The sequence below is a fragment of the Spirosoma pollinicola genome (assembly GCF_002831565.1).
Lineage (GTDB): Bacteria > Bacteroidota > Bacteroidia > Cytophagales > Spirosomataceae > Spirosoma > Spirosoma pollinicola.
Genome location: NZ_CP025096.1, coordinates 1,614,801 through 1,672,471 on the forward strand (window position 1 = coordinate 1,614,801; position 57,671 = coordinate 1,672,471).

Genomic DNA, 57,671 nt, shown 5'->3' on the forward strand with positions numbered 1-57,671 from the left:
GCGCAGGCTGCGGCAATTATACTGCTCCATAACATCGTGTAACAAAGAACGGAGTTGAAGGATTTCTTCTTCCTGCCGACGGATTACCTGTTGCCAGTGCTGATGGTCGTGATGGCAGCTTTCTGTTGTTATGGGTGAAGTGGATAAATTTTTTGCGATTGCCTGATTCATAATGCTATGCTGTTAAGGTTTTTAAGAAGCGCTTCTTGTATCTGTTTATGTAAATGGCTGAATAAACCGGGCGTGTTGATCGGGCCGGTATGCTGCCATAATTCCTCTCCCTGCTGCAATAGGGCAAAAGCAGGTAAGGAGGTAAAGTTAAAACTACGAACCACTTCGGGATGAGTCGCTTCATTGACCTGCATGACTTGTAACGTCGAGTCCGAAACGGAGCGAATCATTTCCAATAACTGATTCAACTCAGCCTCCAAATTCGAAACGACGGGTGCGCATACAAGCAGAATAGGTAAGGGTGAGGCCGCTGTTAGCGACGCCGAATGAGATGCCATGACAATAAGCCGGTTATTAGCTGTAAAGATGCTATTCTTCTCCTTTTTGGATAGTGAGTTAGATCAGGTTTAAGGCTGATATTACTCAGTTTCATTAAAATAGGAAACAGTTACTTTGCATACTGAAATGGCGAATTGGTATGACTGGGGACTCCTTTGAAGCGGTTTTTACACACGCTACGATTGCAATCATTGTTTCGGATGAGCGGGGGAAAATCAAATCAGCGAATCAGTATGCCCATACATTATTCGGCTATAAGGAGCCGGAGATGACTAATATCAATATTGATACCCTTGTTCCTAAGGATGTTAGCCATCGTCATGAACACTTGAGGTCTACGTTTGCGGCAAATCCACAGGTACGTGCAATGGGACATGGTCGTGACCTTTATGCCAAACGTAAAGACGAAACGGTGTTTCCGGCCGAAATCAGCCTGAGTTACTTTCGCCAGGCTGGCGACTTGTTTGTAGTAGCTTATATACTCGATATCACGTTTAAAAAAGATGCGGAACGAGCACTGCTTGAACAAAAAAGCCGGATCGAGCAACTCAATGCGGAGTTAGAACAGAAGGTTGTCAATCGCACACGGGCTCTCATGGCCACTTTACATCAACTGGAGCAGTCTAAAGATGAACTGGCAAAAGCCCTGGCTACCGAGCGTGAATTGGGCGAGTTGAAGTCCCGCTTTGTTGCAATGGCCTCGCATGAGTTCCGGACTCCCCTAAGTGCTGTAATGACTTCCGCATCGCTAATTGAAAAATACCCTGAGTCGGATCAGCAGGATAAGCGGCTTCGGCATATTCAACGAATCAAATCATCAGTCAATCATCTCAATGATATCCTTGAAGAATTTTTGTCGGTAGGCAAGCTCGAAGAAGGTCGTATTGACGCTAGATGGTCTTTGGTCGATCTGCCTTCGCTTGTTCAGGAAGCTACGTCGGATTTGCAGGGTATTCTGAAAATGGGCCAACGTATTGAAACAAATTTTGACTGCATAAAACCTGTACTTTCCGATCCATCGCTTTTGCGAAAGATTCTGGTCAATATCTTATCGAATTCAATTAAATACTCAGCCGAGAATCAAACTATTCAACTAGAGGTGTGCTGTCGGGAGTCAACCATGACAATCCTTGTAAAGGACAATGGTATTGGCATTTCGGCCGATGATCAAAAGCACCTGTTTGAGCGATTTTTCCGAGCTAAAAATGCGACCAATTTTGAAGGTACAGGACTTGGTTTGCACATTGTCGCTAAGTATATCGAAATATTAAAAGGTAGAATAGACCTCACTAGTCAGCTAGGCGAAGGTACTACGATTATCATCCTACTGCCCTATGAAAACCATTCTATTAATTGAGGACAACACCATTATTCGGGAAAATACGGCAGAGATTCTGGAGTTGGCAGGTTACCGTGTGCTTACAGCACTGAACGGAAAAATAGGTGTCGAACTAGCTCTGGCAGATCGCCCTGATCTCATTATTTGCGACATCATGATGCCGGTTTTGGATGGCTATGGTGTGCTTCATATCGTTAATAAAAACCCAGCCCTTACGGGTATTCCGTTTATTTTTCTGACGGCAAAATCAGAACGAATCGACTTCAGGCGCGGTATGGAAATGGGCGCAGACGATTACCTGACAAAACCCTTTGATGATAGTGAACTCCTAAGCGCTGTAGAAGGACGATTAAATCGGTTTGTTAATCTACAAACCGGTCAGCCGAAAAGTAAGGAAGACAGTGTAAAGTCTGGAGATGATGAAGACGCTGGTCTGCATACACTGCCCGCTAATCGGAAACTTCATCGGGTTCTAAAAAAGCAATTTGTTTATAGCGAAGGTGATGAGCCTGCGAGGATATACTACCTGAAAAGTGGCCGGGTAAAAACGATACGGGCCAATAATGATGGAAAGGAATTGGTTACGGGTTTGTATGGGACCGACGATTTTTTTGGTTATCTGGCCTTGCTGGAAGAAACAAATTACACGGATTCGGCTCTAACGCTCGAAGACTCCGAACTTGTCTATATTCCTAAGGAAGATTTTCTGAACTATCTGGCCACTAAACCCGGAGCGGGGCGACATTTTGTAAGCTTATTGGCGGGAAATGTCAGTGAAAAGGAAAATCAGTTATTGAGCATGGCCTACGGGTCATTACGTAGACGAGTGGGAGACACATTGCTGCGATTGAGCCTGTCGCCAACTGGTGAGCCAACAATGCCCATCAAGCTTTCGCGTGATGATCTGGCGGCTGTGATTGGTACTGCTACCGAGTCCCTGATTCGTATTTTGACCGAATTTAAACAGGATAACCTTATCGAAATAAGTAACGCAGGAATACGAATCCTGGAACCCAATAAATTGAGAACGGCCAATTGGTAGGACGAGTTTTTACTATTTCTGGTTAACTTGTATGACGTATCAGGTAGATATGTGTCAACAGTTGAATCGGAGAACTGGGTCGTGGATCAGCCAGCTACTAGAAAGATAATTCACATTGATATGGATGCTTTTTATGCATCCGTTGAACAGCGGGATAATCCGGAATTAAGAAATAAGCCACTTGCCGTGGGTGGCTCCCGCGAACGGGGCGTGGTAGCGGCAGCCAGCTATGAGGCCCGCCAATTCGGTGTCCGTTCAGCAATGGCCTCTTCCATTGCCCTGCGCAAATGCCCTGATTTGCTTTTCGTTAAACCCCGTTTTGACGTTTACAAAGCCGTTTCCAGCCAGATAAAGTCAATTTTTGCGCAGTATACCGACCTGATCGAGCCTCTCTCACTAGACGAAGCTTATCTGGACGTGACAGATAGCTTGTTGAGTAACACCTCAGCCACACAAATTGCCCAAACGATTAAGGAGCAAATTAAACGAGAAACCCAGTTAACGGCTTCGGCGGGGGTATCCTACAATAAATTTCTGGCTAAACTGGCTTCCGATCATCGTAAACCTGACGGTCTCTTTGTGATTAAGCCACATCAGGGGCTTGCCTTTGTTGAGGGGTTGCGCATAGAGCAGTTTCATGGCGTTGGCAGTGTAACCGCTGCCAAAATGAATCAACTTGGCATCTTTACCGGTCTGGATTTACGCCAGCAAACAGAGGCCTTTTTGACCCGTCATTTTGGTAAAGTAGGCCATCACTATTTTTGTATTGCCCGAGCAATAGACTACCGGCCTGTAACGGCCAATCGAGTGCGAAAGTCGGTGGGTTCAGAAACGACCTTCGCACAGGATTTAATCGAAGAATCAGCGTTAGCCGAAGCGCTGCAACCGTTGATTGATAGTGTGTGGGGGCATTGTGAGCGAACGGGTATTCGAGGCCGAACCGTTACCCTAAAAGTGAAGTACACTGATTTTGCACAAATTACCCGTAGCCGCACTACGCTGAGTCTAATGACAGAGACTACACAATTCAGGCAAATTGCACTGGAATTGCTGGAGTCTATCCATCCACTGCAAAAGGGGGTTCGCCTGCTGGGCGTGTCTTTGTCAAATTTGCAAACAGGCACTACGTTAGAGAGTGGCCAATTAACCCTCGACTTATAATACAAAAAAAGTCCATGCTTTTTGCATAGACCTTTTTTGTAGAACAACATGTATCGACCCTATAACTCAAAAACTATCTGCATAAAGCTTTGATAATGAGTTAGAGGGGATGAGGGTAGGCGCTATTTTTTGTTCCCATACTAGTTTTTTATAATGACCTAACAATTGCTCGAAAGCCAGTATAGTCAACGGATTACTAGCGTCAGATTTCTGTTTGTTGAAGAGTTGTTTTTTCTTGTCCATCAGTCAGCATATGGATCGCTTTAATTATCTCAAAGGTAAAGTTTAAATCAATTAAGTATTGGCAATACGCTTAGAAAATGATTATATGGTAAAAGTAGTGTAGTTTAATTTACTGATATATGCATTAGCAAACTGATAAGTTCCTTTAGTCAACTATTCGTTAAACTAGTGGAGAGTAGTGTTTTTACTAAATGGTTTGCCGTTTATACTAAAAGTTCAAGGTTGCCTTAGCTTATACTATACCTTTAACCAGTCCCTATTTATTTGTGTCGGTTTTCTTCATGCGTAAATCATTGTTGATAACTCTTCTGGTAGCTGCGATTATGATGCCTCTCTGTCTGTTAGGCTACCTCGATTCGTTTATACTGGTTCCTATATGCCTGATAGTCCTTTTGTATATGATGGGAAGAGATGCACGCAAAAAGTAAAACATTTTAATTCGTAAAACGGTATGATTTGTTGGGTAAATGTATCAGGCCTTTCAATCAGCATGAATAACTCAATAGAAAAAATTTATGAGTGGCTGCTTCTCCATATGGGTAGTGAAGCTAACTATTACACCATCCTGAATTGCCATCGTGCTGCCACAGCTGAAGGAGTTCCTTACTTGCGTATAATGGGTCGGCTACACGAATTTAAGGTGGTCAACCTGCTCATTTATTCTGGACAAGTCCCTGATTTATCAGCATTCGGGAAAGTTGATGAACTAAACAACGAACAGACACAGCAACTAAGCTTTGCCAGTCAGCAACAAGTGATCGAGTATCTGACAACCGGAGTGATGACCAATATGGCCTCCCAAACCGGCGTAGACTCGTTTCGTGTTTTAATTTTGGCCCCAACTGGTGATGCTGGCGAAATTACATTTCCGCCAGAACATACGACCTAGTATGTTGTAGGGACTACTTCTGCCGGGTTGCCCAGGCATCCATTTTGTGTTCCAGCACATCCAGGGGCATACAGCCATCTTTGAGAAACTCCTCGTGGAAAGCGGCCAGGCTAAATTTGTCGCCGAGTTGCTTTTCATACTTACTGCGGAGTTCTCTGATTTTCAACGCCCCAATTTTATACGACAATGCCTGTCCTGGAATAGCCATATACCGCTCAATTTCGGCAGTAGCTCCCTGTTCCGAAATTGGCTCATTGGCCATCATATACTTGATCGCTTCTTCGCGGGTCATTTGTTTGGTATGCAAACCCACATCAACGACCAGCCGGATTGCCCGGTGTATCTCATCACCCAGCGCACCCATATACTGATAGGGATCGGTATACAACCCTAACTCTTTACCCAGCGATTCGCAATACAACGCCCAGCCTTCTCCATAGGCACCGTACCAGGCAAATCGCCGAAATTTGGGCAAACTGGTGTTCTCCTGCTGCAACGATACCTGATAATGGTGACCTGGAATGGCTTCGTGTAGAAACAACGATTCCATTCCCGACGTGATATTGAACTTGGTTGCATCGGGAATGGGAACGTAGAAAATGCCCGGCCGACTGCCATCCGCTGAAGCTTGGTTGTACTCCGCACTGGCCGAGGCTTCGCGGAATTTCTCGGTTTGCCGAATCTCGAATTTTGATTTGGGTGTGCTAATGAAGTCTTTTTTCAGGTTCGGCTCGATCTTCGCTAAAATCGTCTGGAAGGCATCCAGCACGTCTTTTGGCTTTTTGTAGGGATAAAATTTCCTGTCCGTTTTTAGATGGGTGAAAAACTGATCCAGACTGCCATTAAAGCCAACCTGCGTTTTTACTTTCTCCATTTCAGACCGAATTCGAGCTACTTCTGTTAACCCGATCTGATGGATCTGGTCTGGCGTATCATTTGTTGTAGTCCAGGTTCTGACCAGATACCGGTATAATTCCGGGCCTTGCGGTAATACGTTGATGCCGGATGTGGTACGGGCTTTAGGTAAATAGTCGTCTTTCAGAAAAGTACCAAGCTTTCGGTAGGTAGGGACAATTTGTTCGCTGATAGCTTTTTTGTAGGATGCCGTCAGGCGGTCTTTGTCGGCAGCACTAAACGTTTTGGGAAGTTTTTGGATGGGGCCGTAAAAAAGGCTTTTTGTGGGATCGCTAACCACCAGATCGGTCATTTGCGGAATCATCTTCACAACCAGGCTTTTAGGCAACACCCGCCCGCTAACCATGCCTTTCCGAAAGGCTGCAATGGCGGTATCGCCCCAAACGGCAAAGGCAGAAGCGCGCTTTATCCAATCGTCATAATCTTTTACCGTTTTGAAGGGTTGTGCGCCTTCGCCACTGCCTAACTGACCGAAGGTAAGCGTTAGCCCCGTAAACTGGTTAAATGGAATTTCTTCCTGGTGGAATGCGTATTGCTCCAGTTGTAGCGCCAGTTCACGTTTTAGAATATCATAGGAAATCTTGTCTTCGTCTGATAGTTTCGCCCGGTCAAAGGTGTTGAGTTTTTCCTGCGTACCTGTGTAAAATGACTTTGTTTCGGTTATAAATGCCTGCGAGATGTCGTTGGGCAATTGGTCATTATAGCGATTGTCTCCCTGTTGTGTGGCCTCAACGGGGAAAAGTTTTAATCGTTGCTCAAAATAATTGTCCAGTACAGTGGCGAACTCGGTGTTGGCCGCTGTTGTCTGTTCATTTTTGGGAGAGTTGCACCCGATCATTGTAGCCAGAAGTAGGGATAGTAGAAAGCGCTGTTTCATATGTACTGGTTTATAAAAGGCTAAGGTAAGTACTTATAGAAAGGGAACCAGACTAAACAAGCTCGAACAGAAGCGTAACTTCCCCACCCAATTCAATCTGGTCGCCGTGCTGAAGGGGGTAGCCCATGCCGGGAATATCGGCCCGCTCTATACGTTCATCGGGATGAAAGAGTTTTGTTTTGTTCCCGCTCGCCGGGAGGCCGCCCGGATCAACCTGGAGAGAGTATGTCCGACGGGCTGCATCGTATTGTATATGAGCGTGAGCACGGCTAACGGCACTATTGCCCGCCCCACGTTTTGCCTCATAAGCCGGATCATCTTCATTAAGAATAACGATGTCGTTTGTCCGGATACGACCAGAAGCTGTTTGTGTCGAATGCCCACGGCCAATGCAAAAACTGGTTTTTTTTGCCGGATCAAGTATATAGTCAACCTGTTCTGTCTGGCCGGTCAACGCGACGATGCGAGCCAATAAAGGCGAGCTGTCTGGTTGGTTTTTATTCTGCACAATCATCCCCAGGTTACCATTCTGGTAGGTGCAATCCGGCAGCTCGTCGGCATAAAACCCATAGTCGAATCGCCAGTCGTTGGGGAGCTTAACATAGTTATCGGCCAGTTGCCGACTTAGTTCGCGTTGAAATTTACCGGGCTGACTCTCCCATAACGCCACCCGGTACACGGCCTCTTCTTCGGCATCTGTACAAAGAATGCACAGTTTTAAGCCGACAGGTGCCGTTTCGGGTTCATTTTGGTAGGGACGAAGCTTTTCTACTATAAACCGAAGCAGCCGGTCCCGTTGCTGTCCGGCAGGTGGTGGCCCTTGCGAAACAGGTTTGGGGATGTCGGTAATTGGCTCTTGAGGCCGATTTGAATTAACCGGTTCAACCGGTTGCCGGGCCTGAATGGGGGTGAACCCGAATAAGTTTTTAAGGCTATCTAAAAGGCTCATTACGTAAATGGATAATTAATAATGTAAAATGAATGATGGATAGCGAGTGGCAATTTGCTGATAGTCAGTATTTTGAAGTTTTACGTCGTCAATTTTATGTTATTCGTTTGCTGAATTAGGTGGCGAATTGAAAACGAACAATTAAAAACTTCCTAAATAACTCCGCTGTTTTAAGATCGGAGCGACAACGGTGTTTGCCAGTTGGACAGCCTCAGCCGACGATTCGCCCAATTCGATGCGTACGCTAACAACCGTATGGGACCGACCGTCGGGTGTGGGTGCGAAAAATACGAACCAGCCATCATTCTGCTGAACGCCCTGTACGATGCGTTCGGGCGTACCGGTTTTACCCGCTACCCGCGCTACACTGATCTTGCTTCGTCCTTCGGATGGGTTCGACTGGTTAATCATGAACGACTCCAATTGGTCGGCATAGTCGGCCTGACGCGCTATTTGCTTTCCGGAGGATATAGGCTGTGCCTGCCCCGCCCGACTCAAGACGTATCGTGACGGTTGCAACACGCCTTTATTAGCAATGGCACCCGCCATTCTGGCCAGGGCTACCGGTGTTGAGGTCAATTGCCCCTGCCCCCAGGCTAATCCCGAAAACTCACTTCTATACCGTTTTGGATACTGGTTGCTTTTATACAGATTCCGTCGGACAACAAACGACGAGTCGCGCCAATGCCGCCGAATCAGCGTACGTTCGGGATCGGTACGGGTATCCGAAAAAGAATAGCCTCCCACATAATCGACGTTCATGCCCGTGGCTAAATACAGGTCGGCCAGTTCGTTATCCAGGTTGTTGTCGTTTGCCGTTCTAATAAAATAGACGTTACTGGAACGAACAATGGCCTTTCGCATATCGACCGATTCATTGCAGGGTTCCGACTCCCGCGTGCCGCGACGAATAATTTCTTCGCACGAAATCCGGTAACTGATATCCGAAGCCGATGAACCAAGTTTGTTGAACGCGGCCATTGCTGTCAGTATCTTGGCCGTTGAGCCGGGGGCGGTGGGATAGGTCATGCCCAGATCTCGTTCAGTGACCAGATACGGCAGTTTTTGCCGGTCGCGGTCGGCCAAAAGCATGGCGTCGGGCGTCTGTAAATTAGGTAGCGGGTGCATGGCTGAGGCCAGTATATCGCCCGAGCCAGCATCCAGTACCACGACCGAAACGCGCTTTGTTCGGTAGTCGGATGTAGCAAGGGCGTTCTGAATCGCCACTTGTAAATCGGCATTTACACTTAGATGCACATCCCGATTTTTTGCTTTTCGCTCGGCAACTTCGCGACTATCGATACCCGCCCGAAGTGCCGGAGCCAGTTCGCTGTAGTCATATACCGACAAGCTGCGTGTTTGCTGTACCGACGGACTAAAACGGTCGGCGCGGTAGTCGGTAGTAACGAGGTCTGTTTTGCGTGGGCGACTGTTGAAGCCGCGCAACTCGCTCAGGTGCGTAGCTTCGGCATAATAGCCGTTGCTTTGTCCCCAGAAAAGCTGCGTGTTCAAATCGCCCAGCCAAAAGAACAACTGATTGCCAAAGGGATAATACCGCTCCAGGCGTTTTTTTGTCAGCCGCTCGACTTCATCGGCTTTGAGGCCACTTTGCTGAAGCTTACGCAGTTGCTGCGAAACGAGCGTTGGCGAACTTGATGCCAGAATCAATCCGTTTCGGTCGTAGATCGTGCCAGCCGCCAGCGCTCGGGTGAGCCGATTGATACGCGGATTGTAGCTATATACAGGGTCGCCGTTGCGGGTGACCACGCGCGCTGGCCGAACGATGTAATTGTTGCCCTTCCAGCCCACAATGGGCAGTAGATGAGCAATCAGAACGCCAATGCCGACCAGAAAACCGGTGATCCCAGCCATCAGCACAAGGTCATAATGCGTGGCGAGGTATTCGCGTTGAGTCGTTTCTCCCGGTCGGTGGGCCACACTGAAAACGGCCCCCATAGCCATGAGGTTGATGATCAGCGATATTTTGCCGTAACTCAAAAAAGGAACGCTGATGCCCGTGAGCGGTAACAAACCAATCGAACCGCCGGCAATAATCAGAAACTGTATCCCGGTAGCAATGGCAATCCCGGCTATCAGGAAAAAACTAAACGGCTGCCCCGCCCGACGGGCATGTAAAAACAAACGGTGCAGCAGGATGCCAAACAGCAGGAACACGCACACGACACCCAGACCACCCAGCTCTTCGCCCAGGCTCGGTAAAATCATATCGGTGTGAGCCGCTGGTATGGAATTGGCAAATCCCTTTCCCAGACCCTGCCCCGACCAGCCTCCCGACGCCAGTGCCCAATAGCCGTGCGCAAGATGATCGCCCCCATACACGTCGTTGTTCCAGGGGTTGAGCCACATAGCTTTGCGGTCGGCCAGCCGATCCCCCACAAACGGTAACATATCGCCAAACGCAAACATGGCCATTACCAGCAGAAGCAACACGGGTGCTTCGGCTAGTAAGGCCATCCAGCCTGCACCAGTTTTCGAGCGAGCGTCCCCTTTCCAGTACATGTAGCCCGTAACGATAGCCAGACAAAGTGCCGTAGCTATCCAGCCCGGCAGAAGCCATAGCGCTAGGCCATAGCCAACGCCCGTTGCCAGCGTTAGCGGAAGATTGCCGCGCGCAATGCTGTAGAAAAGTAGAAATGTGAAGCATACCACCAGGGCAGGCCCCATGTCGCCGAGCAGCAGGTACAATAACATAAGTAGTCCGGCACCGGCCAGGGCACCGAAACTCACCGTAAAACGCCAGCGCAAATCGGGGAGTTGGCGGAGTTGCTGTTCGTTGGCCGCAAAGAAACCCGCGAAGAAAAGCAGCAGCAGGTATTTAGTGATTTCGCTCGGCTGAAACGTAAGGCCCAGAAACGATAAATTCACGCGCACCCCACTGCCTTCAGGTCCGGAACCGACGAGCAGCGTCAAAGCCGCCAGTCCAGCCGCCAATAGTAGCCACGTCCAGCCCGATTGGCGCACCGCCGTACGTTTCTGAAACGAAAATAGCCAGTCATACTGCCAGTTAGCGTAAAATCGACCTATGTTTAGCTGCGATAAAATGGTCATGCCCACCAACCCAATAGCAATACCCTGAACCGTTTGTCCGGCGAACAGTGTATCCTGCAAGGGGTCCTGAATAGCCAGCAGGATCAATACAGAAAAGCCGGTAAGCAGCATCAGAATGGGTAATAGCAACGGGTCGGGCTGAAAACGGCGAAGGGACCAAAATCCGTTTACGGCCCAGAAAGCGAGCAGGAATCCAAACACAATTCCCCAGAATTGCCAGAAAAAGGTGGCCGGTGTGCGAACGGTAAGGGCGTGATCTATTTTAAGCTGCCCATAAACCGTTGACCCGATCAGGCGCAGTTGGTGTGGCTGGGCGGAAAAGTCAAAACTCTGATCGTTTGTCAGGCGAGCCGTTCCGCGTCGGCTGCCAAACTCGAAGCCAGGTTTCAGGGGCACAACGCTATAGCCCGAGCCGGAGGTGAGGCCCCTGAACGCAAATCGGCCATCAGTATCCGTCCGGGCATAGACGAATCGGTCCTGCAAGGTGTCGGGTTGGGCGGTTGCCGGGTGGCGTTTTAACTGTACCAGCACGCCCGACATGGGTTGTTCCCCGCGCACGACGCGACCCGTTAACGAAACCGTTCCGCTTCCGGTATTGACGCTGGTTGGGTATGTTTTTGGACTGATCAATTCCCGGTTGTACAATACCGAGTCGAATCCCATTTGCTGGCGTGAAAATCGCAGTCGGCTTTGAAAATCTGCCCCGCCAATCCGACTACGCCAGCTTACCGGAGCCATAACCGAAAACTGTCGCTTATTTAACGCTCCCAGGTTATCCAGCGTCCCGTTTTGCCTGAATTTCGCGGACAGTGAATCGGCTACTAAATTGATGTCATTTGAATCCGTGTAATAATTGCCGCTTGACAGTAGCCGTTGAATGGCTCCCGACTTAAGCCCTTTATCCAGATTAAGAGCCTGTCCGGTAGAATACGCTTGTTTCGCCTGATCGAGCGACGGTAACAGGTTGCCATAGAGCCGGACGAACAGCACTAAGAGCATGACCGATGCCGCAGGTAAATACAATCGTTCAAGAGGGGATTTCATTTGTAAATGAAGTGATGGATAAGAGGGAATGGATAATGTGAAATGTACAATGGGTAATCAGAATAAACTGTAAATCAGAGATTTGTCATTATTTTGTGTGCGTGGCCCTATATTATTCATTCTACATTCTTCATTTAATTAGGGTTTCCTGTCGAATCGGGGGTGGCTGTTGAATCGGATGGTGTTGTTGGTGTCGCAGTTGTTGTATTGGCCGGAGGTATGGGGGCAGGGCTTGTCGCGACAGAATCGGTAGTGGTTTCTTCGTCAGATTCGGGGAACGTAACCGTTGCTGAGTCGGCGTTTGGCACCAGTTCATCTGAGGCCAGTGAATCAGTGTCGGTAACCGTCGAGTCGGGCAAAAAGCTGGCTGGCTTGTCTTTATGACGGATAGAGTACATAATCGCCAGACCGATCAGCAACGTAATGACAAATGCCGATAAGGCTATTTTCCAGCTACCCGAACTGCCGGATGGCTCGTCGTCATGAAGTGGTTCATACGCATCAACCGATTGAGGCACTGCTGGTGCCGCCATCGTTTGAGCGCGTGGCAAGCTGGGTGCCTGACGATTCCCGGAGCGGTTGGCCTGCAACAGCTCCACGTTGGCCTGTCCGAGTAATAAAGCCAGTTCTGTTACATCGCTAAGGCGGTCGGCAGGGTTCTTTACCAACGTCCAGTTCAATAATACGTTGAGGCTTGGGGGCAGAAACTGACCCGAAGGCAGCGATAGCGCGGGCGGGGGCGTACGCAGAACATGACCCATAAAAGTGGCCATGCCTGCCGTATCGGCCATAGCAAACGGTACTTTTCCGGCAAGGCACTCGTAGAATACAACGCCCAGCGAGTAATAATCGGTGGCCAGATCCACACCCTTAGGATTGTCGAATTGCTCGGGCGAGGCATATTCATAGGTCATCAAGGATTGCCCAGTCATCGTCTGCGATTGTTCGCGCAGGCGGGCCACGCCAAAGTCGGTTAGTAGAAAATGCAGTTCGCCACTTGGTAGAAATCGATAGAGGATGTTTTCCGGTTTAATATCGCGGTGGATAATTCCCTGCGGATGAATGGCGTGGAATGCCTCCGACATTTGCAGGCCCAGCCGGATGGTTGCTGCCACGCTCAACTGCCCCTGTTCGTCGATCAGTGAGCGTAGATTACCACCTTCCACCCATTCCATCACGATGAAGGGCATGGGCATATCCAATTGAACTTCCCGCACCCGCACCACATTAGGATGCCGGATGCTGGTCATGATTTCTGATTCGATCCGAAATCGCCGTAGTGTATCAGCATCGGTGTTCAGCGTAAAGTGCTTGATGGCCACCAGATTGCCCGATGCCAGATGGCGGGCTTTCAGCACACGGGCGTTGGAGCGACCTAGTTCGCCTATAATTTCATAACCCGGAAAGTGGGTATTGACGCTTACGGTTGGCATCGGTCCTTAGTTTAAGGGCTCTGTTGATGACGTGAGTGAGTCGGCAGGTTGGGGAATATCCAGCGACTCGTAGCTTATAATTTTACAGGTGACCCGGGTTCCCCGATCGCTATCGGGAGCTGATTTTATGGGCGATGAGTTTGGCTCTATGTTGTTAAAAAAGACTTTCTCCGTTTTATAAAGACCGCCCCCATCTTTGTAATAGTTCACCTGAACCACCACGTAGGTAAACGATAAACGAGTAGGATTATTCAATTGAAGCTGTAAATGCTTGATGCCCCCAAATAGGCCAACTTTAAAATTTGTCGCTTTTACCTTAACGCTTTTTACCGCCATCAACGCTTCTTGTCGAAGTCGCTCCAGCCGTTTGATTTCGGCCAGTTGTTGAATCCGGGCTGCTTCGGTGTCAGGCGGAGTGGCGGCTCTTACCGAATCGCTGATGGTTGATGGATTGGTAGAAGTTGGCTTACTGATTTGCCCAGACTTATCCCTGACGGTTATGTAATAAACACCGGCGAGAATGAGTATGACAAAGGCGCCCAAAGCAACCATTTTTCCAGCACTATTGCTTTTTGGTGGCTTGGTCTCCCGGTTTGGCAGAACAGGCGCTGCTTGCACGGTCGTTAACGGCCTGGCGTTAGTTGTTACTCTCTGTTCCGGGACGACAGTAGGCAAAGTTTTTGGTTCAGAACGAGTTACTCTGCTGGCCTGCAAATAGTCGAGTTCGGTTTGTTTGAGTAGCCAGGTCAACTCATCGGGGTCATTCAGTCGGTCGCCCGGTTTCTTTTTCAACAAACTGTCGAGCAGCGTAGTAAAGGGGCCTAGTGACTGCCCGCTGGCCGAGATAGTTAGTGGGGGCGGGGTATCGGCGAGTACCTTATTCATAAAGGTAACGATGCCTGAATGGTCGCCCATAGCAAAGGGCACTTTGCCAGTCAAACATTCGTACAACACCACACCTAATGAATAATAATCGGTGGCTGTACCTACCCCTTTTGGGTCGTTAAACTGCTCGGGCGAGGCATATTCGTAGGTCATTAACGATTGTCCGGTCATGGTATTCGACTGGTCGTGCAGTCGAGCTACCCCGAAATCGGTCAACAGAAAATGCAGTTCACCACTCGGCAGGGGGCGGTACAGAATGTTATCGGGCTTAATATCGCGGTGGATAATTCCCTGTGAATGAATCGCCTTGAAGGCACTTGCCATTTGCAGACCTAACCGAATGGTAGTCGGCACATCCAGATGGCCATTCGCTTTAAGAAGGTCACACACACTGCCGCCTTCGATCAACTCCATAACAATATAGGGCAATTCGGCCTCCAGCTGCACCTCGCGAATTTTAACGATATTGGGGTGGGCGATGCTGGTCATTATGGCCGATTCCCGCTGAAACCGCCGAAGGGTCTCTGCATCGGTATTGAGCGCAAAGTGTTTAATAGCAACAAGGTCGCCCGTGTCCAGATGGCGTGCTTTGAGAATACGGGCATTACTACGGCCCAACTCACTCAGTATTTCGTATCCGGGAAACTGGGTGTTAAATCGAACGGTAGCCATTAGGGGTGGATCGGTTTGGTCGGAACAGATTGTTTCTGTACAGCAATAGAAATAATAGTATTGAGGCACGTATCCTGCCGGATTGCGGCCCGAACCGGTAGGTCTACACGCTTGAAATATACTTTATTTAAGACTAGCCGGGCTTCACCCGTTGTTTCGATACCGGTTTTAAATCCGCTGATGATCAGATTGTTCAACTGAATTGTGCCCCTACGCTCAACGCGCATCGCGAGCATTGAATTGGCCGAATCGCGTGGAGCGATAACGGTTAACTGATTCCGGCCTATAATGGCCAGTAAGGAATCGGTCAGGGATACCGGCTTATCAATTCTCAACGTATCATCGGTCAACACAAGTTGATGATCGGCGCTTCGATGAGCGGTTTGCAGAAGCGAGTCCAGTCGCAGGGAAGGCACAGGCAGGGCGGCAACTGTGTCGGGCAGAGAATGTGCCACATTCAGGCTGTCAACAATCGACGCAGTCGTTGCCGATGGCCAGGATTGATACCACACAATACCCGCAATACCGCAAATGGCGACAAGGCCCATTAATACCCATCTGCCTGTTGAGGAACGTTTGACCGGCTCCGGCTTAATTGGTTGCTCTACAGCGGGTACCAATGGGGCGACGGGAACAACCGGCGGTTTTCTCGACCGGGCCGATTTCGGATTTGGCAAGTTTACGGGCGCTGCTGGTTCGCTGGTTCGGACATCATTTCGGGCCAGAACAACCGTAATGTTATCGTTGCCTCCCTGATGATTGGCTACCCTGACCAATTCGGAAAGTTGCTTGTCGAGGGAAATCGGTCGGTTCAAAACAGCTTTTATCTGGGCCTGGGTTATCATATCGGTCAGGCCATCGCTGCATAACAGCAGTTGATCGCCGGGTTGAAAATCCGTTTCGCCGGAATCCAGAAAATTTGGATCATCCACACGATGGGGGCTTGAGCCAACATCGCGCAGAATTTCGTTTCGGCGGGGGTGCGCCATTGCTTCGGCTTCGGTCAATTCATTGGCATCTTCCCGAACGCCTACCAGCGAATGATCCTGGGTCAACTTCGTGAGTTCGCCCTGTCGATAGCGGTACAGGCGCGTATCGCCTACATGAACAAAGTATAATTTGCTGGTGCTGACATCGGCCAGAGCGGCTGTCAGTACACAGCACATCTGGCCCAGCCGAAGGTCCTGCTCGCGTTGCTCATTGATCTGGTTATTGGCAAATACGACGGATTCGCGCAACATCGAAAGCGGGTCGCCGTTGGGCGTTGCCATGTAGCGTTCAATAGACTCTTTTGCAATTGCAGCAGCCCGGTCACCACCCGCATAACCGCCTACGCCATCAATGACCGTTAATAAGGCGCTCGACTCCGACCAGAGCGGAGTACAGATAAACGTGTCCTGATTATCTTTCCGACGCTGGCCAACATCGGTCAACCCGGCGATAAGTAATTCATTCATTCGAAACAGGAAAAGTGGATACGATCTGATTAAACAACTCGTCTGAAACCCGTTGGTTTGACCTTATCGGGGTAAGTTCTGAAAATGCCTGACCACCAGAAAAAGGACAAACAAGAAGAGAAGCAGCACAAGCAAAAAGTCGATCATTGGGTTAAGCGTTGCGTTGGAAGTGAAGCGTAACCATACTATTGAGCAGGATTTGTGCTTTATCGGACAGGTCAAACCATTGAGGGCTAGCCGGTTCGCTACGCGGAATCAGTTGCTCATTCACACGCGTTTCGTTGCGGCTAAAGGAGGCTATCTGGAACGAGTGCGTCGAATCGTTGTAACGAATTCGGGCGTGTGGATTCGATACATAGGCCGATTCGAGAAGTAAATAATTTGGAAAATGCTGGTTGTCGCTTTCTTTCCGGGCAATGATAATTTCCCGATCACGCATCAGATAGGTGTCCTCTTTATTCAGTTCGGCAATGTAATAGCTAACGTGCGCCAGGCCAGCGTCGAGGCTGCGCGGCAGGGCAGCTGGCGCAATTTTAGTTGCTCCCGGTGCTGCGGACGTTTGCCCATTTGACGGGGCGGCTGCATTGAAATTGAATTTTACGACAAAGGCACCCGGCTCGCGAAAGTCGATATGCTGGAACGTGCTCAGGTCGACATCTACCTTTTCATAGCGGTTCGTTTGCTTAACCCGCCGGGTTACGTTTACTCGCTCGGGGGCGGAATTAGCCTGCACATTCCCCGGCAAAATACCTGTTAACGCACCAATTACTTTCACGTCGGTCGGGCTCACCGTTTCTCCGCCAAACTCGCGACCGGCACCAAATTTAAAAAACCAGCTTGATGCCACTGGCGACACCCGCCCGTATTCACTTTTATGCATGTCAATCACCGCATTGAACGCCTGAACGGCTTCGTTCACCACGACAGGAAATGCATTTTGGCGATTTTCGTAGGTGTCGGGATGCAGAACAATCAGAAAGTGCGCGTTGAATAGCATACTCGACCCAACAGACTCGCGCTGGATAGAATCGTCGAAACTGGCTACCAGTTCGTCCAGTATACGTTTGTTTGTGACGGTAGTAGCCGGGCTGGTATCCGTTTGGCTGGATGGAATAATCAGGTTACTCAATTTTCCGAGCCAACCACCGGGTTGATTTGCCATGTATAGACGAGTTAGGGAGGAGTTTTATTCTTATAAACGTCAACAATATCGTCTTTCTTTGGTTTGGTTCGGGGTATTTTTAATTTAAAAGGTTTTGCCCCTATTCAATGTAATTCAGTATCATTACCAATCTGCTTGCCCGTGTGGTGGCGGCTCCCTTGCCCTCCGGTGTTATCCGGCAAGACTAAATTCCGGAGCTGAATGTCAGGTTGGGCGAGGCAACCGCGGGATGAATTGACGATTGAAGTGAGCTAGTGAATTCGAATCGGTTGGGCCATGAAAAAATGTGTTCATGTTGGTGTGTCTGCGCTCCTTTTTGATCCGATTGAACAAGGCATTAATTGCTTCCTTTTCTTCGTCCAGTATCTGAATAATACGCCCGCTAAGGCAAAGCAAAGTTGCCGGAATAATGCCAAAACAGGCATCGTCCCGGCGACTTTGCAGAAGAAGAGTAGCCAGTTCGATCTCCAGGAGCAACTCGATTGAGGTACTTACGTAAACAACACAATAATCCAGTAATCTGTATCAGTACTTGCCTATTACCACGGTTTGGCCATACCGACCGTTGGCATTGAATGCTTTAAATTTAATTGTGCCGGTGCTGGAAACGGGTTCCTTGTAGACTGGGCTGGTTTGGGTAGGCTCTGTACCGTCTGTTGTGTAGCGTATCGTTAAACCCGGGAATTGCACATTGGCAGCCACTTTTCCGTTAATGACCTTTGCGCCAACGGCAGGAATACGATACTGGTAACCGCCAGCATACGAATCTAGGCGGGGAAGCTCCCGTTTACCTACCGTATTGATAAACGCAGACCAGGCCTGGTTGTATAACGGTTCACTTTTTGCCTCGTCTTTCTCCAGTGCCCAGGTGGGGTCTTTAGCCCAGGCTCGCTCGGCCACGGCCAACAACTTTGGAAATAGTTTGTACTCAAATTGCTGGGGTGACCTGTTTGTCTCCGACCAAAGAGGGGCTTCTATACCAACAATGTTCGCCTTGCCTTTTTCTGTCAACGCTTCCCGGCTTTTGATCATGGAGGAGCTGATTCGATTACCGGTATTATCGTCTTTCAGGTTTCTGAGGTAGTCGTATGGAATAAAGTAAAAAGGCTTGTCGATGTCTACGTAGCCGCCCCAATATTGGCCTGGCTCTTCGGATGATTGGTTGTAGGCGAGGTCTAGATACAAGTGCGTGACAGGTGTTAAAATCACTTTGTAACCAGCATTGGCCATTCGGTAGGCAAGGTCTTCTGCCCCTGAGCCGGGACTATTTTTCCAGACATTCACCCGAAAATTCTGAGAGACAAATGTTGGGTTTGGCACCCAGATCGACCGACCATTTTGCTTCACTTTTTTAAGACCAATTTCCTCCCAGCCAGAGAGAAACAAGCCACGGGTTTTGAGGAGTTGATTTACTTTACCGAAGTAATAATACCACAGGTCGTCGGCGTCTTTAACAGATGGGTTTTTGGCAATCAGTTGTTGTACCGAGGGTGATTTTTCCCAAACGCCCCCCGGCACCTCATCACCCCCAAAATGAATCGTTTGTAAAGGGGCACCCGCTTCTTTATACATAGCCCGTAAATCATCGACAACCCGTTCCAGAAAGGCATAGGTCGACGGCAGCGATACGTCGATTACATTGTCGTTCCAACCCTGCACTGACCGATAGACCGATTTGTCGTTCAGGTCGTGAAGAAGGTAGCGTTCGGCTTCAGTTTTATTACCCGCTTTCATAAACCGCTCGTAGCGGGCATCCATTGCTTTTATGGCGGCCCGGGCGTGTCCCGGCGATTCAATCTCCGGAATTACGACAATGTGTCGGTCGTGGGCGTATTTCAGGATGTCTACGAAATCGGCTTTGCTGAAGAAGCCCGTACCCGCTGTATTCGCTGAGCTGGGGCCGGAACCATAAGATGGAATAAGCTTCTTGTTCGGATCTGTTGTATGGGCCCGTACAGCACCAACCGATGTTAATTCGGGCAGAGACGGCATCTCAATCCGCCAGCCTTCATCTTCGCTAAAGTGAAAATGGAATGTATTCAGCTTGTATAAAGCCATGGCGTCCAGCACTTTGATCACTTCTGATTTTGGCTGGAAGTTCCGGGCCATATCCATCATCAGGGCCCGATACGCAAAACGGGGAGCGTCGTTTACCATCATTCCCGGCAGGCTAATTGAACTTGCCTTACCCGCAAAAGCAGACGCTGGGAGTAACGATTGCAGGGACTGAATGCCGTAGAAGATACCTGCGCCGGTAGATGCCGATATAACGATTCCCGATGCGCTCACCTGTAGCTCATACCCCTCAGCAGCAAGCGACGCTTTTTTTCGGAGAGCAATGGTTTTGCCCGTAGCCTGCGCCTGAATAGCGGGCTTTTTTCCTAACGCTGTTTTCAGGCTGTTGGCCAGAAAGTCAGCTTCGTTACTAAACGCCTTATCAGTCACAATAACCACCTGATTATCCAGCGCAAACGGGGCTCCTTTTTCAGCGTAGAAAACGGGCGTCGGAAATACTCTGGGAAGCTTATCGTCGGAGATTGCCTTTATTTTTTCGTTTTGGTCGAAGATTTTTTCGGCCAGCGCACGGTCAGATTTCTCATAGATCGTGCCTGACTTTATGGCTACGTCAACAGGGTAAGCCTGTTCCGGGTTTTTGTCCAACACCAAATAAAAACCAACTGGAAAATCGGTTTTGTTACGAATTTTTCCGGCCAGAACCTCTATCGTTGTCGATTGGCCGGGAGCCAGTTTTGAGAATTTTGGTCCCGGACTTATATAATGTAAATCGCCATTAAAGAGCTTTACCTGAGCTTTGGATGCATCGAAACTGCTGGGGTTGCCACCGTTGAAAAACAGTTTCCAGCCACTGGCGGGCAGGTCTTCATTGCCAGTGTTTGTAAGTGTTAAAACCGAGTGAGAACGACCCTTGTTCTGGTAGTTGTTATCGACCAGTTCCAGCGAGATGGTCAGTGGTTTGGATGGACCTTCCGAAACTGTGGCAGGTAATGGATAGCTGATGAAAAATGACAGGCAAAAAAGGATTAACCCCAGGGTGTACGTTCTCATTCTATTGAAAATAAACTTAAAGACAAGCCTGATAAGTAGCCCATCGGGTAGGGCAATGCCTTAGCAGAACGCTAGTGTGGCATCACGCTACCCGATGGGAAGACAAACTAAATAAAATTTTACGACAACATGCCTCTCCGCAATTCTTTCACGGTATAGTTGGCAGTCCGGGCGGTGATGGCCATGAACGTGAGCGATGGATATTGTGTAGAGGTCATGCATGTGCCATTGCACTTCTGTGTTCACAGTGCCGCACAGCGGACCGTCTGTGTGGTAAAAAAAAATGCTCAGGTACTTATCTGAAAAATTCAGGGATATCTGGATTTACTCTTCTTTATAATGCCTGATATCCAATAACGTAACTGTTTCATACCAGTACGTTTTCAAATTAGCTAAATACTGCTTCCAGTCAGCATAGCTAAACGGTTTAGTCGTAAACGAAGAGGCTCCGTAGGTATATGCACGTTCAACCAGGGTGGGTGTTTTATTTGCCGATAGCATGACCACAGGTAATACACGCCCTTTGGGATGAGCCCGAAGCAGCGCCAGAAAGTCTAATCCATCAACTTTATCCTGCAAATCAATATCCAGCAAAACTATTTTTGGCCCTTTACCTTCCAGGTGCTCAATGTAATTTTTAGCTTCATCAAAACTGCTCACATGGATGAACGAGGCTTCTGGGAAACTACTTACAGAAGCCCGTTGTAAAACATCAGCAATTAATGGGTCGTCGTCTACTAGCAAAATCGGAAATTGCTGCGGCATAAGAGGTTTATAAGGCAGTTTTGAGGCTAAACTTACGATAGGAAAATGTATTTAGAGTAAAGCCCCGGTTAAAATAGTGCGTAAGAATGGATGGTAGTAGAAAAACTTAACCTGAAATTTCTACTATATCTTACTTGATTTTCCTAAGGTCGGGCCAGGTGTTGACAACTGTATGTCAGCAGAGATTACCGCCTGGCCATAAACAAGGCTGTCAGGGCAGCTCGTCAACGGCCTGTTCGGCGTAATGAGCCTGGATTTCTTCCACGAGTTCCAGTACCCGATTTCGGATCATATCGGGTTGTTCAACGGTTGCCGAGCGGCCATACATGAGCAACCAGCGGGCCAGGCCCTCCGCATAAGGCGTTTGAAAATGCATACGGACAGAATCACCTAAATCATCTTCATGCTGGAAACCGTAGGCGTGTTTTTGCTCCTGTAAATAGCGGGCTGTACTTTTATTAAAGACAACCGTTACGGCTACCGTTGGCATGTCGGTAGTACCCATTCTGTCCAGGTATTCCTGTAAGGTTAGTCGATTTCGACGCGAATAGGACTCTCCGGTATCGGTAAGCTGGCGAATACGATCAACGCGGAAATCGCGGTAGTCCTGGCGTTTACGGCAGAAAGCGATCAGATGCCAGCCCAGTCGATAGTGATACAAGCCAACTGGCTCTACTTCACGCTGGGTTTCGGCATCGTTGTACTGCGAATGATACTGAAGGGCAAGAACATGATGCCGGGCAATGGCCTGTTGAATATCATTGAGCAGATCGTTGGAATAGGGGGTTCGGTTAACGGGTTTGGCGACATCGATATGGGCATCAAGATCATCGAGGTGCTCCTGATCCGTGCGTTTGAGAACGGATTTTATTTTGTACAAGGCCGACTCAAATCTTGTCCGTACCGATTCATCGGCCCATTTTTCGATTAATTTTCCACCCAGCAACAACGCACTGGCTTCGGCGGTTGTGAACATAACGGGCGGCAGGTGGTAATCGGTAAGAAAATAGCCTACGCCTGCCTCGGCCCCAATTGGAACACCCGCTTCTTCAAGCGACCGGACATCGCGATAAACCGTTCGTAGGCTGATATGGAATCGGTCAGCCAGCTCCTGAGCGCGAACAACGCGCTTGGTTTGCAGATGAATCAGGATGGCAGTCAGGCGGTCAAGACGGTTCATAGCGGAGTTGAAGAGAAGTCGTTTGCAAATTACAGCCCATCGGTTGAACAAGCAGCCCTTTTTTTATGTAGAAGGACTAACAAACGTATGAAGAACATGAACGAAACGAACATCAAAAATAACACGCACCGGCATCAGTTCGAATTAGATACAGACGGTAAATTATCCATCGTTGTTTATCAAAAAGTAGACGATGAAACCCTGGCCCTTACACATACCGAAGTTGATCCCAGCCTCGAAGGACACGGTGTTGGGTCAAAACTGGTTGAGGGTGTATTGCAGTATATTGAGCAGCATGACCTTAAAATTGTACCGCTTTGCCCATTTGTCAGTGTCTATCTGAAACGTCATCCCGACTGGCAGCGGGTCGTGTCAACGGGGTATAATGCCAGCGATTTCTAAGTATTTAAAATGCCCCGTTTACTGATTACGTGTAGTCTATATTTTTGGGTTAGTGCCGGAGTATATGCCCAGTTAGCGGGTTACCGTGTCTTTTTTGGCATGACGAACCAGAAGCCACAACAGGTTATTCTCCGCCAATGGCATCAAAATAACCGATCCATTTACCTGGCTCTGAACCCGCAAACGCTCGAAACGACAGTAGAAAACATCCCGGCGAATCAGGTACAGATAATGGCGTGGTCGGATATTATGCGGCACGTAAACCAGACGCCCTATGGGCGGGCGTTGCAGGTTGAACAGCAGCGGGATACCCATTTGCAGGATGCCGGTATCGAACGCACCGACACCACCGAGCGGGGTTTCAGCCTGACAATAGACCTTTGCCCGTCAAGTAAGCCATTGATCAGGTCAGTATTTGAGGATTTGATAAAGGCCTTTGAGCCGGAAGAAAAGCCCATTCCGATAACCATCACCATTACGGGTTTGTGGATGCAGAACCACGCCCAGGATCTAGCTTATCTGAAAAGTCTCGTTAAGCGGGGTGATCTTGCTATAACGTGGGTCAACCATTCGTTTCATCACCGCTATAATCCGCAGTTATCGTTGCCCATAAATTTTATGCTCGAAGCCGGTACAAACCTCAACGACGAGGTTTTGCTGAACGAGCAGGCTATGCTTCAACGTGGCCTAACGCCCTCTATTTTCTTCCGGTTTCCGGGTCTGGTTTCTGATAAAGGGGTGTTCGACAGGATTCTTGCCTTTGGGTTGTTACCTATTGGCAGTGATGCCTGGTTAGCCAAAAATCAACAGCCTAAACAGGGAAGTCTGGTGTTGATTCATGCCAATGGCAATGAGCCGCTGGGCATTTCGGATTTCATCAGCCTGATTCAAAAAAAGTCGCAGTTCATTCGCAACAAAACTTGGCTTTTGTATGATCTGCCCACGAGTGTAACAAAGGAAAAGGACTGAATTTTATGTCAAGGGGATGGGAGCCGTGTCGTTCCTGTCTATAGTAAATGCGCAGCCGGGTGCTACAACTTCTTTTCCATGTCTTCAATTTTTTGCCGAAGCTGCCGCACCTCGCCAATCAGGATTTGCATATCGCTGTCTGATTGTTCCTGTTCATCGACAACGAAAAAATTAGCGACATATCCAGTAAATGTGCCAAACAGGCCCACCCCGGCAACCATCAATACGGCAGCAATGAGTCGACCGGCGGTTGTTATGGGGAAACGATCCCCATACCCAACGGTGGTGATGGTCACGAACGCCCACCAGAGTGCATCCGATGGGGTTTTGATATTGGCTTCCGGCACACGCTCGACGTAGAGAATGGCAATGGCACCAAAAATCATGAGTAGTACAGAACTGAGCAAAACAACTGCCAGCGTACCGTTGGCCCTATCACGGAAGAGATAATGGATAAAGTCGCGGATCGATCGAAACGACCGAACCATCCGTAAAATTCGAAATACCCGGACTAATTGCCCAAGCCTGAACCAGTCTAAAGCGGGAATACTAGCCAGTAGATCAATCCAGCCCCAACGCAAAAACTCCCACTTGTTGGGAGCCTGATAAAGTCTTAGAAAAAAGTCGTATAAAAAATAGAAGCAGATGCCCGTATCAATCTGGTCGAGCAACTGCCGACTCTGTTCATTCATGGGTACTAATTCCCGAATCAGTAAGGCTATGACAACATAAACAGACATCACCAGCATAATAAGCTGATGTAGTGTAAGTTTTGGCGGGGTAGTTGAGTTCATTTTTTATCCGACGACTGAGGTTGTGGCGGGTGTAGTGGCGAAATTTTATCACCAGTTTTTACCCATCGCCAGATGTCGGTGAGTAGTGCCGGGTAAATCGATATACCAATACTGTAGTAACTCCCGTTGAAATTCTGGTCAATATCGGTCTGAAAAATGGAAATACGGTAACCCACCTGCGCTGTGAGGCCTGCCCAGCGTGACGCTTTCCACTGGGCATAGCCTCCCACCTGCAAGGGCACAAAAAAACTTTTACGCGTGCGATCAATGGGGTTGTTTTGGGTTAGATTGAGTGGAAGTGCATAAGCTACCCCTCCGCCCAGTTCGGCCGGAAAGCTGACCATCCATCGTTTGTTGTTAATTAGATTCCACCAGTATTGTGTGCTCACAAACCACAAATCGGTGCGGGTATAATAATTGAGGTTAATGCGCCGGGCTGCATCGCGTCGCCAGTCAATCAGGTGCAAATACGTTGCGTAATTAATCCAGTAATAGCCTATGGTAAGCTGGTGACGCCTGGGACCAAACTCAATCCCGGCATTTATACCCCAAACATTCACATGCTGTTTTTCCAGAAACGAATCCCGGAAGTCAAGGTTAAAGGCAGGTCGAATGTGAAACCGGACAGGACGAGTGGTATCGGCCGGAGCAAGTGAATCGGGCCGGACGGTAAGAAGCGAAAGCGAAAGCAGGTAAACAGCAAGCATGATGTTTAACTAACCTAAAATCCGCTAAGAGGTTAGAAAAGAGATATATGATGTATAATTTTACACTACATCATACGGCGTACATACTATATCATACATCGTCGCCTATGTTCCTGAGCGGAGTAAATATCCCACGCCCATAGCTGTATGAATCAGTTTTTGATCGAAATCACGGTCAATTTTCTTTCGTAAAAAGTTTATGTAAACCTCTACTTTGTTCGTACTGCTAATCGGTGTATTATCCCACACTTTTTCGAGAATCTGCGCTTTCGTAACAACCCGTCCGGCATTTTTAATTAAAAATTCGAGCAGTTGAAATTCACGCGCGGTCAATTTAATGCGTTGGTTGGCGCGGTAAGCTACTTTTTCGGCAACATTGAGTTCGAGGTTATCGATGCTTAGAATCGAGGGCGCGTTGAAGCCGCCTGTGCGTCGGCGATGCAGGGCATAAATACGGGCCAGCAACTCGTCTGAATCGCACGGTCTGGCCATATAGTCGTCTGCGCCAGCATAGAGCCCTTTGGCTTTATCGGCCGAATCACCAAAATCAGACAGCAGTAAAACGGGTGTTGAGTCGTTCTCCTGCCGCAATCGACGAATGATATCCAGCCCATTCATGCGAAGTAAATTCGTATCGAGCACAATTAAATCGAAGCGGGCATGTAAGCCCATGGCAAGTCCGGTATACCCATCGGCTGCTACTTCGAGCGTATACTGACGTTCAGCTAGTATTCGGTAGAGAAAGTCGAGATAATCCGGATCGCTTTGAACAAGAAGAATTTTCATTCGCCGATATGCAGTTTATTGGAATGCTACGACAAAGGTGCCGGGGCGACCTTAAAGGGCTTTTAAATAAGCATTAAAACTTCTTTAAAATTTCATTGAAAATATGATTAGTACCATCCTGACGTATTTGGATAGGCAAGATTAAATTTTTTAAGAATTAATTAATAGGGCTTTAACCACACCTTAACAACCAGATTGCTATTTGCTGCCGAAATAAGACGGCCTTAATTCCGTGCAGTATTTTCTCTATGAATTGGTTTCGCCCACTACAAAAATCTATTCTTTTGCTGCTTATAGGGTGGCTTGTTACCGCGTCCTCCTTACTGGCTCAACAACCGACGACGGTACCCGATACGATCCGGCAAAGCCTTCCGCAACTGGAACAACAGTTCGTTGAACGCAACTTTCAGCTACTGGCTCAGCGCTATCAACTAGATATTGCCGATGCCGCCATCACGCAGGCTGGGTTGCGCCCAAATCCTAACCTGTGGTTTCAGGGGAATCTATATAACCCGAATACAAAGAGGGTTTTGCCCTTCGGGCGACCATCACAAGCCGATATGAACGCGGGTGTGTACAATAGCGGCTATTATGCGGTGCAGTTGCAGCAGGTAATTTTGCTGGCTGGTAAGCGGAGTAAACTGGTTGCGCTGGCCGAAAGTAATAAGTCACTGACCCGGCTGGCGTTTCGCGATATTATGCGGACGCTTCATTACCAGCTCTATACTACCTATGCCAACTTGTATTACGATATACAGGCACTTCGGTTGTTTGATGAGGAGCTGGGTCGGCAGCAGCGGCTGGTCGAATCGTACCGAATCGCGCTTCGGTCGGGCGGGGTAGCCCCCTATGAGATTACCCGGCTTGAGGTCGCCATCCGGGATCTGCAGGCCAATAGCGCCAATTACCGAACTCAAATTGCCGACGATCAGGCAACGCTTCGGGTGCTGTTACGCCAGCCTGCCGGAACGTTCATTTTGCCAACCGAATTACCACCGCTGAAAACGACACTCCCGGCCCTGGCAACCGCGCTGGATTCTGCCCAAACCAACCGCCCCGATATTGGGCTTTCGCAGGAACAGATCAATAATGCCCAGCGTAATGTGGCGTTGGAAAAATCCCGACGGACACCCGATTTAACGACGGGCGTGTTATTTGAGAAGTATGGAAATGCCTACAATAATTTCACCGGTTTTCAACTGGCTATGGATTTGCCGGTTCGAAATCGAAATCAAGGCGCTATCCGGTCGGCGGAGACGACGCTGAAAAGCGTGACGGGCGGACTTGAAAACCAGCAGGTTGTTGTGCAGAGTGATGTGTTGAATGCCTACGACAAACTGAACACCTACTATGAGCAGTATAATGATCGGCCAGAGGGGTACGTGGATCGTATCCAGAATATTTCCGTCGAAGCGACCAAAGCCTATAACGCCCGCACCATTGGACTACTGGATTATCTGGACAAAATCAGGACATATCAGCAGGCACAACTGAACAATATCAACCTGATGAATAATCTGTTCAATACCCAGCAGTTAGTAAACTTCACGACCAATACCCGCTTCTTTTAGCGTAAGAAGTAGGTTTTCAGTGGTGGCAGGTTTTAGAACCTGTCACCACTGAAAACCTACTTCTTGCCGCTTCCTAACCACAAAAGACTATCGAGGATGAGTTTATTCTGCGTTTTGTTGTTGAAAGTAAACGACAGCTCTTTATCGGTTTTGTTCTCGTAATCAATGTCATTATGCCCCATGTTGGCATAAATCATTCTATACTTTTTATTAGTCCAGACAACGGGATAATAGCCACTATGCCATATTTCGTGCGCTTTAGGTCCCGTGCCAAGCGGAAAGCTTGTTGAGTCAATTGACAATAGAATTTTTATGTTTGGGTTAGTCCGCAAATCGTAGCTCCAGCGATACCACTCATTCGGGGCCGATTTAAACGTTTTGGGTAGATGCTTCGTAGCCGGATGTGTTCGATCTTCGACACGTAGAATTGCCGACGTTGGTCGCCAGGTATTGCTGGCATATGAGCCGGAACCTAAAAACTCGTTGTGATACCATTCCCAATTTTGAGGATATGCAGACGGTGTAAGAGCGAATCCGGCAAAGTGAAACCCCATCCAGGCACCTCCATTTTCCATGTATTTCTGGAAAGCTGCGCGTTGGTCGGGTGCATCTGGCCGGGTATCCAGGAAAAGAACAACCTGATAATGTGATAAAAACTCGCTGTTGAGTTTAGTCCAATCGCTTGTTGAATCGTAAGTGAAGTTATTCGCTACTGCCTGTTGAGCGAACCATCTATTGGCTTCATGCACAAAACTGATGTGCGCTTTGTCGTTCTTCGCCGTGTAAAAAGCAATTACCTTAAATGATGATGGCTTACTGTACAATGAACTGATTGAGCCGAAAAAAAACAGGAAACAGAGTATAAAGAGAACACCCTTCTTTGTAAAAAGAAACATAACTTAATGATTAAGCGAGTCTAAAACTACGCTAAAATGGTATCAAACAGGCTCTACAACGGTATCCTGTTTTTCCCGTAGTTGCTTGGTGGTTTTCCGGGAACCATCGTGACTCCAGCCCGGCGGGCCAAATATATAGCCTAATGCTGCTCGCACTGATGGGGCGCGACGAATGTCCTGCCCAATTGAAACCCATTCGTGAAAGGCAATGCGTACGGGATTGTGTGAATTGATATTGGTCGTGAGCCCGTAGGTAGGCCGCTCTTTTTCCAGTGTAAACGTGCCGAACATTCGGTCCCAAATGATAAGGATACCGGCATGGTTGGTATCTAAATAAGCAAGGTCGGAGCCATGATGCACCCTGTGATGGGATGGGGTGTTGAAAATGTATTCGATAGGCGCAGGAAACTTATTGATGTGTTCGGTATGAATCCAGAACTGATATAACAAGCTGATTGACTGCATGGTCATAACCGCCACCGGCGAAAATCCGATAAGTGGTAACCAAAGCCAGAATATGAAACCACCCGAAATGTTGCCCGTCCAGGTCTGGCGAAGTGCCGTGCCCAGATTATACTTCATGGAGGAGTGATGGACAACATGCGAGGCCCAGAAATACCGGCTGCTGTGGCTAATCCGGTGAAACCAGTAGTAGCTGAAGTCGTCGGCAAAAAACAGGATCGCCCAAGCCCACCACTGCGTCATATCAATCGTGAACAGCCTGAATTGATAGACAAGTGAAAGTGCACCGAATACAATAGCCTTGCCCACAAATCCGACAATGACATTGCCGATACCCATACTCAGGCTGCTCACCGTGTCTTTGGTATCGTAATAATCTTTGTGTTGGATGGCGGTCACGATCACTTCGGCAACCAGCAGAAGGATAAAACCGGGAATGGCATATTGAATTAGATCACGCATAATATTTCTGTCTATTATGCAAGTTACTATCTTTTAAACACAGAGCGCACAGCGTTTGGCGGAGAACACACAGATTTTATTTCTGTGTGTTCTCCGCCAAACGCTGTGCGCTCTGTGTTTAAAAAAACTAAATCTATCGGTTCATTGAGATCAGAAACTCCTCATTGCTCCGGGTTCCTTTCATGTGCCCAAGCAGGAAGTCCATGCTTTCCATAGGATTCATGTCGGCCATGTGTTTCCGCAGAATCCAGACACGTTGCAGGGTTTCTTTGTCTAACAACAAATCTTCCCGACGCGTACCGGAGGCCATAACGTCAATAGCCGGATACACACGTTTGTTGGCCAGTTTGCGGTCGAGCTGAAGTTCCATGTTACCCGTACCTTTGAATTCTTCGAAGATAACCTCGTCCATTTTGGAACCGGTATCAATCAGCGCCGTAGCGATGATTGTTAACGAACCGCCGTTTTCTACATTACGGGCCGCACCGAAGAAACGCTTCGGCCGGTGCAGGGCATTCGCATCCACACCACCCGACAGAATCTTACCTGATGAAGGAACAACCGTGTTGTAAGCCCGAGCCAAACGCGTAATTGAATCCAGCAGAATTACGACATCGTGTCCGCATTCGACCATTCGTTTCGCTTTTTCGAGCACCATACTCGACACTTTTACGTGACGATCTGCCTGTTCATCAAACGTTGACGAAATGACCTCAGCGTTCACACTGCGGGCCATATCTGTTACCTCTTCAGGGCGTTCGTCGATCAGCAACACAATCAGATACACCTCCGGGTGGTTCTTGGTAATAGCGTTGGCAATTTCCTTAAGCAGTACCGTTTTACCCGTTTTGGGCTGGGCGACGATCATGCCACGCTGGCCTTTACCAATAGGGGCAAACAAGTCCAGTACCCGCGACGAATAGTTGTCGGGACGGTTGCTCAAATGAAGTTGTTCTTCCGGGAAAAGAGGAGTGAGGTATTCAAATGGAATCCGATCCCGTATTTCTTCCGTTGTTTTACCGTTAACCGTCGAAACCCGCAGCAAGGCGAAGTATTTCTCGCCTTCTTTGGGTGGACGAATAGCACCGCGTACCGTATCGCCGGTTTTCAGACCAAATAATTTAATCTGCGAAGGCGACACATAAATATCGTCGGGGCTGGCTAAGTAGTTATAGTCGGCTGAGCGCAGGAAGCCATACCCACCATCCTGCATAATTTCCAGAACACCTTCATTGTCGATGATGCCATCGAACTCGCGGATGTGTTGGTTATACTGACGGCGAATACGATTCTGGTACTCCTGCGCTTCACGCGATGCCTGTGTCTGTGGTGGTTGCGCCGGTTGTTCAGGTTGGCCGGATTCCGACTGGGGTTGCTGCTGCTGGCCTTCCTGCGTTTCGGTAGATGTCTCCGATGGTTCGACTGTCGTAGCCGAATCTGCCGTTGCAGGCTGGCCCGTCGTTCGCATGTTGGCCGCGTTGTCTTCCGTTACAACGGTTGGCGTCATGAATTCCTCGTCGGCCTGACCACCGTAGTTCAAGCCCGTTTCATCGGTAACAACCCGTTGTGTACGAGGCCGTTGGTCACGTCGTTGGTTAGAATCACGCGATCCCTCAGTACGGTCGCGATTGGCGTCAAAACGGGGACGTTGATCGCGTGGTCCCTGTGAAGTTCCGTCTGGACGTGGATTTCGTTGCTGATTTAAATCCGGACGACCGTTTCGATCATTACGCGGATTATTGGTTCGGAAGTTACGATCGTTTGGTGTTGAGTTACCATCACCATCGTTGCGGTTCCGAACAGGTTGTCCAAACGGGCTATTACGCTGATTTGGATTTGGTGTACGTTCGCGGTTTTCGCGGGGCAGACGCGGGGCCTGCGAATCCGTTTGTGGTGTTTCACTAGCAGTCTCAACGGGCGCATTTTCGTTACTTACGGGCTCGGCTATCGGTTCGGCGACAGGTGTAGTGCTTTCGGCTACTGGCGCAACCGGGCTGCTATCGGCAACAACGGCTGGTTCAGTAGCAGTAGTCGGTTGAGCGACCACCTCCCGACCACGGCGGGCACGCTGAACCGGCTTGGCCGCTTCTGGTGCTTCGGTTTCGGTATATGTAGGGGTACTAGGGGCACTCTCAACAGGCTCAACAGGCTGGCTGGCTACGCTATCGGCTGCCTGAGCTTGGGCCTCATCCGTAACTGGTGCAGGAACCGCTTTAGTGCGTTTACCACGTCGGGGGGCTTCCTCAGCAGGAGCGGCCTCTTCGGGAGCCGGACCTGGGCGTTCGGATTCCTGTTTTATGATTTCGTAAACGAGTTTTTCTTTCGTGAATTTGCTGATATTACGAATGCCAAATTGCTCGGCAATGGGGTGAAGCTCCGAGAGAAGCTTCATGTCTAATTCTTCTTTCTTTAACATAAAGGTCAGGTTAGCAATAAACCTTAAAAGGACCGCCTAAGCGGTAAGAATGAAAGTTGGGAGTTGTTGAATGAACGTAATGTCCGTTTTGACGGGCAAACTGGCTGACTTATAGAGGCCTATATACGTGAGGAACTGACTTGTTTGATCAAATTAACCTCAACAGATTCAAATAATTACGTGATAAAAAATCAAAAATATAAATTGGGATGATTTGCTTAATCCAAACACAACCGCCTGGTGGGGCCAGACGCGGAGGTTGTTAAAACGTTTGGAAAACGGAGGTCTGCCGTAGCTATGAGTTGCTGCTTTGGTAGAGGCACTACTTGCCGACCATATTGATGGTGACAAAGGTAGTATTTTGTTCCGGTTTTATCAACATAACGTTACGGAGAGATAAATGTTTCCAAGCAGTAGATTTTATTCTAAATCAATAAAAATTTATAGTGCCGTTAAAAATCGTTAAAACAACGAAGAATGACAAATTTTGTACTCAGAAACAACGTTGACTTTATCAAACGCGGATGAGAGAAAATAGTTACCCTGCCAATCCTGCACCGGTAATGAACCTGGTTATTGATTGGGGAAATTCAAGCTTAAAAACGGGTTGGTTTTTAGGTTCGGAACTTGTTGAAGTGGGTAAGTATGAGTCGCCCCAGTCGTTACTAACTGATTTTGCCCGTCGACAACCAGCGCAGGTATTGATTTCCTCTACGAGCCGTCCGGGTAGTGATATTCGGGAAGAGTTAGCAGAGGTAAGTGCCAATTTCTTGGTGCTGGATGGTCAAACGCCTGTACCCATACGTAAGGCATACGATACGCCCGCTACACTTGGTGCCGACAGGGTGGCGGCTGCGGTAGGTGCTACAACGCTTTTTCCGGATCAGGATTGTCTGATTCTCGATCTGGGTACTTGCCTGACCGCCGACCTTGTTGATCGGGAGACCGTATTTCAGGGAGGTCTGATCTCACCGGGAGTACGGATGCGGTTTCGGGCTATGCATGAGCAAACAGCCCGGCTGCCGTTGATTGCGAATTTTGCCGATCTGGAGCAAGACTGGCCTGTACTTACGGCTAAGAATACAAAACAGGCAATGCTGAGTGGTGTGCTGAATGGATTGGCATTTGAAATGAATGGCATTATCGAAAACTATCGCCGGGAACGGCCCGGGATCGTGGTATTGCTATGCGGGGGTGATGCATCTTCCTTTGAAAGTCGTCTTAAACCCCCGATATTTGTGGTTCCTGAATTAGTGCTGATTGGACTGAATCGAATTTTAAGCTATAATGTTGAGAATTTACAAGCGAATACGCCAGACGTTAACGCATAGTTTGCTGGCTGTTGCCGCGACATCGCCGATGGTATTGGCGCAGGGATTGGGCAATTCACCCTATTCAGCGCAGGGCGTCGGAGAGTTATATAGCCCCGGAAATATTACCAATATGGGTATGGGCGATGTAGGTATCAGTAACAGTAACCCTTTCTATCTGAACTTGCAAAATCCCGCTCTGCTGGCTCGCCGAACACGGTTTACTGTATTTGAGGTAGGGCTGGTTGGGCAATCGAAAACCATTAGTCAGAACATAAGTAATGATCTGAAGAGCCAGAGCAATTTTGCCGGTAACCTGGGGTATCTGGCTTTGTCTTTTCCGGCCAATTCGCGTTGGAACATTTCATTGAGCCTGAAGCCTTACACCTACGTAAATTATAATATTCAGCGAGTTGAAGCTGTACCCGGCACGCCCTATTACGCAGAATATAACTATACGGGTAAGGGCGGATTGAATAAGGCTACGTTTGCCAATGGTTTTCGGGTAACCAAAAATATTTACCTAGGTGCAGAAGCTTCCTTTCTATTCGGAAATATCACGAACTCGTCCGATGCAAGAGCTATTGTCAGCACAAGTGATATTCGTGTAACGCACCTGAACAGAGCTAACTATAGCGATATTGTTGCGAAAGTGGGTGCTGCCTGGCGGCCGAAACTAAATGACACATGGACACTCAATTTCGGGGCGACTTATGACCCTAAAATTCGCATAAAGGCTACCCAGACGGATATTTATCAGAAAACGTCTTTATCTGGTCAAGCCATTGCAACGCCAGATACGCTACGACTTAATTCAAATGCCCAGGCAACCTTGCCTCAGCAAATGCACTTTGGTGCCAGTATCGAACGAGGCAACACCCTTTTGTTTGGCGTTGATGTAGGTTTTCAAAAATGGAGTGAGTATCGCACCGCCGATAATAAAGCCGGTAACCTGGTCGATGCCATGACCGCGGCCGCCGGGCTTGAATATACGCCTAAGCCAACATCGAACCGGTATCGGGATCTTATTACCTATAGGGCTGGTTTTCAGTACAATAACCTGCCGTATGTAGCCGCTAATGGGGTACAGTTGAGGGATATTAATGGTAGCCTGGGTATATCGGTTCCGTTAGGGGCGTACTATGTTAACCACGTAACGCTCTCGATTGCAGCCGGTCAACGGGGTGTATTGAGTGGCACACAAATTAAAGAGCAGTACGTGCGCTTTGGGCTTGGTTTCTCGTTGAATGACTTGTGGTTCCGGAAATCGGTAATTGATTAATAACTCGAATGATCGTTGCGAGCTAGCGCTTTTCTCGCCAATGTTCACCAATAACGGGCAGATGTACGCAGCAATTTATTTGTGCGTACATCTGCTTTTTCTGTGAGCATCGATGAGAAATTTTGTTTAGTAACCAGCTTATCATTACCTACTTAAATGAAAAAAGAAGACTTTATTAAATGCCGTAAAAGAACAACCTGGTTAAGAACTGGCTTCTATTCTTCATTCATCATTCTAAATTTATCATTTCTTCTACTGGCCTGTGAAGAGAAAAAACAGGTTAAGAATGTAAATCCCTACTCGGGGCCCATTGAGGAAATCAATGATGTAAAGTTGTTTTATAGCGAAGCGGCTAAACTGAAAGTCAAGCTAATTACGGCTAAACAGTTTCGATATCTGAACGATAATCGACGCTATCCTAAACCCGTCAATATTTCTTTTTACAGCCCAACAGGGGAGGAGATAACCACCATTCGGTCTGACTCTGGCCGCTATGATAAAGCCAAAGATCTTTATACGGTGATGGGCAATGTTGTTGTGATCAATAAGCAAAAGCAGGAGAAGCTGCTCACGCCCGAGTTAAACTGGAAGCCGACTACAAAAAAGGTATTCACTGACAAACGTGTAACCGTTCTTAGCCAGCTAACGGGCGAGAAACTCTATGGTATTGGCCTGGATGCGAATCAGGATTTTTCGCAATATTCTATTCGTAAGCCTACCGGCGTCTTTAATGTTGAGGGCGGGATTTAGGTAAAATGAATAATGGATAATGTACAATGAATAGGGGCATTATTCATTGTACATTATCCATTATTCATTTTACCCTGTCTATTTACTCGCCAAGGTATAGTTTACCTTTTGCATTCGTTTAAAACGGGCGTAACCTCTTTAACACCAGTTAATTTAGTTTCGTTGCCCCACTGGTTATACATATAGGTAATTACTTCGGCTATTTCCAGATCGCTTAACTGCGGCTGGCCGGGCATAGGTCGGTTGTAAGGCTTGCCATTCACAACGATTGGCCCGCTCTGGCCGTATCGGATTAAGCAGATTACGCTCTTCTTATTGGCTAAATAATCAGATCCTGCAATTGGGGGATAAAGGGCTGCCAGGCCTTCACCCTTATTCTGGTGGCAGTTAGCACAGTTGTTCTTAAAAACCAGAATGCCTTCTGTAATGTACTTCTGCCGCTTTATCTCTTCATCGGTCTGGCAGGATACAAAGCTAATCAAGGCAAATAGGAAACAGGAAATTCCCGTCAGGCGTATCATCATAATTTGTACTCGGCCAGAAGCCGGTCAATATCATTCATTAATTTGTCGACACCCGCTTCAGTGGTGCCATCGTAAATGCCGCGAATATGCTTTGCCTTGTCGACCAGAATAAACGCACCGCTATGCACAACGCCCCCCGGCGCTGTTGAATCAGCCTGAGCCGTGACCATGTAGCTATTCTGGCCAATGTCATAAATTTTATCGCGGTCGCCCGTTACGAACAGCCACTGACGGCCCGTAACGCCAAGATTTTGCGCAAATTCTTTTAACACGGCTACCGAATCGTGAGCAGGGTCGATGGTATGCGAAAGCATCATTACGTCCGGGTTGCCCTTGAAACGCTCATAAACCCGTTTCAACTGCACCTTCATTTTGGGGCAAATAGTCGGGCAACTGGTGAAGAAAAAATCGGCTACGTAGATTTTGTTGTCGAGCGTTTTTGCTGTGACCGTGTCACCATATTGACTAACAAACTTAAAATCAGGTATGGATTGGTAGACAGAATCAGTGACCGTTTTACCATCAACCGTTTTTGTAACGGCTTCCCGTTGGCCTAGTATGGGAAGCTTACCACTGGAAGCGTTGCAACCTGATAAAATGGCAACCGTGGTAATTAAGAATAAGAAGGCATTATTTTTTGCCCAAAAACTGGCGAGCCTGTTCAATGCTGGAATTAACTTTTGTTTTGACATCGGTAATTTGGTCTTTTTGCCCATTTAAATAACGAAGGGCTTCGTCTGACGAGAGTTTAGCGAGCGTGTCGCCATTGTAGCGGCTCATCCAGTCCATCATGAGGCTATCGGCAACGTCCAGATTACGGTGTAGCCGATTGGCTTGTTCCTTTTCTTCATCGGTGCGTAGAGTGACTGCGGCAGAACCACTCGCTTTCAAACTGTCGAGCGAGGTGATGCGTTGCTTCAGCCCCTTCCGTAGTTTCATAATGTCATCAATCTTTGGCATTACCTCATCATGAATGGCAAAGACCTCATTTTCTGTTTCTTTCACCGTTTCCTCGCCTGAGTTACAAGCCCAGAAAGTTCCGGAAATGAGGAATAGTCCGGCAATCGAAAATATACATTTACGCATAGAAAAATAAGTAGTTTAGGTGAGCTAAGAAATGGAATGTATGGTGGTTGTGTAACCACCATACATCATTTGACGGTCGAAGCTGCCCGTTGTCTCAGGATTTCGCGGGCATTCTTTAATGCACTTGGTGATGGATTTTTACCTCCAATCATTTGCGCAATTTCGTTGACTCGTTCGTCAAGGGTTAATTTTTTCATACGGCTAACCGTTTTAGCCGCTGAATGATCTTTGTAGACAAAGTAATGTGCTGTTCCCTGACCGGCTATCTGATGAAGGTGCGTGATGGCAATAATCTGGTGACTATGCGCCATGTCGCGCATCATGTTGCCCATTTTAATAGCAATCTCGCCCGATACGCCCGCGTCAATTTCGTCGAAGACAATGGTCGGTAATGATCGTTTGCTGGCAAGTATATATTTTATAGCCATCATCAGGCGCGAAAACTCACCACCCGATGCTACATTCTTGAGTTGTTGCGGCTTTACACCTTTGTTGGCACTAAACAAAAACGAAATCGTATCAACGCCCGATGCGGTTGGCTTACCTGTCTCGGCATTAATCTTCAGCGATGCGTTTGGCATACCAAGATCATTGAGCAAGTGGCCAATTTCGGCTTCGATGGGTTGCAACACCTGTTTGCGCGAAGATGACAAGGCATCGGCACTGGTTTGAAGTTGCGCACGGGCTGCATCGGCCTGTGCTCTGGCATCGGTCAGGGCGTCGTCCAGGTTTAGCACTTTGCTCACCTTCTGACCAAGTTCGTCCCGGAGCTCAATAAGCGCGGCCACGTTTTTTGCCTGGTGTTTGGTTTGCAGTTGATAGATCAGGTTAAGTCGCTCCCGAATGGTTTCAGCGCGTGTATCGTCAATCTCGACACGATCCTGCTCAAGGCTGATTTCGTCGGCTAAATCACGCAATTCGATCAGGCTGCTTTGAGCCCGTTGTTGTAGTTGCTCGTACTGGTCCGACAGTTTGCTTATGTACGCCAAATTGCTGACCGTACCTTTCAAAAAGTCAATAACAGACTGTTCGGTATTGTCTAAATACTCGTAGGCAACTTGTAAGCGCTCCTTAATATCTTCGGCATTTTCGAGAATTGTCAACTCTTGCTCAAGTGATTCCTGCTCGTCGGGTACCAATTGGGCTTTGACTAATTCCTCATAGAGGAAATTGTTGTAGTCGAACTCTTTACGCATGGCCGAAGCTTCGGTCTGTAACTGATCCAGATGAGCCTTTTTTGCCCGATAGGTTTGATAGTCAGATCGATAATGGCGAAGGAACCCTTCGTTTTGAGCGTATGTGTCGACAATTTCCAACTGGTATTCATTTGATCCAAGCAAAACCGAATCGTGTTGCGAGTGGATATCCATCATCTCGCTGGTAATGCGTCGAAGCGTTTCCAGATTGACGGGTGTGTCGTTGACAAACGCGCGGGATTTACCGCTCACGCTAATTTCACGACGAACAATGCAGATATCAGAATAATCCAGTTCTTCTTCTTCAAAAATTTGTTCGATACGGTAACCAGATACCCCAAATGTACCTTCTATAATACATTTCTGTTCGGGGTTGTACAAAACGCGCGTGTCGGCCCGATTGCCCAGAAGCAACCCGATGGCCCCTAATATAATTGACTTCCCTGCGCCAGTTTCGCCCGTTACAATGTTGAGTTCACGGTCGGGCGATAGCTCGAGTTCGTCAATTAGCGCATAGTTTTTTATGAGTAAATGCGAAAGCAAAATCAGTGATAGTTAGCAGTACACAGGTAACAGCGAATAAAGACAAAATTACTCACAGATACCGGCTTACTGTATTAATTTCCGGTAGTTTTCGGTTTTGGCCGGATCTAAAAATGAAAGTAGGTCAAACGCCTGTTTCCGTTCGGCGGCTGTCCCTTCAAAGAGGATATTGAATAACTCCTGCGACTTGGCGTCGAAGAATGAGTTGATCAATACTGAGTTTGGCTGTTGCTGACCAATGGTGCGGATAGTTGTCAGAAAATTAAGCGTTTGCTTACGGGCTTGCACGGGGTTGCCTGCAAAAACATCCAATCCCAGCCGATGGTAGGTATATAAACCTTCCCGAAAGGGGGTCAACTGTTGGTTTTGCATGTTCTCGATAAGCCAGAACCGGTTTCGTCTGTCTCCCCCATTTTGCCAGGCACCGTTGGGCGATCCCTGTTGCGCCAGATTCGTGATGTTATAAGCGCGTAACACATAAGGATTGCCCCCCTGCTTGCTGAAGGTGTCATAGTCAGCGGCAAGAATCACATTGGCATAAAATGCCAGCAGGGAAGTAAGATCGTCTGTAAACTGATTTTCCCGGTAATAAACGGGCGTTGTTGGCAGGTAAACAAAGTTAAAAGCCCGGTCAACGAAGCTAAAGGTCGTCGTTTCGTAATTGGTACCATAAACGGGTCTCGACACCGTAATCTGAGCTGTTGCCTCGAAGGCTCCCTGCGTCAGGGATTTGAGCAGGTTAATACTGATCGAACAGTTAATACGTTCGGCCATGCTAAACTGGTCGTTACTCCAGCGTCTGTTATTCATAAACTCGGTAATAACACCCTTGAGCTGATTTACGTAGGAGAAATCAGTTTTCTGCTGCGCAAATAACTGATCGGAGTTAACGGTCACCTGGCAATTCAACTCCTGAGCCTGCACTGAGCCAATCAGCAAACTTAAGAGCAGAAATATTCGGATTGCTTTCATTATACGGACCTTATTTGTTACGCTCAATTAAAGCGACTTTATAACTAAACTCACCAAATCCTGTGCCACTTCGTCTTTTGATTTAAGGGCAAATTCATAGGTTTGTTCTTCTTTATCAATAACGGTAATCTTGTTGGTGTCGTGCCCAAAACCGGCTCCTGAATCACGAAGTGAATTTAACACAATCCAGTCTAAGTTTTTAGCGTAAAGTTTCTTAAGGGCATTCTCCCGTTCATTATCCGTTTCCAGGGCAAAGCCCATCATCAGCTGACCGGGCTGTTTCTGAGCACCCAGCGTAGCGGCAATGTCGGTCGTTTTGGTCAACTCCAGCGAAAAGGAAGTTTCTTTCTTTTTTATTTTTCGATCAGCCGGGTGAGCGGGGGTGTAATCGGCCACGGCGGCACTCAATACAATGATATCGGCGTTGGCAAAGGCTTCCTGCGTAGCCCCGAACATTTCCTGTGCTGTGCGAACATTGATGCGGGTAACAGCGGGAGCGGGTAGGGGCAAAGCGGTTGGCCCACTTACCAATGTAACGTTGGCACCCGCCTGTACAAAGGCTCTGGCAATGGCGTATCCCATTTTCCCTGTAGAGTGATTGCTTATATATCGAACCGGATCAATAGGCTCCTGAGTTGGTCCCGCTGTTATCAAAACGCGTTTTCCCGACAGAGCCTGAACCGCTTCAGTTGATTCTTGCTTTGCCCAAAAATCATAGAGAGTTTGCAAAATAGTTTCCGGCTCGGCCAGTCGGCCCTCGCCAATTAAACCACTGGCCAGTTCACCGTGTTCGGCCCGGATAATATGATTGCCAAACGAGTTGAGCCGACGCAGGTTTTCGACTGTTGACGGATGCTGGTACATGTCGACATCCATAGCCGGGGCAAAGAAAACTGGGCAACGTGCCGACAGATAAACGGCTGCCAGTAAGTCGCTACAAAGGCCTGCTGCGCAACGTGCCAGCGTGTGTGCAGACGCAGGTGCAATCACAAAAGCATCGGCCCACAAACCAAGCTCAACGTGGTTGTTCCAACTTCCATCGCCAGACCGATCACTGTTGGTATTGACAAACGTAGAAAGTACGGGTCGTTTTGATAGAGTCGCCAGCGTAAGGGGCGTAATAAACTGTTGAGCCGATTCGGTCATAACAACCTGCACGTCGGCACCGGCCTTTACCAAAAGCCGAACCAGTAAGGCTGATTTATAGGCCGAGATACTGCCCGTAACTCCCAGTAGAATTCGTTTGCCCTCTATTGACATTGGTTGTCAGTTAATGAGTAAAACAGCGGAGTAAGTTATTGGTAAAATAAATGGTTGACCACTCCACTAATAGACTACTTCACCAATAACTAATTCACAAAAACACCAATGACCGCACGGTGCTCTACCGTGCGGTCATTGAAAAGCTATGCAGTTTGGCTTACTGCTGAGCGTCTTCTTCGTTATAACGCCAGTAGACCTTACCTTCCAGAAATTCATCAATTGCAATAGACGTTGGTTTTGGCATCCGTTCGTAGAACTTCGAAATTTCGATTTGTTCACGGTTTTCAAAAACTTCTTCGAGGTTGTCAACGGCCGAAACGAATTCCGATAATTTGTTGCTTAATTCCTCTTTGTTTTTTGTGGCAATCTGACGGGCACGTTTCGAGATAATCGAAACCGATTCGTACAGATTTCCGGTTTGAATCGCAATCTTGTCGCTATTGCGGGTGATGATCGATGGATTTGTTGCCATAATGGTTGGTTCTCTGTAATTGGTTATGGTTTTCGATTGGCAGTTGCTTAAGTTACTCAATCGAAAATGGTAGACCGTAAACTGGTTTAATTGGATGCCGTCACCTTTGCCGGACGATTGGCATCTTTTAATCGTGCTTTTTCTTTTTCGCGTTCCTGTTCCAGTTTGTCCAGACGGTCAATTTCTTTCTGACTGGTTTCAAACATCTTTTCCGACTGCTTCAGAAATGCGCTGTTCGGGTACTTGTCTACAAACGCCTGATGATAACTGATCGCTTCCTGATAACGTTCCTTTTGCTTGGTTTCCAAACTGTTCTGAGCCAGACTGAATTCGGCATCAACTTTTAGATACGCTAACTCTTCATTGTATTGAGAATCAGGAAACTCTCTCTGAAAATTATTGATCGCAATAACCGATGATTTATAAGAAGCAATGTTAAAGCCACTGGTTTTATAATACAGCTTAGCTTTTTCGTAGGCTTTGCGCTCCAACTTTCCGCGTAATTCAAGAATCAACTTAGTCGATTCTTCTTTATACTTACTATCGGGATACGCATTAATGAAATCCTGAAGAGCCGATGTTGCCGTTAGTGTATTTGACTGATCCAGATTAAAGGACGGAGTATCTTTATACAGCGAGTAGGCGTACATATACATGGCTTCCTGTGCGTAATCTGACCGGGCAAATGTCTCGTAGAATTTCTTGAACAGGGTAGCACTGAGCAAATACTGTTGCTGTTGGTACTGCGTATAGGCATAATAGAACTGAGCCATTTCCGACTCTGTACTGCCTTTCAAAACCGGGATTAACTCTTCAAAAAGTAGGCCCGCTTTATACCATTCGCCCTTTTTATAATATTCGACGGCACCTTTATACTTCGCGTCATCGCTCCCACTTTTCTGCAATTTTGAAAACGGGCTACATGAGCTAAGCAAAAACGCTACCCAAATCCCCAACAGAACCTTACCTATAAGACGGTGTTGCATATGTTTGCAAAGATACAAAAAAAATAAAGGCTACACCGTTAAAACGACGATGTAGCCCGTATAGTACCGAAAATGATAGTCCAGTTAACCTGTTTATAGTATTTTAACAAAAAGAGTCGGCTCTTACTGATGACGAACAAGTAACCGTTTTGTCGCTACTTTTTTGCCATCGACCGTTAATTGGTAGAGGTAATAACCAGTATCCAGCAAACGGGTTCCAATTCGAACTTTGGTTGCATTTCGTTCGAGTTCATACTCCGAAACGGGGGCACCCAACACATTTAATAATACCAATTTTGCGTCACCTGCGCCGGTAAACTGATAGTCTATTTCGGCAACGTCGTCGGCAGGGTTTGGATATGCATTAGACACCCATAATTTTTCGTTCGTGAAGAGTCTATTTTCCGTTTTTCCTTCCTGAGCAGAAGCCGTAGGGCGAGGAGCGCTTTCGACTGCCTGGGCATTATCAGTTGCTGATGCATGGCTAGCAACTTTAGTGCCCGAACGAGTCATTAACAGAGACCGATAATGCTCATTGATCGCGCTATTTTTATGCAAAGCCATTGACCGATCAAGACCAGACAACGTTGGACTTGGCGCGATAGCAAAACGCTGATTCGGCAAGCCAGCAGTTGATGTTTTTTGTGCTGATGAGCTACGACCCAATTCGAGTCGACTTCCTTTTCGCGCATCCGAATCTCGCTGGGCGACTTGCGCCTGAAGCGGGATCGTTGCCGTAAGCAAGCCCATCAATACACCAATAAGTATAGTTTGTTTCATGTAAGTCTACTTCATGTACACAGGTATTCAACACAAACGTATTCATCTTAAAAGACAAAGTCAACGGGACATTGTCTAAAAAATTGTTAAAAGAGTCAATTATTACCCTTTAGAACCGTTTTTCGGGGCAAAGGTTTAATTATTCCTTTCTTTTTTAATGGTTTTCTAATTATCGGTTGCTCCGTTGGTGGCGTTTCGAGCCATAAAACCTGTCGTTTCGTTGGTTTTTCTACTTCGCGCCAACGGAAACCATCAAGCTGCTGTGCGTCAGGTGTCAACTCTTTTGGCGGAATAAGCTGCGAATCGGGGTGGCCATAAAATCGAATCCGACCAACTTTATTATCTGTAAATTCAATATTCATCCGGCTGGATTCAACGTGATTCAATCCAATCAATTTATTTTTTTCGTCAACGGCATAATAAATACTTTGCCCGTTTCCTTCTACCAAAACCCGGTCAATAACTGTTTGTTCCTGCGTCTGGACGGTGGTTGAAACTGGTGATCCGATTTTTTGAGACAGTACGCGTTTGACCGGTAGATTCGTTGCAACTGCTGAGACAGATCGTGATGCGCTAGCCATTTTGGGCGCTTGCGAATCGGGAGAATTCAGTTCGGCAACAGTTGTCGATACAACTTTTGTGACGAAAAAAGCGGTTATGGTCCGGCCTTTTATCTGGTTATAATTTTTGAGTGTATCCAGGGAAATAACGAATGATTTTGATTTCAAAAACATCGTATTTATTCGGTTATTTTTCATCACAGCCCGCATTGAATCGGCTTCCATCTGGTATTTATTCTGACTCCAGACGATAGGCTTTTTGAAAAAGTAAATAGTCGAATCTGCCGTATCGTAAATCAGTGAATCACATTTGCTTTGCAGGTCAGATTTATAAAGAAATACGTTTTTTTGACCAAGTAACTTACGAGTGTTCGTTAACTTATTATCGAAAGAAAAGAGCGTGTCAGCTCGAAGATAAAGCGTGTCTTTTGTGGTTTCGTTGGCCAGACTCTTTGCCACCGGGTGGCCCGTTACCCGCGAAATGCCAGCTTTCCCATTATATCGGACATGATCGCCGGTGATCACTGCCTGCCGATCTTTCGCAACCATAATGACGTTACCTTTGGCAATACCCAACTCCGTGACGTTATCATAATACAATGAATCGCCCGTCAACCGATATTTTGGGGTTTCGACGGTTGCCCGGCGCTGGAAATTCGATATACCTGTCGTTGTATTATACTGCCCTTCTATCGCTGTCAGAATCCCATCCTTATTCGTAATGCGGGTTGGCCCCTGAAATATAGCAAGCCGGGTTAAGGAATTATACAGCAGCGAATCGGCTGTGAGCGTACCTTTGGGATTTACGAGCCGAACGTTTTGGCGGAACGTAAACAGTTTGGACCGGGTATCATAATAGCCTTCACGGCTAGTCAGCACGTTTTCTTTGTCTACAATGCGGCCAGGGGTAGGGTAGTGAGCAATTCCCGACAGCATGTCGTAGTCGAGCTGGGCGGTTGTCAGGGTCATCTTGCGGTCGCGCATAACAACATGACCGCGTAAGTTTGCCTGACGAACGTTGCCGTAATAAAACATGGTGTCGCCCTGAACGGTAATTGTATCGCCCTGAATGATCTTTACATGACCGTAGGCTTCAATGATGTTGGTGGTAGCATTCTGAACGGCAAGGTCGCAAAACAGCAGCACGCCCTTTTGTCGAAACCGTACATTATTGTATATTTTTCGAACAACCTGACCGGGCGTGTTTACCCCAACCAGACTGTCGGCGTGCAACAAATCAACTTTGTCCGTTGCCGCACTACCGGGAGCACTCGGGCGACCAGACAATGGAGACCCAACCTGGGCCAGCGATATGGTGGACACAAGGAAAGAACAAAGAAGAAAAGCGGCAAGCAAACGAATCATAGTGACAAAACTACGGCTTAGAGCCGACTCCAGATGGTTGGTAACGATTTTTTAGGATTTATTAACGATAATCGCCTTTTCGAAACAACAGACCGGGTGTTACTGGCCGTTAGTGGTGGACTGGATTCTGTAGCCATGGCGGAGCTTTTTCAGCAAGCCAACCAACCCTTTGCTATTGCTCACGTTAACTTTAGCTTGCGTGCCGAAGAGTCCGATGCCGATGCAATTTTTGTTGAAAACATGGCAAAAGGCTACGGGGTTCCGTTTCATCTAATCCGTTTCGATACCGCGACTGTTGCTCGCGAACGGGGTGTTTCCATTCAAATGGCCGCTCGTGAACTTCGGTATACCTGGTTCGATCAGCTACTTCAGGACTATTCCTACGCCTGTGTTGCTACGGCTCATCATCAAAACGACCTGCTCGAAACACTATTATTAAACCTTACTCGAGGCACTGGACTTGCTGGCTTACATGGAATTTCGGCTCGTCAAAACCAGCTTGTTCGTCCCTTGTTATTCGCCACTCGCGACCAACTGGCGGCTTATATAGATGAACACAACTTACAGTATCGGGAGGACAGTTCGAATAGTAACGATAAGTATGCCCGGAATCGAATTCGCCATCATGTGGTGCCCGTACTGAACGATCTGAATCCGGGCTTATGGCAAACGCTGCCTCGTACAGTCGAGCGTTTGCGAGCAGCTGAAACCCTGATGCGAACCGAACTTGACCGTTCCTGGCATGCCGTAGCCGAGCCAATGGGGGATACCGTGTTGCTCCCAACGGCAAAATTAGTAGCGCTGCCTGAGGTTGCCTTTCGACTGATGGAATGGCTCAAACCTATGGGCTTTTCGCCCGAACAGGCCCGGCAGTTAGCAAGTCTCCTTTCGCAACCTGCCGGGCAGATCATTCAGTCTACCACGCATAGGGTTGTGCATGAGCGAGCCGGTCTGTTGCTCGAACCTTTACCCATACAACGCGATTTTAACTTAAGGTTTATTGAGTGGCCCTCTAATCCAGTCGATGTGAAGGGTTATTTTGAGTTGATTATAGATTTTTTTGACAAACCTGTTGACTTTCGTCCAGCCAACAGTCTAAACAGTGCCTGTTTGGATGCCGACCGACTTACCCTTCCACTCACCATTCGCCCTTGGAGACAGGGCGACAAACTGCATCCACTCGGATTAAACGGGCACAAATTGGTTAGTGACTTACTGAATGACCTCAAACTAAGCCGAACTGAGCGTGAACAAACGGTTGTGCTACTCTCGGGTAATGAGATTGCCTGGGTTATTGGCCGCCGGATTGATCATCGCTTTCGGGTAACTGCACAAACCAAACACATTGTGAGGTTTGAGTGCAGGTAAGACTAGCGATAATAGCACTATTAGGGTAATAAGGGTTACCCATTCAGTCTTTCAAGCTTGTTGAGCATGGATTTTAAAAAGTTGGCATCTTATTTGATATGGTTTGAACAAGCCCAAAAATTATTTAACTCATTAAAATCCATGAACCGAATTGTACGTGTCTTGCTACTTGCAGGACTAGCCTTCTGGAGCCTGACTGCTCAGGCACAAAGTGCGCGGCTACGAGCGGCTAACAAACAATTTGATAACCTTAGCTACGTAAGTGCAGTACGCGCTTATGAGGAGTTTTTACGAACCGACAAGAAGAAGGATCCCGCCGAAACTCGTGACGCGATGATTAAACTCGGGTATAGCTATCGCAAGTTGGAAGATACCCGAAATGCCGAGCGTGTTTATGGCGAACTGGTAAAAAGTAATACTGACCTGGATAGCGAGGTATATCTGTACTATGCGCAGTCGCTGGCCCAGAATGGCAAATACCGTGAGTCGCAGAAAATGTATAGTCAGTATGGCGAAAAACAGAAAGAAGACTTACGTGGACGCCGTTTTACGGTTTCATACATGGATATGAGTCGTTTCTATCAGGATTCGTCGTCATACCGCTTGTCTAGTTTGCCAATCAACTCGCGTCAGGCCGATTTCAGTCCTATGTATTACAAAGGCGGGTTGGTATTTGTATCAGCACGCGACGAATCGGGAGCAGTGAAGCGGGTCTTTAACTGGAACCAAACGCCCTTTTTAGACCTGTATTTTCATCCCGATACCAACCAATTACGGGTTCCTGGAACAGACCTGGCTCGTGGGGTTAATTCGGCGGTGTTAGGGGGGGGCAGCGAGACCAAACCAGACGGCTCTGAGGCTCAATCAGAAACAACACCGTTGACGAAAGCTGAAATTTTCAGCCGAACGCTCAATACAAAATACCATGAAGGGCCAATGACGTTCACCAAAGATCAGAACTTTATTGTCTTCACCCGCAACAACTCCAGCAAGGGTAAATCGGGCAAGAGTTCGGATGGTATACGAAAATTGAAATTGTACTCTTCCGTGAACAAAAACGGGAAATGGGTGGAAATTCAGGAAGTACCCTTTAACAGTAATGAATACTCAGTAGGACACCCTGCCTTCTCGGCTGACAATACAAGAATGTATTTCGCATCGGATATGCCGGGTGGATATGGGGGAACGGACCTGTATGTTGTCGAGTTTACCAACGGCCAGTGGGGAACACCCGTTAATATGGGAAAAGAGATCAATACCGAAGGCAATGAGATGTTTCCGTTTGCTGCTGAAGGCGATAATCTGTATTTCTCTTCGGATGGACACGAAGGCTTAGGTGGCCTGGATGTTTTTGTTGCCGAACTTAAAGACGGTATCGCCTACAAAGGCGTGCAAAACGCAGGTGCCCCTATCAACTCTGAAAAAGATGATTTTGGGTTCATCACTGACAAAAACCGCACCAGTGGTTATTTCAGTAGCAACCGCAAAAAAGGGGTAAGTGATGATGATATTTATTCGTTCCGCCATACATGCAAGCAACTGAACATTCTGGTGTATGATGCTAAAACGGGTACACCGCTTGAGAATGCTGATGTGCGTATTCTGCGGAACGGAACGAATCAGGACTTACGTGTAACGAACGAGAAAGGTCGGACTGATTTGTGTGTGGACTCTAACACCGAGTATGAGTTTAGAGCCATTAAAGAAGGGTATGCTCTGAATAGCGTTCGGTTTTCAACCCTTACTCAATCGCCAAAGCCTGTGCTCAACGTCTCTATTTACCTGGAGCGGTCAGAAAACACGGTTGTGAAAGGTGTCATAAAGACAGAAGTAAATCAGCAACCGGCTACAGGGGTGAAGGTGACCTTACGGAATGATAAAGACAAATCGGAACAGACGGTCACGACGGGACCAGACGGAGGATATGAGTTTGATGTGAAACCAGGTGCCCCCTACACCATTACGGCTCAAAAGGATCGATACGCTACTAAAAAAGCGCAGTACAGTAAAACGAAGAAAAAAGCGCAGGTCGTTACAGATTCGCTCGGTTTGTATGGCGTTGGTGATGTGTTTCAGTTAAAGAACATTTACTATGATCTGAACAAGTTCTTTATTCGGGCTGATGCGGCTCAGGAACTCGAACATGTCAAGGCTATTTTAAAAGAATATCCACAAATGCAAATCGAACTGCGTTCGCATACCGATTCCCGCGCTACCGATACCTACAATATTCGCCTATCGGAAAACAGAGCCAGAGCAGCCATGGATTACTTAGTGTCGCGGGGCATTCCGGCAAATCGGTTGGTCGCGCGTGGCTATGGTGAATCGGAAATCGTTAATGGCTGCGTTGATGGTGTGAATTGTTCTGAAGGTGAACACCAGCAAAATCGCCGGACAGAGTTTAAAATAGTAGCTGTTCAATAAACAGACTATATAGAGTTATAGACAGACACTTAACTACTTGAGGTACAAAAAAAGAGTCGCCTAATAGCGACTCTTTTTTGTTACGATTCAATTTGAGCCGGCGCTTAAACAGAATGACTGCTTATGAACCGGGTATAAGACTTAATCCTACGACGTTTTGACGTGCTTCTTATGTACCGATTTGGTTGAGGACGTAGTTTTTGTTGGAGTCGATTTTTTTACTGTTGTGGTCATCGTTTTACTCACCGGTTTGTCTTGCGAAGGTGTATTGGCGAAGACGGCACTGCCAGAAAGTACGGCTACGCAAAAGGCAGCCAGAATTGAATTTTTCATACAATTGAGAATGGTTTAAGGTATTGGCTCGCCACCTTGACAAGCTTTTCGGGTGAAAGATCGGCTTGTGTTATTAAACACCGATGAATGATAACTTAAAAAAAGGTTAAACTGTTATTACCCGTACCGTTACTGATAGCTGGCCCACGTGTCGCATGGTATGCTCGGCGGCATGCGTCAGTAAACCAATCATTGTTGAGGGCAGTTGCGCGCGCCCAACACCTCGTGCTTCCGTGAGTGTTTTTTCATCCGTAGCTCTCAACTGAGCAAGGGCTTGATCAACCTGCTTTGCGAATAGCTGTACCAATTCCTGCACAGTTAACGGGTTCTGTTCAGCTTTCCCCTCCAAGCTTAAAGCCGCCAACTGGTCGGAGGAAAGGGCTTTGTTTTGTGCATAAGTGAACAATCGATCAAGCACACCCGTAAGGTGTTGCAAATGAAAACCAACCGAAGCGACACCCGCCGGACGTTCCCAAAGTAGCCGTTCCGGGAAGTCGTGCATAAGCGCATCGACCTCTTCGCGGGCCTGCATAAGCGCGTGCGCAATGGGTTGTAAAAGCGGATGAAACCCAGGTAAAGGACCTCTTAACCAGACTTCAAATGTTTCTGTCGCCATAAACAAGTCTTAAATTACCGTGCCGCCATCGGCATAAAACAGTCCTCCCGTGCTATAGGACGACGCGCTTGAAGCAAGGAACAACGCCAGCGGACTTATTTCGTCAGTCGTACCCATTCGGGCAATGGGAATGCGGTTAGTGAAGTGATCCAGGATTTTTTCGTTCTGCCAAAGAGCCTGGCTGAACTTGGTTTTTATCAGACCGGGACAGATGGCGTTGACACGAATCCCATCGGGTCCCCACTCTTTTGCCAGTACTTTGGTGAGCATATTGAGCGAGGCTTTACTGACGCTGTACATACCCAGCCCTGGGTCGGGGGTGTGTCCGGCAATGCTGCTGATCATAATGATGCTGCCGCCCCCGCGTGATTTCATGCTGGGATAGCATAGTTTACTCAACTCAAAGGGGGCTTTCACATTGGCCTGCATGATCTTGTCGAAAGCCGCACCATCGCAGTCGAGCGAGGGGCCAAAAACGGGATTTGATGCTGCGTTGTTGACGAGAATATCGATGCCTCCGTAGGTTTCGATGCTCTTGCTCACCAGTTGTTGAAGCTGATCCATATCGCCCACATGAGCGGCTATACCTGTAGCCTCGCCACCCTGTGCTTTAATATCGTTAGCCAGCGCGTCGCAGGCGTCCTGTTTGCGGCTACTGATAATGACTTTCGCGCCGAAGCGGGCAAATACGCGGGCCATATCTTCGCCAATGCCTTTACTGGCTCCCGTAATAACCGCTACTTTACCGGTTAGATCAAACATTGCTTTTTCAGCAGTTGCAATCGAATGTGTTTCCATAGTAAAAAAGGTGCTTAAACACGGAGAAACGGAGGAATCACAGAGAACAAAAAATCTGTGAACTCTGTGATTCCTCCGTTTCTCCGTGTTTACCTTAAATGTTTATTTCTCAAAGAAGCAGACAGTGCCGCCGACCCAGTCTTTGTTTTTATTGAAATTAACACCGATCATTTCGCCCCGGCTCAACCGACTCAGGTTTGTTACAAGGCTAGGCTTTTTATCACCTTTTGGCCAGATGAACAGCATCCGAATCTCGCATTTTACCAGACCATCGGGCGATTGAATAACCGGTTCATATTTAACCTTGCGCTGAAGCAGATAGCCATCACGCTGATGAGCCGGAATTGCGTCAAGATCGGCAGGCGTTATGTTGAGTTTTACACCGCTGCCCGCAAACGAGAACAGTGGTTTCAGAACATAATTTTCCAGATCGGTAGGGTAGGTATTCAGGTCAGATAGGAAATAGCTGGCCGGAAAATAAGGACTTTTCAACAAGGGCAATGTGTACTTGCTGATACGGAAAAACCAGTTTGGATGGCCAACCCACTCAACATCAACATCGTCGGTAAGGTGAAAATCTGTTTGAAGGTTGGGGAAGTTTTGCAGGTCGTCGAAAATCAGACGATTATAAATCCGCTTGATGTGAACTTGTCTGCCGTCTTTCTCATAAAATAAATCCCGGCCTTCTTTCTTTATTTTCGTTATACAAACGGCTGATACACCAAGGTACTTTTGCGTTAACACAAAGTCGATACGCGTTTTCTGCTTTTCGGGGTAGATTTCCAGCAAAATCACTTCTTCCGGATTACAATCGCCAACGATCATCCGGCGTAGCTGTTCCAGATAATCTGCGTTGCTGGCAACAGTAAAAAAATGCGAGAGGTTATCCGGAATAGGGTAGAGGCTTCGAAACAGGCTGGCAATGTAAGGCTGAAACCCATAGAGTGACGGGAAGCCCTGTAGTTCGATTAACTGTGGCGTTAATTCGCCCTCTTCATTTTTACAGACCGCAAAATCGACTGCCATAAACTGCGTATGTGCATCCTCGTTCGGAACACGTTGCCCGGCTGGAATGGCCTTATCAGTCAATGCCTGGAAATCATCGCGGGTTATCACGTTAACGATGTCATCACAGGCTTCCAGCAGTTTATCTGTCAGAATTTTTGGAACGAAAATAGGCGTTTCGGCTACGCGAAAATCTAACTGACCAGGATAATCGGTATCAACTGTATCCAAAAAAGCCCGGTAGCTCTCCGGGCTAAAGACTTGGTTGTACGCTTGGCGGACGGATTGGATCATGAAAATAATAGTTGAAGCTAGTAATAAGACCTGAACAGATACAACCAATTTTAACCCCTAAAGGCTGACCAATCGGATATATCTGTTCAAGCCATTTTCCTATTCCATGATAAGTTCGGGCGACAGATCCCGAATTGCCTGACGCAAAAATCCGGGCAAAATAACCGACTCAGTCAAGGCAATCTTGTCCGGGTCCTGCAAATAGGCAACCATGTCGTCGTATTTTTCTTTTCCGAAATTCGAGATGATATGATTCCGTTTTTCGGGTTGCAGGAAATAGCGCAACATACCTTCGTTGTCGGCTTCGGGGTGAAACTGGGTGCCAATCACTTCGGGTGAGAATCGCATAGCCATCACTGCCCGGTCGAGTAGTACATGGGGGCGGATTTTCTCCAGACACAATATTTCTGCGCTGATCTCCTCCATACGCTCTGCGTTTGGACTTGTAATTTGGTAATCACGGGAGTCTACTGCGTAGAATGGATCAGGTAACCCTTCCAGTAATGATTCCGTATCTCCTTCGTCGGTTTTATGCACCGGAAAAATACCGAATGAGGTCGATTTCCGCTTGCTCAGGGTACCTAAATCTAGATGGCGAACAACCAGCTGAAATGAATGGCAGATAAGAAACACGTATTTCTTTCGCTCATTCTGAAGATTCCAGGCAAAAATCTTGTCGATGAGGTCAAAGTAATGTGCTTCCCAGGCATCTGTTGAAGCCAGCGGGCTCCCCGGCCCACCCGACGAAATGTAAACGTCGTAGTCTAGGTCAGGGATTTCATTATTGGCCCGAACATCGAATACGTCGAATGCCAATTCGGCGTGTTCGTTGCCCTGTATATTTCGTATTGAGTGTAAAATACAACGCATACCCTCGTTGGCATGGTTGTTATTCATATCAAGAACGGCAATTTTTACTAAGCTCATAGAGTGTTTGTTACGGCTACCTATTTGTTAATAGTGCTTCGGAAAATAACTACACGATACCAAAAGAAGTTTCTTCGACAATGTAATTTACTACCTGTTTAAGGTCGTTTGTCTCCTGAAAGACAGCCAATTGACGGTCTGCACCAGTGCCCATTTCGAGGATTTTCAACACATAGTTACACTCTTCCCGGCTGCCCAGTTCATCGACAACATCGTCGATGAAGGAGAGGAGTTCATGAATAAGTTCGTGTGTAGGCACTTCGATCTGTTTGCCAAAGTCGATCAGTTTCCCCTCGATTCCATAGCGAGCAGCCCGCCACTTGTTTTCGTTGATCAGGATACGCCGGTAGGGGCGGAAATTAAGATTTTGCTGATGCAGCTTGTAGATTTTGGCAACCAGTGCCTGCATGATTGCCGCCAGACAAATGGTTTCGTCTACGCGCATAGGCACATCACAGATGCGGAATTCAATGGTGTCAAAGAATGGGTGCAGTCGAATGTCCCACCATATTTTTTTGCCATTGTCGATACAGCCGGTTTTTACTAACAGATTAATGTATTCGTCATATTCAGCCGCTGACGAAAAGTAATCTGGTATGCCCGTACGCGGAAATTTATCGAATACTTTTGAGCGATATGACTTAAAACCCGTGTTGCGGCCCCGCCAAAAGGGTGAGTTGGTCGAGAGGGCATAAATGTGAGGCAGAAAATACCGGACGGCATTCATAATCTGTACACCCTCATTTCGATCTTCGATACCCACATGGACGTGCAGGCCAAAAATCAGGTTCGAGCGTGCCACATCGCGCAATTCGTCGATAAGCCGGTCATAGCGTTCATTAGGTGTGATGAGTTGTTCCTGCCAGTCAGAAAATGGATGAGTACCAGCAGCTGCAATTTTAAGTCCCTGATTTTCAGCCAGTTCTATAATCATCTTTCGGAGGTAAGTCACTTCCTGGCGGGCATCCTGAATATTGTTGCAGATATTCGTTCCTACTTCAACGACTGCCTGGTGCATTTCGGCTTTAACACGTTCCTGAAGAACTATTTGGCCGCCATCAACAATCTTCGACATGTGTGAACGCAACTCGCCCGTATTAGGGTCAATCGTTTGAAACTCTTCTTCGATACCGAGGGTGAAAACGGGCATAGATGTTAGACGTTAGTGGCCAGACAGGTCAAGGGGCTTGACCTTAACTACGAGGTAAGATACATTTTTTTTGTAAACCTGTTACAGGACAAATGGTTTTCTGAACAATTGACAATCAAATCAGAAACATATGAGAACGCAACGTGAAAAAAAACTAATAATGAAGTATTGGCTCTTTGGTGGCGGTGGCGCCATGCTGCTTGGTAGTGGACTGGCGGTTCTATTACACGGCTCTAAACTTAAAGAAGCTAACGCCGATCCCTGGTTTTGGGTCAGCACAGGTGGTTTTGCACTAATTATGTCGGGATTGGGTTTCATTGGCGATGCCAACCGTTTCCGTACATTGGCCGACGTATTACGCGAACTGGATAATCGCGATAAAATCAAAAACCACCCGTAAACAGGCGTTTCTGGGCTCTGAATACTATGGCCGAAACGCCCCAACGAAATATAATTGAGACAGTTAAACAGTACGGTAATCGACTGTCTCGATTTATTCGTGGGCAGGTGAAATCAGAAGAGGATGCCGAAGATATTTTGCAGGATGTCTGGTATCAACTGACCAAAGTCGTCGATCTTGATGCCATTGAGAGCATGAGCGGCTGGCTGTTTCAGGTGGCTAAAAACAGGATTACCGATACCTACCGGAAGAAAAAAGAAGACGCCTTGTCGGATTTGATGGGCGAGGGCAGCGATGATGATGATTATCGTTTTAGAGACATTCTGCTGGCCGATGCTGAAACCCCGGAAGATCAGTTTTTTAAAGATATATTTTGGGAAGAGTTAATGAAGGCACTGAACGAATTGCCCGAAAATCAGCGAACGGTGTTTGTTCAGAATGAATTGGAAGACAGTACATTGCAGGAAATTGCTGATCAAACCGGCGAGAATTTGAAGACTATTATTTCCCGAAAACGCTACGCCGTTCAGCACCTGCGAAAACGACTCCAGCGTTTATACGACGAACTTGATAACCTATAAACCATGAAAACGCCTTACAGACGGATACGATTCTTTGTTCCACTATTTATACTTATAGCCTTAGGGGGGCTTTCGTATGTCGTATTCTGGCTTTGGAATAACGTATTGGTAGCCGTTGTACCGGTGAAAGCCGTTACTTTTTGGCAAGCCGTAGGTTTATTGGCCTTATCCCGAATTCTGTTTGGCGGCTTTAAGTTCGGTCCGGGAAACGGACGTTTTCGTGGGGGAGAAGGCGCCTTTCGGGGTGGAGAAGGACCACAGCAATGGCGAAGCAAATGGCGTCAAATGACCGACGAGGACCGCATGAAGTTCAGGAGTGAATGGAAAAAACGGTGTGGTGATAAATCTGATTTATAAACGCTAAATCAATTTTGGCTCTATCCAAAGCGCTGTAAAACAGCTAACAAGCAAAAAAAGCCATACCCAATTTGGTACCTGAACGGTGGTCGTTCGCGCAATACCTTCACGAACTGGATTGTGTTCAGCATGTGCTATCATAAACCGATTAACAAGTTGCCGTTCAGCAATTGGGTCGTTCTGGTTTCGGGCGTTGACATACACGGCCAGAGTGTCCTGCACAGTCTGCCAACCCGTCTGCCTAAACAAAGACTGGCCCGTTGTCAAGCGGTCGTTGATAGGCGATTTGACTAATGATACAGTGTCCTTACCAACTGACAGGCGGGATGATGCGTTACTGGTGTTGTTAATTGTAATAGCCTGTTGCAGTCCGCTATAGATGGGTTCATCTACCTGAATCACATTCTTATCAGAAGGAGACAGACGCGCCAACACGGCTGACCAAACCCGGTTGTAAGTTAGGCTATCGCCACTGAGTGATACCGGGTAGGTTTCACTCAACAAACTTACGCCCACGCGTCCGCTCGTTCGCTGAACAGCGATTGGATAGCCAGTTACCGCAAATTGATTCAAATTATCCGTAAAGCGGTAGGGGAGTGAGCTCAAGCCATTGCCTATTGGAACGACGGGCTCACTGGCTGTTTTCCGAACCTGCCACTTACTTCCTAAAACCTTATTAATGGTTTGGCAATCGGTTTCCGGATTGGTCAGGTTAATAAATAACACTGCTTTTCCATCAGCAACGGCTTTTCGGACGGTTGCGTTTGCCGCATTGCCGGGTTCAGTTATGATAAGGTCTGGTGTCGTTTTTCCAACGGTTTTGCCCACCTTATTGATATTGACATTACTTCGAATATTAGTCGAAAGTGTGGTGACCACCTGTACTGTATGTCCCTGTTTACCTAACCAATCGGCCAGGGTTTTGCTCTCGAAATCGGGGCTGTTCAGGAGGAATTGCACCGTTAATGGCTCCGTTGTTCGGGTAAAAAAGCGGATCGTATCCAACGTTGTTGTACTTCCCAATACCAACTCGCTCTGGCTGCGACCCCGAGAGAAAGCTGGAAATCGGAGAAAAAAAGCGTTGTCACCTTCATGGAGCGCGACACTATCTAACGTCTGTTTACCAAATCGAAGCCGCAGGAGTTGTTTCTCCGATGATAAAATTCGGCCCGCTACCCGCTGCATTTCGCCCTGTCGTACAATACCTTTCCAATGGATATCTGTCAACTGGTTGAGTTGGTTATAAGGAATCCATTGCAAGGCAGCGTTACTGAGTTGAGTCAATGTTTCGGTTGGAAAACGCTGCCCTGCCAGGGTGATAGAATCGTATTCTGCTCTGAAATTTCTGCTGGAAAAGCTATCCTGGATGTGCAGGCTATCTTTTAAGTGCCGGGCAAAGGACGTTGGAACATCGTCGCCAATTAACAGGGCATGGCTTGAGGGACTTTGTCTTTGCCAGTGGGGTTGGAGGAAATAACTGACGATAACCAGCCAGAGTAGCAGATTCAGGCCAGCCCGAATCCATTTTCGGCCTGACGCCAGCGACTGGTTACGGGAAATGAGCCAGAGTTGACCCGCCAGTAAGATGAGCAACGCCAGGGCGATAAACCAATTAATCGGATCGGTCCAGTTGATACTAGTTTGCATATTTAGTTAATGAATAATGGATACTGAAGAATGGATAATGAATACTGCAAGCTTTCTCATTTTACATTATCCATTATTCATTGTCCATTACTTAATATGTCGCCAAAAGGCTTGTTGTAAGGCACGGTCACTGGCATACGATGGACCGGTTCGCTCCGACGTACCCGTTAGGGCGTAGAGTTTTGTTTTTAACTGCGTTTTCTCAGCGCTGGTAAGCGATTTCCCTCCGGCCAGTTTTTGCAACGAGGCTAATATCGACCAATTCTGAAGCCCACTGTTCACCACGCCATTAGCCAGACTATTGCCAAGTAGTTGCAGCGTTTGCCGTTGTTGGGTGTTTAGGGTTAAAAGGTCAAGATAACCGAGCGCTTCCGGAACCAGCAACTCGATGCGTTGCTGCGAATACGCACGTTCCTGATTAAAAGCATCGGTTACGTTTTTGAATTCACCCGTTAAGCGGGTTTCCTTTTCTTTTGTCTGTGGTGGATCGAAGCCGGTTTTCTTTACATACGACCGGGCTTTTTGCTGCGACAGTTTTAGGTATTTAAGGGCTTCCTGT

52 protein-coding genes (2 of these 52 cut by a window edge) are annotated in these 57,671 nt (G+C 47.5%); 15 read left to right on the forward strand and 37 right to left on the reverse strand.

Translation table 11 applies throughout. The annotated features are described in order from the left end of the window. Both CWM47_RS06850 and CWM47_RS06855 read right to left on the reverse strand, forming a co-directional pair. Positions 1-171, reverse strand: partial view of a hypothetical protein gene (locus CWM47_RS06850; protein ID WP_100987279.1) — the 5' end (the start) only. The gene continues 249 nt to the left of window position 1, outside the view; only the first 171 of its 420 coding nucleotides appear in the window; the start codon lies at positions 169-171; the stop codon falls past the left edge of the window. Next, entirely contained in the window at positions 168-509 is a 342-nt protein-coding gene (locus CWM47_RS06855) for a thioredoxin family protein (RefSeq protein WP_100987280.1), read from the reverse strand. Before CWM47_RS06855 ends, CWM47_RS06850 begins: the two co-directional genes overlap by 4 nt. Positions 510-649: 140 nt before the next feature. Between CWM47_RS06855 and CWM47_RS06860 the strand changes: the two genes are divergently transcribed. From CWM47_RS06860 to CWM47_RS06875, 4 genes are all read left to right on the forward strand, one after another. Further along, positions 650-1,867 (forward strand): PAS domain-containing sensor histidine kinase, encoded by a 1,218-nt coding sequence (locus CWM47_RS06860; protein ID WP_100987281.1) that lies wholly within the window; start codon positions 650-652, stop codon positions 1,865-1,867. After that, positions 1,845-2,891 carry a response regulator gene (locus CWM47_RS06865; protein WP_100987282.1) on the forward strand — a complete coding sequence of 349 codons (1,047 nt, stop codon included), beginning with the start codon at positions 1,845-1,847 and terminating at the stop codon, positions 2,889-2,891. Before CWM47_RS06860 ends, CWM47_RS06865 begins: the two co-directional genes overlap by 23 nt. A 120-nt stretch (positions 2,892-3,011) precedes the next feature. Continuing rightward, positions 3,012-4,052, forward strand: coding sequence for a DNA polymerase IV (gene dinB, locus CWM47_RS06870; protein WP_240625738.1), 1,041 nt, complete (start codon positions 3,012-3,014; stop codon positions 4,050-4,052). Positions 4,053-4,785: 733 nt separating this feature from the next. Further along, positions 4,786-5,184 (forward strand): hypothetical protein, encoded by a 399-nt coding sequence (locus CWM47_RS06875; RefSeq protein ID WP_157815916.1) that lies wholly within the window; start codon positions 4,786-4,788, stop codon positions 5,182-5,184. A gap of 13 nt (positions 5,185-5,197) precedes the next feature. Here the strand turns inward: CWM47_RS06875 and CWM47_RS06880 are convergent, their stop codons facing one another. From CWM47_RS06880 to CWM47_RS06930, 11 genes are all read right to left on the reverse strand, one after another. Beyond that, the gene (locus tag CWM47_RS06880) at positions 5,198-6,976 is read right to left on the reverse strand and encodes a DUF885 domain-containing protein (protein ID WP_100987284.1); all 1,779 of its coding nucleotides are present in this window, start codon (positions 6,974-6,976) and stop codon (positions 5,198-5,200) included. A 52-nt stretch (positions 6,977-7,028) separates the two neighbouring features. Next, the gene (locus CWM47_RS06885) at positions 7,029-7,925 is read right to left on the reverse strand and encodes an FHA domain-containing protein (protein WP_100987285.1); all 897 of its coding nucleotides are present in this window, start codon (positions 7,923-7,925) and stop codon (positions 7,029-7,031) included. Positions 7,926-8,066: 141 nt separating this feature from the next. Next, complete coding sequence (locus tag CWM47_RS06890; protein ID WP_100987286.1) at positions 8,067-12,038, reverse strand: FtsW/RodA/SpoVE family cell cycle protein; 3,972 nt, start codon at positions 12,036-12,038, stop codon at positions 8,067-8,069. A gap of 134 nt (positions 12,039-12,172) precedes the next feature. Further along, on the reverse strand, positions 12,173-13,471 hold the full coding sequence (locus tag CWM47_RS06895; RefSeq protein WP_100987287.1) for a serine/threonine-protein kinase: 1,299 nt from the start codon (positions 13,469-13,471) through the stop codon (positions 12,173-12,175). 6 nt (positions 13,472-13,477) lie between these two features. Then, the gene (locus CWM47_RS06900; protein ID WP_100987288.1) at positions 13,478-15,028 is read right to left on the reverse strand and encodes a serine/threonine protein kinase; all 1,551 of its coding nucleotides are present in this window, start codon (positions 15,026-15,028) and stop codon (positions 13,478-13,480) included. Next, positions 15,028-16,485, reverse strand: a complete 1,458-nt coding sequence (locus tag CWM47_RS06905; protein ID WP_100987289.1) for a protein phosphatase 2C domain-containing protein — start codon at positions 16,483-16,485, stop codon at positions 15,028-15,030. The genes CWM47_RS06900 and CWM47_RS06905 overlap by 1 nt, the downstream gene beginning before the upstream one ends. A 151-nt stretch (positions 16,486-16,636) precedes the next feature. After that, entirely contained in the window at positions 16,637-17,647 is a 1,011-nt protein-coding gene (locus CWM47_RS06910; protein WP_100987290.1) for an FHA domain-containing protein, read from the reverse strand. A 204-nt stretch (positions 17,648-17,851) separates the two neighbouring features. After that, positions 17,852-18,163 carry a BLUF domain-containing protein gene (locus tag CWM47_RS06915; protein ID WP_100987291.1) on the reverse strand — a complete coding sequence of 104 codons (312 nt, stop codon included), beginning with the start codon at positions 18,161-18,163 and terminating at the stop codon, positions 17,852-17,854. 9 nt (positions 18,164-18,172) lie between these two features. Then, entirely contained in the window at positions 18,173-20,713 is a 2,541-nt protein-coding gene (locus CWM47_RS06920) for a family 20 glycosylhydrolase (RefSeq protein WP_100987292.1), read from the reverse strand. Positions 20,714-21,037: 324 nt separating this feature from the next. Next, positions 21,038-21,478, reverse strand: coding sequence for a response regulator (locus CWM47_RS06925; RefSeq protein ID WP_100987293.1), 441 nt, complete (start codon positions 21,476-21,478; stop codon positions 21,038-21,040). A gap of 211 nt (positions 21,479-21,689) precedes the next feature. Next, positions 21,690-22,658 carry a helix-turn-helix transcriptional regulator gene (locus CWM47_RS06930; protein ID WP_100987294.1) on the reverse strand — a complete coding sequence of 323 codons (969 nt, stop codon included), beginning with the start codon at positions 22,656-22,658 and terminating at the stop codon, positions 21,690-21,692. A gap of 87 nt (positions 22,659-22,745) precedes the next feature. On the opposite strand from CWM47_RS06930, the gene CWM47_RS06935 reads away from it, so the two are divergent. Beyond that, positions 22,746-23,060 carry a GNAT family N-acetyltransferase gene (locus CWM47_RS06935; RefSeq protein ID WP_317046723.1) on the forward strand — a complete coding sequence of 105 codons (315 nt, stop codon included), beginning with the start codon at positions 22,746-22,748 and terminating at the stop codon, positions 23,058-23,060. A gap of 9 nt (positions 23,061-23,069) precedes the next feature. Then, a complete protein-coding gene (locus tag CWM47_RS06940) occupies positions 23,070-24,029 on the forward strand; it encodes a polysaccharide deacetylase family protein (protein WP_100987295.1) in 960 nt (319 codons plus the stop codon). A 62-nt stretch (positions 24,030-24,091) separates the two neighbouring features. On the opposite strand, the gene CWM47_RS06945 is transcribed toward CWM47_RS06940, so the two are convergent. The 3 genes from CWM47_RS06945 to CWM47_RS06955 all read right to left on the reverse strand — a co-directional run bounded on the left by CWM47_RS06945 (position 24,092) and on the right by CWM47_RS06955 (position 26,316). Further along, positions 24,092-24,823 carry a potassium channel family protein gene (locus CWM47_RS06945; protein WP_100987296.1) on the reverse strand — a complete coding sequence of 244 codons (732 nt, stop codon included), beginning with the start codon at positions 24,821-24,823 and terminating at the stop codon, positions 24,092-24,094. Further along, the gene (locus tag CWM47_RS06950) at positions 24,820-25,530 is read right to left on the reverse strand and encodes a hypothetical protein (protein WP_100987297.1); all 711 of its coding nucleotides are present in this window, start codon (positions 25,528-25,530) and stop codon (positions 24,820-24,822) included. The genes CWM47_RS06945 and CWM47_RS06950 overlap by 4 nt, the downstream gene beginning before the upstream one ends. A 105-nt stretch (positions 25,531-25,635) precedes the next feature. After that, positions 25,636-26,316 carry a response regulator transcription factor gene (locus CWM47_RS06955; RefSeq protein ID WP_100987298.1) on the reverse strand — a complete coding sequence of 227 codons (681 nt, stop codon included), beginning with the start codon at positions 26,314-26,316 and terminating at the stop codon, positions 25,636-25,638. A 248-nt stretch (positions 26,317-26,564) separates the two neighbouring features. On the opposite strand from CWM47_RS06955, the gene CWM47_RS06960 reads away from it, so the two are divergent. After that, positions 26,565-27,887 carry a TolC family protein gene (locus CWM47_RS06960; protein ID WP_100987299.1) on the forward strand — a complete coding sequence of 441 codons (1,323 nt, stop codon included), beginning with the start codon at positions 26,565-26,567 and terminating at the stop codon, positions 27,885-27,887. A 56-nt stretch (positions 27,888-27,943) separates the two neighbouring features. Here CWM47_RS06960 and CWM47_RS06965 read toward each other — a convergent pair whose 3' ends face one another. The 3 genes from CWM47_RS06965 to rho form a co-directional block, all read right to left on the reverse strand. Beyond that, the gene (locus CWM47_RS06965) at positions 27,944-28,783 is read right to left on the reverse strand and encodes a ThuA domain-containing protein (RefSeq protein WP_100987300.1); all 840 of its coding nucleotides are present in this window, start codon (positions 28,781-28,783) and stop codon (positions 27,944-27,946) included. A gap of 42 nt (positions 28,784-28,825) precedes the next feature. Then, entirely contained in the window at positions 28,826-29,707 is an 882-nt protein-coding gene (locus CWM47_RS06970) for a sterol desaturase family protein (RefSeq protein WP_100987301.1), read from the reverse strand. Positions 29,708-29,840: 133 nt separating this feature from the next. After that, on the reverse strand, positions 29,841-32,123 hold the full coding sequence (rho, locus tag CWM47_RS06975; protein ID WP_100987302.1) for a transcription termination factor Rho: 2,283 nt from the start codon (positions 32,121-32,123) through the stop codon (positions 29,841-29,843). Between the two features lie 524 nt (positions 32,124-32,647). Between rho and CWM47_RS06980 the strand changes: the two genes are divergently transcribed. From CWM47_RS06980 to lptC, 3 genes are all read left to right on the forward strand, one after another. Continuing rightward, complete coding sequence (locus CWM47_RS06980; protein ID WP_240625740.1) at positions 32,648-33,454, forward strand: type III pantothenate kinase; 807 nt, start codon at positions 32,648-32,650, stop codon at positions 33,452-33,454. Further along, complete coding sequence (locus CWM47_RS06985; RefSeq protein ID WP_240625743.1) at positions 33,411-34,715, forward strand: outer membrane protein transport protein; 1,305 nt, start codon at positions 33,411-33,413, stop codon at positions 34,713-34,715. The genes CWM47_RS06980 and CWM47_RS06985 overlap by 44 nt, the downstream gene beginning before the upstream one ends. 156 nt (positions 34,716-34,871) lie before the next feature. Further along, on the forward strand, positions 34,872-35,465 hold the full coding sequence (gene lptC, locus CWM47_RS06990) for an LPS export ABC transporter periplasmic protein LptC (RefSeq protein WP_100987304.1): 594 nt from the start codon (positions 34,872-34,874) through the stop codon (positions 35,463-35,465). Positions 35,466-35,566: 101 nt separating this feature from the next. On the opposite strand, the gene CWM47_RS06995 is transcribed toward lptC, so the two are convergent. The 10 genes from CWM47_RS06995 to CWM47_RS07040 all read right to left on the reverse strand — a co-directional run bounded on the left by CWM47_RS06995 (position 35,567) and on the right by CWM47_RS07040 (position 45,212). Beyond that, positions 35,567-35,986 (reverse strand): c-type cytochrome, encoded by a 420-nt coding sequence (locus CWM47_RS06995; RefSeq protein WP_394342008.1) that lies wholly within the window; start codon positions 35,984-35,986, stop codon positions 35,567-35,569. Next, positions 35,986-36,681, reverse strand: a complete 696-nt coding sequence (locus CWM47_RS07000) for an SCO family protein (protein WP_240625745.1) — start codon at positions 36,679-36,681, stop codon at positions 35,986-35,988. Before CWM47_RS07000 ends, CWM47_RS06995 begins: the two co-directional genes overlap by 1 nt. Next, complete coding sequence (locus tag CWM47_RS07005; protein WP_100987307.1) at positions 36,620-37,075, reverse strand: viral A-type inclusion protein; 456 nt, start codon at positions 37,073-37,075, stop codon at positions 36,620-36,622. Before CWM47_RS07005 ends, CWM47_RS07000 begins: the two co-directional genes overlap by 62 nt. A 65-nt stretch (positions 37,076-37,140) precedes the next feature. After that, positions 37,141-38,814, reverse strand: a complete 1,674-nt coding sequence (gene recN, locus CWM47_RS07010; RefSeq protein WP_100987308.1) for a DNA repair protein RecN — start codon at positions 38,812-38,814, stop codon at positions 37,141-37,143. 66 nt (positions 38,815-38,880) lie between these two features. Next, the gene (gene porD, locus CWM47_RS07015; RefSeq protein ID WP_100987309.1) at positions 38,881-39,786 is read right to left on the reverse strand and encodes a type IX secretion system protein PorD; all 906 of its coding nucleotides are present in this window, start codon (positions 39,784-39,786) and stop codon (positions 38,881-38,883) included. 27 nt (positions 39,787-39,813) lie between these two features. Beyond that, on the reverse strand, positions 39,814-41,046 hold the full coding sequence (coaBC, locus tag CWM47_RS07020; protein WP_100987310.1) for a bifunctional phosphopantothenoylcysteine decarboxylase/phosphopantothenate--cysteine ligase CoaBC: 1,233 nt from the start codon (positions 41,044-41,046) through the stop codon (positions 39,814-39,816). Positions 41,047-41,206: 160 nt separating this feature from the next. After that, entirely contained in the window at positions 41,207-41,521 is a 315-nt protein-coding gene (locus CWM47_RS07025) for a DNA-directed RNA polymerase subunit omega (protein WP_100987311.1), read from the reverse strand. An 86-nt stretch (positions 41,522-41,607) separates the two neighbouring features. Next, entirely contained in the window at positions 41,608-42,507 is a 900-nt protein-coding gene (locus tag CWM47_RS07030) for an outer membrane protein assembly factor BamD (protein ID WP_100987312.1), read from the reverse strand. A gap of 123 nt (positions 42,508-42,630) precedes the next feature. After that, positions 42,631-43,287, reverse strand: a complete 657-nt coding sequence (locus CWM47_RS07035; RefSeq protein WP_100987313.1) for a T9SS type A sorting domain-containing protein — start codon at positions 43,285-43,287, stop codon at positions 42,631-42,633. Between the two features lie 95 nt (positions 43,288-43,382). Beyond that, on the reverse strand, positions 43,383-45,212 hold the full coding sequence (locus CWM47_RS07040; RefSeq protein WP_100987314.1) for an OstA-like protein: 1,830 nt from the start codon (positions 45,210-45,212) through the stop codon (positions 43,383-43,385). Between the two features lie 33 nt (positions 45,213-45,245). Between CWM47_RS07040 and tilS the strand changes: the two genes are divergently transcribed. Together tilS and CWM47_RS07050 are read left to right on the forward strand one after the other, a co-directional pair. Beyond that, positions 45,246-46,580: a tRNA lysidine(34) synthetase TilS gene (gene tilS / locus CWM47_RS07045; RefSeq protein WP_100987315.1), complete on the forward strand. Its 1,335-nt coding sequence runs from the start codon at positions 45,246-45,248 to the stop codon at positions 46,578-46,580. A gap of 141 nt (positions 46,581-46,721) precedes the next feature. Then, a complete protein-coding gene (locus CWM47_RS07050) occupies positions 46,722-49,004 on the forward strand; it encodes an OmpA family protein (RefSeq protein ID WP_100993768.1) in 2,283 nt (760 codons plus the stop codon). Between the two features lie 147 nt (positions 49,005-49,151). On the opposite strand, the gene CWM47_RS07055 is transcribed toward CWM47_RS07050, so the two are convergent. From CWM47_RS07055 to CWM47_RS07080, 6 genes are all read right to left on the reverse strand, one after another. After that, positions 49,152-49,337 carry a hypothetical protein gene (locus tag CWM47_RS07055; RefSeq protein ID WP_100987316.1) on the reverse strand — a complete coding sequence of 62 codons (186 nt, stop codon included), beginning with the start codon at positions 49,335-49,337 and terminating at the stop codon, positions 49,152-49,154. A gap of 106 nt (positions 49,338-49,443) precedes the next feature. After that, a complete protein-coding gene (locus tag CWM47_RS07060) occupies positions 49,444-49,953 on the reverse strand; it encodes a DinB family protein (RefSeq protein ID WP_100987317.1) in 510 nt (169 codons plus the stop codon). A 9-nt stretch (positions 49,954-49,962) separates the two neighbouring features. Then, positions 49,963-50,751, reverse strand: a complete 789-nt coding sequence (locus tag CWM47_RS07065; RefSeq protein ID WP_100987318.1) for a glucose 1-dehydrogenase — start codon at positions 50,749-50,751, stop codon at positions 49,963-49,965. A 102-nt stretch (positions 50,752-50,853) separates the two neighbouring features. Further along, positions 50,854-52,050 carry a hypothetical protein gene (locus CWM47_RS07070; RefSeq protein WP_100987319.1) on the reverse strand — a complete coding sequence of 399 codons (1,197 nt, stop codon included), beginning with the start codon at positions 52,048-52,050 and terminating at the stop codon, positions 50,854-50,856. Positions 52,051-52,149: 99 nt separating this feature from the next. Next, positions 52,150-52,977 (reverse strand): type 1 glutamine amidotransferase, encoded by an 828-nt coding sequence (locus CWM47_RS07075; protein ID WP_100987320.1) that lies wholly within the window; start codon positions 52,975-52,977, stop codon positions 52,150-52,152. A 49-nt stretch (positions 52,978-53,026) separates the two neighbouring features. Next, positions 53,027-54,127 (reverse strand): carboxylate-amine ligase, encoded by a 1,101-nt coding sequence (locus CWM47_RS07080; protein WP_100987321.1) that lies wholly within the window; start codon positions 54,125-54,127, stop codon positions 53,027-53,029. Between the two features lie 130 nt (positions 54,128-54,257). On the opposite strand from CWM47_RS07080, the gene CWM47_RS07085 reads away from it, so the two are divergent. From CWM47_RS07085 to CWM47_RS07095, 3 genes are read left to right on the forward strand one after another with little or no spacing between them, the layout of a single operon-like run. Further along, on the forward strand, positions 54,258-54,527 hold the full coding sequence (locus CWM47_RS07085; RefSeq protein ID WP_100987322.1) for a hypothetical protein: 270 nt from the start codon (positions 54,258-54,260) through the stop codon (positions 54,525-54,527). A 26-nt stretch (positions 54,528-54,553) separates the two neighbouring features. Continuing rightward, positions 54,554-55,108, forward strand: a complete 555-nt coding sequence (locus CWM47_RS07090; RefSeq protein WP_100987323.1) for an RNA polymerase sigma factor — start codon at positions 54,554-54,556, stop codon at positions 55,106-55,108. A gap of 3 nt (positions 55,109-55,111) precedes the next feature. After that, complete coding sequence (locus tag CWM47_RS07095; protein ID WP_100987324.1) at positions 55,112-55,465, forward strand: hypothetical protein; 354 nt, start codon at positions 55,112-55,114, stop codon at positions 55,463-55,465. Positions 55,466-55,468: 3 nt separating this feature from the next. Here CWM47_RS07095 and CWM47_RS07100 read toward each other — a convergent pair whose 3' ends face one another. Both CWM47_RS07100 and CWM47_RS07105 read right to left on the reverse strand, forming a co-directional pair. Further along, positions 55,469-57,112, reverse strand: a complete 1,644-nt coding sequence (locus tag CWM47_RS07100; protein WP_100987325.1) for a hypothetical protein — start codon at positions 57,110-57,112, stop codon at positions 55,469-55,471. Between the two features lie 87 nt (positions 57,113-57,199). Beyond that, positions 57,200-57,671 carry the 3' portion of a hypothetical protein gene (locus CWM47_RS07105; protein WP_100987326.1) on the reverse strand. The gene runs 1,763 nt beyond the window's last position, so only the last 472 of its 2,235 coding nucleotides appear in the window; the start codon falls outside the window, past its right edge; it ends in the stop codon at positions 57,200-57,202.

Bases quoted from the DNA above. Each gene is read 5' to 3' on its own strand.
- CWM47_RS06855 (WP_100987280.1), bottom strand. From the start codon at position 509: ATGGCATCTCATTCGGCGTCGCTAACAGCGGCCTCACCCTTACCTATT.
- CWM47_RS06860 (WP_100987281.1), top strand. From the start codon at position 650: ATGACTGGGGACTCCTTTGAAGCGGTTTTTACACACGCTACGATTGCA.
- CWM47_RS06865 (WP_100987282.1), top strand. From the start codon at position 1,845: ATGAAAACCATTCTATTAATTGAGGACAACACCATTATTCGGGAAAAT.
- dinB (WP_240625738.1), top strand. From the start codon at position 3,012: ATGGATGCTTTTTATGCATCCGTTGAACAGCGGGATAATCCGGAATTA.
- CWM47_RS06875 (WP_157815916.1), top strand. From the start codon at position 4,786: ATGAATAACTCAATAGAAAAAATTTATGAGTGGCTGCTTCTCCATATG.
- CWM47_RS06880 (WP_100987284.1), bottom strand. From the start codon at position 6,976: ATGAAACAGCGCTTTCTACTATCCCTACTTCTGGCTACAATGATCGGG.
- CWM47_RS06885 (WP_100987285.1), bottom strand. From the start codon at position 7,925: ATGAGCCTTTTAGATAGCCTTAAAAACTTATTCGGGTTCACCCCCATT.
- CWM47_RS06890 (WP_100987286.1), bottom strand. From the start codon at position 12,038: ATGAAATCCCCTCTTGAACGATTGTATTTACCTGCGGCATCGGTCATG.
- CWM47_RS06895 (WP_100987287.1), bottom strand. From the start codon at position 13,471: ATGCCAACCGTAAGCGTCAATACCCACTTTCCGGGTTATGAAATTATA.
- CWM47_RS06900 (WP_100987288.1), bottom strand. From the start codon at position 15,028: ATGGCTACCGTTCGATTTAACACCCAGTTTCCCGGATACGAAATACTG.
- CWM47_RS06905 (WP_100987289.1), bottom strand. From the start codon at position 16,485: ATGAATGAATTACTTATCGCCGGGTTGACCGATGTTGGCCAGCGTCGG.
- CWM47_RS06910 (WP_100987290.1), bottom strand. From the start codon at position 17,647: ATGGCAAATCAACCCGGTGGTTGGCTCGGAAAATTGAGTAACCTGATT.
- CWM47_RS06920 (WP_100987292.1), bottom strand. From the start codon at position 20,713: ATGAGAACGTACACCCTGGGGTTAATCCTTTTTTGCCTGTCATTTTTC.
- CWM47_RS06925 (WP_100987293.1), bottom strand. From the start codon at position 21,478: ATGCCGCAGCAATTTCCGATTTTGCTAGTAGACGACGACCCATTAATT.
- CWM47_RS06930 (WP_100987294.1), bottom strand. From the start codon at position 22,658: ATGAACCGTCTTGACCGCCTGACTGCCATCCTGATTCATCTGCAAACC.
- CWM47_RS06935 (WP_317046723.1), top strand. From the start codon at position 22,746: ATGAAGAACATGAACGAAACGAACATCAAAAATAACACGCACCGGCAT.
- CWM47_RS06940 (WP_100987295.1), top strand. From the start codon at position 23,070: ATGCCCCGTTTACTGATTACGTGTAGTCTATATTTTTGGGTTAGTGCC.
- CWM47_RS06945 (WP_100987296.1), bottom strand. From the start codon at position 24,823: ATGAACTCAACTACCCCGCCAAAACTTACACTACATCAGCTTATTATG.
- CWM47_RS06950 (WP_100987297.1), bottom strand. From the start codon at position 25,530: ATGCTTGCTGTTTACCTGCTTTCGCTTTCGCTTCTTACCGTCCGGCCC.
- CWM47_RS06955 (WP_100987298.1), bottom strand. From the start codon at position 26,316: ATGAAAATTCTTCTTGTTCAAAGCGATCCGGATTATCTCGACTTTCTC.
- CWM47_RS06960 (WP_100987299.1), top strand. From the start codon at position 26,565: ATGAATTGGTTTCGCCCACTACAAAAATCTATTCTTTTGCTGCTTATA.
- CWM47_RS06965 (WP_100987300.1), bottom strand. From the start codon at position 28,783: ATGTTTCTTTTTACAAAGAAGGGTGTTCTCTTTATACTCTGTTTCCTG.
- CWM47_RS06970 (WP_100987301.1), bottom strand. From the start codon at position 29,707: ATGCGTGATCTAATTCAATATGCCATTCCCGGTTTTATCCTTCTGCTG.
- rho (WP_100987302.1), bottom strand. From the start codon at position 32,123: ATGTTAAAGAAAGAAGAATTAGACATGAAGCTTCTCTCGGAGCTTCAC.
- CWM47_RS06980 (WP_240625740.1), top strand. From the start codon at position 32,648: ATGAGAGAAAATAGTTACCCTGCCAATCCTGCACCGGTAATGAACCTG.
- CWM47_RS06985 (WP_240625743.1), top strand. From the start codon at position 33,411: ATGTTGAGAATTTACAAGCGAATACGCCAGACGTTAACGCATAGTTTG.
- lptC (WP_100987304.1), top strand. From the start codon at position 34,872: ATGAAAAAAGAAGACTTTATTAAATGCCGTAAAAGAACAACCTGGTTA.
- CWM47_RS06995 (WP_394342008.1), bottom strand. From the start codon at position 35,986: ATGATACGCCTGACGGGAATTTCCTGTTTCCTATTTGCCTTGATTAGC.
- CWM47_RS07000 (WP_240625745.1), bottom strand. From the start codon at position 36,681: ATGTCAAAACAAAAGTTAATTCCAGCATTGAACAGGCTCGCCAGTTTT.
- CWM47_RS07005 (WP_100987307.1), bottom strand. From the start codon at position 37,075: ATGCGTAAATGTATATTTTCGATTGCCGGACTATTCCTCATTTCCGGA.
- porD (WP_100987309.1), bottom strand. From the start codon at position 39,786: ATGAAAGCAATCCGAATATTTCTGCTCTTAAGTTTGCTGATTGGCTCA.
- coaBC (WP_100987310.1), bottom strand. From the start codon at position 41,046: ATGTCAATAGAGGGCAAACGAATTCTACTGGGAGTTACGGGCAGTATC.
- CWM47_RS07025 (WP_100987311.1), bottom strand. From the start codon at position 41,521: ATGGCAACAAATCCATCGATCATCACCCGCAATAGCGACAAGATTGCG.
- CWM47_RS07030 (WP_100987312.1), bottom strand. From the start codon at position 42,507: ATGCAACACCGTCTTATAGGTAAGGTTCTGTTGGGGATTTGGGTAGCG.
- CWM47_RS07035 (WP_100987313.1), bottom strand. From the start codon at position 43,287: ATGAAACAAACTATACTTATTGGTGTATTGATGGGCTTGCTTACGGCA.
- CWM47_RS07040 (WP_100987314.1), bottom strand. From the start codon at position 45,212: ATGATTCGTTTGCTTGCCGCTTTTCTTCTTTGTTCTTTCCTTGTGTCC.
- tilS (WP_100987315.1), top strand. From the start codon at position 45,246: ATGGTTGGTAACGATTTTTTAGGATTTATTAACGATAATCGCCTTTTC.
- CWM47_RS07050 (WP_100993768.1), top strand. From the start codon at position 46,722: ATGAACCGAATTGTACGTGTCTTGCTACTTGCAGGACTAGCCTTCTGG.
- CWM47_RS07055 (WP_100987316.1), bottom strand. From the start codon at position 49,337: ATGAAAAATTCAATTCTGGCTGCCTTTTGCGTAGCCGTACTTTCTGGC.
- CWM47_RS07060 (WP_100987317.1), bottom strand. From the start codon at position 49,953: ATGGCGACAGAAACATTTGAAGTCTGGTTAAGAGGTCCTTTACCTGGG.
- CWM47_RS07065 (WP_100987318.1), bottom strand. From the start codon at position 50,751: ATGGAAACACATTCGATTGCAACTGCTGAAAAAGCAATGTTTGATCTA.
- CWM47_RS07070 (WP_100987319.1), bottom strand. From the start codon at position 52,050: ATGATCCAATCCGTCCGCCAAGCGTACAACCAAGTCTTTAGCCCGGAG.
- CWM47_RS07075 (WP_100987320.1), bottom strand. From the start codon at position 52,977: ATGAGCTTAGTAAAAATTGCCGTTCTTGATATGAATAACAACCATGCC.
- CWM47_RS07080 (WP_100987321.1), bottom strand. From the start codon at position 54,127: ATGCCCGTTTTCACCCTCGGTATCGAAGAAGAGTTTCAAACGATTGAC.
- CWM47_RS07085 (WP_100987322.1), top strand. From the start codon at position 54,258: ATGAGAACGCAACGTGAAAAAAAACTAATAATGAAGTATTGGCTCTTT.
- CWM47_RS07090 (WP_100987323.1), top strand. From the start codon at position 54,554: ATGGCCGAAACGCCCCAACGAAATATAATTGAGACAGTTAAACAGTAC.
- CWM47_RS07095 (WP_100987324.1), top strand. From the start codon at position 55,112: ATGAAAACGCCTTACAGACGGATACGATTCTTTGTTCCACTATTTATA.
- CWM47_RS07100 (WP_100987325.1), bottom strand. From the start codon at position 57,112: ATGCAAACTAGTATCAACTGGACCGATCCGATTAATTGGTTTATCGCC.